Below are 57,069 nucleotides of genomic sequence, written 5' to 3'. Positions count from 1 at the left end.
CCGACGCGGCGAAAACCACCCCGACGAATACCCGGCACACCACCGCCGCGTACACCATCGCGCCCCCACTTTCGACAAAACGCCTTTCCGTCGGACGATCGGGAACCCTAGGCGCCGCGTATACAGAGGACATACACACGCTTCGGCACCACCTCTATATGAGCCCCCCGTACTGTCCTGACCAATTCGGCCGCGACGGGTGGCCGATGAGGAAAGGAGACCGCCGTGCGGCACCTTCAGCGGCTCGCGGACGCCGTCGTGAACCGGCTCGCGCCCAAGGTCGAGGCGGACGCCACCTGGTGGACCCAGACCAAGTGCGCGAACGCCTGCAGCTCGTACCCGGCCTACCAGGCCAAGTACACCCGCCAGTGCTGGGACAGCACGGGTACGTGTACCAGCTGGACCAACACCGGCACGTGCTGCAGCTCCTGACGGAGTGACAGCCTCACGCCGAGCGTGAGCACGCCTCGCCCCATGCCCGGGGGCGGGGCGTCACGCCGTGGCACTCGGGGCCGCACCGCCCGTCAACTCCTCGTACAACAGGCGCAGTTCACGGTCCGGAGTGATGCCCAGCTCCGTCCGGTACGCCGCCGACGCGGTCCGGTACACCCGGCGCACCTCGCCCAGCTCGCCGAGCCGGTGATGCGCCCGCATCCGCAGCGCCCAGCTCCGGCCGCGCAGCGGTTCCGTGGTCAGCAGACCGGTCAGGTCGCGCAACGCGGCCCGCGGCTCACTCAGCCGCAGATGTGCCTCGGCCAGGTCCTCCACGACCCGCATCCGCTCCTCGTCCAGATGTGCCAGGGCGCCGAACAGCGGACCGTACCGCGGTATGCCGACCGCCGCCCGGTCCCCGTCCCACAGCGCGAGCGCCGAGTCGAGCAGCCGGATCGCCCGGTCCGCGTCGCCGGTGAGCAGCGCGGCCCGGCCCGCCGCCGAGGCGTCGAGGAACCGCAGATGGTCGCAGGAATCGACGGACGTGAGCAGGGCGTAGCCCCCGTCGCGGCCGACCAGTTGGGCGGTGCCCGCCAGCGCGGCACGCAACGCGCTCACATGGGTACGGATGTTGGCCACCGCCGATCGTGGCGGTTCGCCGTCCCACAGGGCCTCTTGCAGTGAGTCGAGCGAGACGGTGTGCCCGGGCTGCAGCAGCAGGGTCACCAGCAGCGCCCTGGGCTTGACCCCCCTGACGCCGGTCGCGCCGTCGTGCAGCCGCACCTGTCCGAGCAGATGGAACCTCGTCGTCACAGAGCCCCCTCAAGGTGATGATGTGGAGCGTGTGTCGCAAGAACCTGCTGCGTCAAGGGATTTGTTGCAAGTGCTTGCCGAATCTTGCGGAAACGCGGCTGAGTTCAGTGCGGCGCGGGAGGCGGGCGGGGTTGACGTGTCCCTGACGTCGTTCTACCTTCCGCCACGGATATGGGAGCGCTCCCATCCGCCTGGCGCTACCACAACCGATTGGCGGAACATGACACGCAAACTCAGGACATGGGCGCTGACGTCGTTATCGGTTCTGCTGACCGCGGCCGGCTTCACCGCGGCGGGCACCCCGAACGCCTATGCCGCCACCACGGCCACCATCAACGCCTCCACCACCTACCAGCCCATCGACGGCTTCGGCTTCTCCGAGCACTTCGGACGGGCCGACATCATGCGCGGCTCGCAGGGCTTACCGGCCCAGAAACAGCGCGAGATCCTCGACCTGCTGCTGAACCGCACCACCGGCGCCGGCCTCAGCATCCTGCGCCTCGGCATCGACTCGGGCATCCAGCCCACCGACCCCGGCGGCCCCAACGCCACCCCCAAGTACGTCTGGGACCGCCAGGACAAGGGCCAGGTGTGGCTCGCCCAGCAGGCCAAGGCGTACGGCGTCACCCGCTTCTTCGCCGACGCGTGGACCGCGCCCGGCTACATGAAGACCAACGGCACGGACGCGAACGGCGGCACCCTGTGCGGGCTGAGCGGCGCGTCCTGCGCGAGCGGCGACTGGCGCCGGGCGTACGCGAACTTCCTCGTCCAGTACGCCAGGTTCTACGGCCAGGAGGGCATCGGGATCACCGACCTCGGCTTCACCAACGAGCCCGACTGGACGGCGACGTACGACTCCATGCGGCTCACCCCCGCCCAGGCCGTCGAGTTCACCAAGGTCCTCGGGCCGGTCGCGACGGCGGCCGGGTACAAGGTGGCCTGCTGTGATTCCTTCGGCTGGAACCAGCAGAAGGCCTACACGAGTGCGATCGAGGCCGACGCCACGGCCCGGAACCACGTCACCACCCACACCGCTCACACCTACGCGAGCCCGGTCGACGCCCCGCTCCCGACCCAGAGGCGCACCTGGATGTCGGAGTGGTCGCCCAACGGCACCACCTGGAACGAGAACTGGGACGACGGCAGCGGCTACGACGGGTTCACGGTCGCCTCCGCCGTCCACGACGCCCTCACCAAGGGCAACACCAGCGGATACGTCTACTGGTACGGCGCCTCGGTCGGCGCCACGCGCGGCCTGATCCAGATGGACGGGGCGAACTATCACGTGTCCAAGCGGCTGTGGGCGATCGCCAACTACAGCCGCTTCATCCGGCCGGGGGCGACCCGTATCGGCGCGGCGACCCCGGACGCCAACCTCAGGCTGTCGGCCTTCCGCAACACCGACGGCACGGTGACCGTCGTGGCGCTCAACGCGGCCACCAGTGCCCAGCAGGTGTCGTACAGCCTGCGGAACACCGGCATCACGACCGGGACCGCGACGCCGTACCTCACCAACGGCTCCAGCAGCATGGCCCAGCAGGCGGCCGTCCCCGTGAGCGGGGGAGCGCTCACCGCGACGGTTCCGGCCCGTTCCCTCGTCACCTACACCATCAAGCGATAGGAGTCGCCATGCGTGTGACCAGAATGCTCGGGGTCCTGGCCGGCGCCCTCGCTCTGCTGCTCGGCGCCATGGCGTCACCGTCGGCCGCCGCACTGCCGAACAGCTTCCGGTGGAACTCCAGCGGGGTGCTGATCTCCCCGAAGTCGGACGCGAGCCACCAGCTCAGCGCGATCAAGGACCCGTCGGTCGTGTACCACAACGGCCGGTGGCACGTGTTCGCCAGCACCACGACCACCAACGGCACGTACAGCATGGTGTATCTGAACTTCGCCAGCTGGCAGGAGGCCGGTGCGGCGCAGCACCACTACCTGGACCGGACCGCGATCGGCGCCGGGTACAAGGCGGCGCCGCAGGTGTTCTGGTTCGCGCCGCACAAGCTCTGGTACCTCGTCTACCAGACCGGGGACAACGCGGCGTACTCGACCACGACGGACATCGCCAACCCCGCCTCGTGGACCGCGCCGAAGAAGATCTACGCGAACGGCATGCCGCAGATCATCAAGGACAACATCGGCAGTGGCTACTGGGTCGACTTCTGGAACATCTGCGACAGCTCCAAGTGCTACCTGTTCTCCTCCGACGACAACGGGCACCTGTACCGGTCGGAGACCACGGTGGCCAACTTCCCGAACGGCTTCACCAACACCGTCATCGCGCTGCAGGACGCCAACAAGTACCGCCTGTGGGAGGCGGCCAACGTCTACAAACTCAAGGACTCCGACAGCTACCTGCTGCTCAACGAGGCGATCGGCAGCAACGGCAAGCGGTACTTCCGCTCCTGGACGTCGAACAGCATCGCCGGCACCTGGACCCCGCTGGCCGACACGGAGTCCAACCCGTTCGCGCGGTCGAACAACGTCGCCTTCAGCGGCACCCCCTGGAGCCAGGACATCAGTCACGGCGAGATGGTCCGCCACTTCAACGACCAGTCCCTCACCATCAACCCGTGCCGGCTCCAGTTCCTCTACCAGGGCATGGACCCGGCGGCGAGCGGCCCCTACAACACCCTGCCCTGGCGCCTCGGCCTGCTGACGCAGACGAACTCTCCCTGCTGAAAGTTCTTTCCAGTGGTTTCAGAAGTCTTGCTGTAAACCTTTCGACGGCGATACGGTCACGCGGGGTCGGACCCAAGAGAGCCGCAATCGCAAGGAGTCCATCTGTGATATCGAGATGGCCGACGCCGTCGAGGCGCCGAACCGCCCATATCGGACGGGTCGCTGCGGTCGCCGTGACCGCGCTGGCCGCAGCACTCGTCCAGCCTCTCGCGGCGCGGGCGGACACTCCGCCTCCGCCGCCCTCCGACGCCGAGCTCGCCGCCGAGCCGGCCCGGCACGACGCCACCCGCGAGCAGTTCTACTTCGTCCTGCCGGACCGTTTCGCCAACGGCGACACGTCCAACGACAAGGGCGGCCTGACCGGCTCGCGCCTCGCCACCGGCTACGACCCCACCGACAAGGGGTTCTACCAGGGCGGCGACCTCAAGGGCCTGACCAAGAAGCTCGACTACATCAAGGGCCTCGGCACCACGTCCATCTGGATGGCGCCGATCTTCAAGAACCAGCCCGTGCAGGGGACGGGGAGCAACGCCTCCGCCGGCTACCACGGCTACTGGATCACCGACTTCACCCAGGTCGACCCGCACTTCGGCACCAACAAAGACCTCGAGACCCTCATCTCCAAGGCGCACGCCAAGGGCATGAAGGTCTACTTCGACGTCATCACCAACCACACCGCCGACGTCGTCGACTACGAGGAGAAGTCGTACGACTACCTCTCCAAGGGCGCCTTCCCGTACCTCACCAAGGACGGCAAGCCCTTCGACGACGCCGACTACGCGGACGGGAAGTCGAAGTTCCCCGCGGTCGACACCGATTCCTTCCCGCGCACCCCGACCGTCACCGCCGCGAAGAAGGACGTCAAGGTCCCGTCGTGGCTCAACGACCCGACGATGTACCACAACCGCGGCGACTCCACCTTCGCCGGTGAGAGCTCCACGCACGGCGACTTCGGCGGCCTCGACGACCTGTGGACCGAGCGTCCCGAGGTCGTCAGCGGCATGGAGAAGATCTACCAGCGCTGGGTCAGGGACTTCGACATCGACGGGTTCCGGATCGACACCGTGAAGCACGTCAACACGGAGTTCTGGACCCAGTGGGCCACGGCCCTGGACTCCTACGCCGCCAAGCGGGGCCGCGACGACTTCTTCATGTTCGGCGAGGTGTACTCCGCCGACACGAACATCACCGCCCCGTACGTCACCCAGGGCCGCCTCGACGCCACGCTCGACTTCCCCTTCCAGGAGGCGGCCCGCGGTTACGCCTCCCAGGGCGGCAGCGCGAAGAAGCTGGCCTCCGTCTTCGGCGACGACTACAAGTACACGACCGACAAGGCCAACGCCTACGAACAGGTCACCTTCCTCGGCAACCACGACATGGGCCGCATCGGGTACTTCCTGAACCAGGACAACCCGAAGGCGACCGACGCCGAACTGCTGAAGAAGGACCAGCTCGCCAACGAGCTGATGTTCCTCAGCCGCGGCAACCCGGTCGTCTACTACGGCGACGAGCAGGGCTTCACCGGCGCAGGCGGCGACAAGGACGCCCGCCAGACGATGTTCGCGTCCAGGACGGCCGACTACCTCGACGACGACCAGCTCGGCACCGACCGCACCCACGCGAGCGACGCCTACGACACCACCACGCCGCTGTACCGGCGGATCAGCGCGCTCGCCAAGCTCCGCAAGGCCAACCCGGCCCTCGCCGACGGAATCCAGACCGAGCGGTACACGGCCGACGGCGCCGGGATCTACGCCTTCTCCCGCACCGACGCGAGGACGGGCGTCGAGTACGTCGTCGCCTTCAACAACGCGGGCGAGGCCAAGACGGCGACCTTCGCGACCGGCTCGGCCGACATGGGCTTCGACGGGATCTATGGAACCGACCGCTACCTGAAGTCCGACGGCGACCGGAAGCTCACCGTCACCGTCCCCGCCGGATCCGCTGTCGTCTACAAGGCTTCCGGCAAGCTCCCCGCCCCCGCCACCGAGCCGACGCTCACCCTCAAGGCCCCGGCCGCCGGCGCCACCGGCACGGTGGAGATCGGCGCCGACGTCGACGGCGGACAGCTCAACCGCGTCGTCTTCGCCGCCCAGGTCGGAGGCGGCAAGTGGAAGACCCTGGGCTCCGCCGACCACGCCCCGTACAAGGTCACGCAGGCCATCGGCAAGGACGTACCGGCCGGTACAGCCTTGCGCTACAAGGCGGTCGTGATCGACTCCTCCGGCCGCACGGCGAGCGCGACGGCCGAGAGCACCACCGGCACCCCGCCCGCTCCCGAGATCCCCTCCGCCTCCTCCCGCGACTACGCGGTCGTCCACTACAAGCGCACGGACGGCGACTACGCGAACTGGGGGCTGTACGCCTGGGGCGACCTCGCCGACGGCGAGGCCACGAACTGGCCGGACAGCCACCCCTTCGTCGGCCGTGACGCCTACGGCGCCTTCGCCTACGTCAAGCTGAAGCCCGGCGCCTCGAACGTCGGCTTCCTCGTCATCGACAAGGACGGCAACAAGGACGTCTCCGCCGACCGCACGATCGACGTCACCAAGACCGGCGAGGTCTGGATCGAGCAGGGCAAGACGGACGTACGCACCGAGAGGCCGACGGCCGACTACCCGGCCCCGGACAAGACCAAGGCGACCCTCCACTACCACCGCGCCGACGGCAGCTACGACGGCTGGGGCCTGCACGTCTGGACGGGTGCCGCGAACCCCACCGACTGGTCGAACCCGCTGAAGCCGGTCAAGACTGATGCCTATGGCGCAGTCTTCGAGGTACCGCTCACCGACGGTGCGACCAGCCTCAGCTACATCCTCCACAAGGGCGACGAGAAGGACCTGCCCACCGACCAGTCGCTCGACCTCACGGCGAACGGCCATGAGGTGTGGCTGTTGAGCGGCCAGGAGAAGTACCTGCTCCCGCAGCCCGCGGGCTCCGCGGCCGCGCTCGACCTGAGCACCTCCAAGGCGGTCTGGATCGACCGGAACACGGTCGCCTGGAACGGCTCCGAGGGCGCCGCCTCCACCCAGCTGCTGTACAGCCGCGACGGCTCGATCGCCGTGAAGGACGGGGCGCTGACCAGCGACGACGAGCGCTGGCTGCGGCTGTCGAAGACCAGCCTCACCGACGCCCAGAAGGCGAAGTTCCCGCACCTGAAGGACTACACCGCCTGGTCCGTCGACCCGCGCGACCGCGACCGGGTCCGTGAGGCCCTCACCGGCCAGGTCGTCGCCTCCCAGCGGGCCGCGAACGGCGCCGTGCTCGCGGCGACCGGCGTCCAGATCGCCGGCGTACTCGACGACCTCCACCCCGGCGCGACCAAGGCCGACCTCGGGCCGACCTTCGACAAGAGCGGCCGGCCCACGCTGGCCGTGTGGGCGCCGACCGCGCAGAACGTCGCCCTGGAGCTCGACGGCTCCACGGTGCGGATGAAGCGTGACGCCGCCACCGGCGTCTGGTCCGTCACCGGCCCCAGGTCCTGGAAGGGCAAGCCCTACCGGTACGTCGTGCGGGTCTGGGCGCCCAGCGTCCAGAAGGTCGTCACCAACAAGGTCACCGACCCCTACTCCGTCGCCCTGACCACCGACTCCGAGCGCAGCCTCGTCGTCGACCTGGACGACAAGTCCCTGGCGCCGAGCGGCTGGTCCTCGTACACCAAGCCCAAGGCCGTACCGCTCAAGGACGCCCAGATCCAGGAGCTGCACATCCGGGACTTCTCGGTCGCCGACAAGACGGCCAAGGACCGGGGCACCTACCTCGCCTTCACCGACAAGGACAGCGACGGCTCCCAGCACCTGCGTGAGCTGGCGAAGTCGGGCACGTCGTACGTCCACCTCCTCCCCGCCTTCGACATCGCCACCATCCCCGAGAAGAAGTCCGACCAGGCGGTCACCGACTGCGACCTCGCCTCCTTCCCCGCCGACTCCGACAAGCAGCAGGAGTGCGTGGCGAAGATCGCCGCGAAGGACGCCTACAACTGGGGCTACGACCCGTACCACTACACGGTTCCCGAGGGCTCGTACGCCACCGACCCGGAGGGCACCGGCCGCACGGTCGAGTTCCGCGAGATGGTCAAGGCGCTGAACGACGACGGCCTGCGGGTCGTCATGGACGTCGTCTACAACCACACCGCGGCCAGCGGGCAGGCGCGGACGAGCGTCCTCGACCGGATCGTCCCCGGCTACTACCAGCGGCTCCTCGCCGACGGCTCGGTCGCCAACAGCACCTGCTGCTCCAACACGGCCACCGAGAACGCCATGATGGGCAAGCTGGTCGTCGACTCGATCGTCACCTGGGCCAAGGAGTACAAGGTCGACGGCTTCCGCTTCGATCTGATGGGCCACCACCCCAAGGCCAACATCCTGGCGGTCAGGAAGGCCCTGGACGCGCTGACCCTCGCCAAGGACGGCGTCGACGGCAAGAAGATCATCCTGTACGGCGAGGGCTGGAACTTCGGCGAGGTCGCCGACGACGCCCGCTTCACGCAGGCCACGCAGAAGAACATGGCGGGGACCGGCATCGCCACCTTCTCCGACCGCGCGCGTGACGCCGTACGCGGCGGCGGCCCCTTCGACGAGGACCCCGGCGTCCAGGGCTTCGCGTCCGGCCTGTACACCGACCCCAACTCCTCGACTGACAACGGCACTTCGGCCGAGCAGAAGGCCCGCCTGCTGCACTACCAGGACCTGATCAAGGTGGGTCTCTCCGGCAACCTCGCCAAGTACCGGTTCACCGACACCGACGGCAAGGAGGTCACCGGGGCCCAGGTCGACTACAACGGACAGCCCGCCGGGTACGCGGACGCGCCGGGCGACGCCCTCGCCTACGCCGACGCGCACGACAACGAGTCGCTGTTCGACGCGCTCGCCTTCAAGCTGCCGAAGGAGACGTCGGCCGCCGACCGGGCCCGCATGCAGGTCCTCGCCATGGCCACGGCCACCCTCTCGCAGGGCCCGGCCCTGTCCCAGGCCGGCACCGACCTGCTGCGCTCCAAGTCGCTGGACCGCAACTCCTACGACAGCGGCGACTGGTTCAACGCCATCCACTGGAACTGCGCCGACGGCAACGGCTTCGGACGGGGGCTGCCGATGGCGGCCGACAACCAGTCCAAGTGGCCATACGCCAAGCCCCTGTTGAGCACCGTCCAGGTCGGCTGCGGGCAGATCGAGGGCTCCTCGGCGGCGTACCAGGACCTGCTCAAGATCCGTACGACGGAGGGCGCGTTCTCCCTCGACACGGCCGACCAGGTGCAGTCGAAGCTGTCCTTCCCGCTGTCCGGCAAGGACGAGACGCCCGGCGTGATCACGATGCGCCTCGGTGACCTCGTCGTCGTCTTCAACGCGACGCCCGAGCAGCAGGAGCAGCGCGTCGCCTCGCTCGCCGGTGAGGGCTACCGGCTGCATCCGGTGCAGGCCTCAGGGGCGGACCCTATCGTCAAGTCCTCGTCCTACGAGGAGAAATCCGGCACGTTCGCCGTTCCGGGGCGCACTGTCGCCGTCTTCGCACGGGCGCTCTGACGCGGCGCTAACTTGAGTGGGGCGGACCCGGCCACGGGCCCGCCCCACTCACGTGTACCGAAGGCTGCGGACGATGGACGGTTACGGCAAGCAGTCCGGTACGACGGTGATGGTCGTCGACGACGTATCGGCCAGCCGCTACGCCATGGGCGCCGTGCTGCGTCGCGCGGGCCACGATGTCGTACCGGTCGCGAGCGCGGGCGAGGCGCTGAGCGAACTCGATCTGCGGCTGCGCGCGGGCGCCCTGCCCGACGTGGCCCTCGTGGACATCGGGCTGCCGGACATGAGCGGCTTCGAACTGTGCCGCCGGGTCAAGGCCCGCCCCTCCACGTCCGCGCTGCCCGTCGTCCACTTCTCGGCCACGGCCATGGAGGCGCGGGACCGGTGCCGGGGGCTCGACGCGGGCGCCGACGCCTATCTGACCGTGCCGGCCGAGCCCAGGGAGATCCAGGCCGTCGTCCGGTCCGCGGTGCGCAGGGCGCGCCGGCGCACCGCGGCCGAGGCGCTGGCGCACCGGCTGACGCTGCTGTCCGAGGCCATCGTCACCGTGCAGACGGCGCGCTGCCTGGGGGAGCTGGCCGACGCGGCCGCCGCGGGCGCGGCCCGGCTCAGCGGTACACCCGCCGTCGTCTTCGTCATCGGCCCGGACGGCGAACCCCACTGGGGCTGCTCCCCGAGCTCCCTCCACCTGCCCCGGAGCCACGGCTTCGCCCGCCCGGCGGGCACCCCGACCGCCCTGCCCGACACCGCCCCGCACGTCGCGGCGGCACGGCTGATCACCCGCATCGCGGAGAACCGCACCGGCCGGACCGGGGTCCACAGCACCGTCGTCCCCGCCTCCCTGTGGCCCGCCGGCTTCTTCCGGCCCGGCATGCGGGAGGACGCCCACCTGGTACTGGCATCGGGCCAGGAGGGCAAAGCCCAGGTGTGCATCGCCACGCCGGCGCAAGACCTGAGCGGCCCTCACGAAGTCAACCGGGGTTCGGCAGCGCCCTTCAGGGGCGCGGGGAACTGCGCGACCAGCCACGACGAACCCGCAGAAGACCGACGGCACAACGCGGCACCACCTATCGCGGCACTCCCCGCGGAGCGCTTGGCCCAGGCCACCGCCCTCGCCGCCGAACCGCTGCTGATGTACCAGGCGGAACGGGACATCGCCCTGACCCTGCAGCACAGCTTTCTGCCCCAGCCGTACCGGCTCCCCGCGCTGCCCGGCGTGGACGTCGTCGTCCGGTACGTCCCCGCCTCCCGGCAGGCCGAGATCGGCGGCGACTTCTACGCCGCCCTGCGCACCGAGGGCGGGGTGCTCACCGCCGTCGGGGACGTCGTCGGACACTCGCTGGACGCGGCCACGGTGATGGTCGAGATCCGGCACGCGCTGCGCGCCTACTGCGTCGAGGAGAGCGACCCCCGCGCGCTCGCGGCCCGGCTGGACCGGATGCTTCAGCACTACCACCCCGAGGTCACCGCCACGGTCTGCCTGGCCCTGGTCGACCCTGGGACCGGGCGCACCAGGATCGCCAACGCGGGCCACATTCCGCCGCTGATCGTGCGGGACGCGGGCGACGCCGAGTACGTCCCGGTGGACGGCCCGCTGCTCGGGCTCGGCCTCGACCGGCCCGAGCCCAGCGAGCTGGTCCTGGCCCGGGGGGACCGTCTCCTCATGGTCACCGACGGTCTCATCGAGACCCGCGGCATCGACCTCGCCACGTCCATGGAGCAGCTGCGCACGGCCGCCGCCGAGGCACCGGCCGGCCTCGACGCGCTGTGCGACACGCTGCTGGGCTGCTTCGGCCGGGGCCGGGAGGACGACATCGCGATGCTGGCGCTGCGGTTAGGGTGAGCCCAGATGCCGCCGCAGAACAGGAGTGTCCATGCCGCAGATCACCGTCGACTATTCCGGCGTACTGGCCCACGCCTTCGACCGGGAGGGATTCGCGCGGGCGCTCCACTCCGCCACCGTCGAGATCGCGGCGGCGAAGCCGGAGGCGTGCAAGACGCAGTTCCGGCGGAGCGAGTACACGGCGTTCGGCTACGAGGACCCCGATGAGCAGGGCCACGCGATCGTGCACGTCACGCTCGGACTGCTCGCCGGCCGCACCGAGGAGACGAAGGCGAAGCTGACCGAGGCCGTCCTGGAGCTGCTGCGGCAGCACGTGGAGGAGGACACGTTCGTCCTGCACGCCTCCGCCGAGGTGCGCGACCTCGACCCGTCCTACCGCAAGTTCGAACGCTAGGGCCCTTCTGATGGATCTCCGCGGCGTCGCGACGCCCGGCACGCCGAGAGCACGCACCGAACGTCGCTGCTTCTTCCACGGAGATCCGTCAGAAGGGCCCTAGGAAGCCAGCGAGATCAGCCGGCCGACCAGGTCGCTGAACGGACCGTCGGCCGGCTCCTCCTTCAGCATGCGGCGCAGCAGCTCGCCCATCTCGTCGTCATAGGCGGCGCTGACCGCGGCCAGCGCGGCGAAGTCGTGCACCAGCTGGGCCTCCAGCTCGGCGCGGGGGATGCGCCGCCCGTCCAGCCAGATCAGCGCCGTCGACTCGGCGAGCGAGATCCAGGAGCGGACGACCAGTTCCAGGCGCGCGGGCGGGTTCTCCACCTTCAGATGCGAAAGGATCTGGACATACGCGGCCTGCCGCACGGAGTCGATGAGCGCGTTCGTCGCCGTGGAGCCGACCGCCGGGCCGCCGCGCATCAGCGCCGAGAAACCGGGGCCGTGCTCCTCGACGAAATCGAAGTACCGGCGCATCACCCGCAGCAGCCGCGCCCCCAGCGGCCCCTCCTGCGGCTCGACGAAACGGGCCGCCAGTTCCTGTGCGGCACGCTTCAACGCGGCTTCGTACAGGCTGAGTTTGCCGGGGAAGTAGTGGTAGACCAGCGGACGGGAGATGCCCGCCGCCGACGCTATCTCGTCGATGGAGACATCGTCGGGCGAGCGCTGGCTGAACAGTTCGAGGGCGACGCCGATCAACTGCTGCCGCCGCTCCTCGACTCCCATTCTTCGGCGTACCCCGGTAGTCATGCGAACACCTTACCGATCGAATCCGGCCCCGAACGGACCGGATCGACCGCCGGTGTTCACATATCCAGTACGAGTCGGTCACCCCGCGCCCGCGACACACAGATCAACATGGAGTCGGCCCGCTCCCCGTCCGTCAGCAGTTCGTCCCGGTGGTCCACCTCACCCTCCAGCACCCGCTGTTGGCAGGTCCCGCAGAACCCCTGCTCGCAGGAGTACGCGGTGTTCGGCAGCTCCGCACGCACGGCGGCCAGCACGGAGGAGTCCGCCGGAACCGTCAACGTCCGTCCACTGCGCCGGAGTTCGACCTCGAAGGCGCCACCTGAAAGGGCCCGGGGTGTGAACCGCTCCAGATGAACCCCCGGCCACCGCTCCGCCACGGTGGCCATCAGCCCGTCCGGGCCGCAGCAGTACACGGCGGCCCCCTCGGGGATGTCCAGCGCGTCGAGATCGGGCCGCCCCTCCACGACGGTCACCCGGTCCCCGCCGAGCTTCTCGACCTCCTCCAGGAACGGCATCGACTCCCGCGTCCGCCCGCCGTACAGCAGCCGCCACTCGGTCCCGGCGGGCAGCGCCCGCAGCATCGGCAGGATCGGGGTGATCCCGATACCGCCCGCGACGAAAACGTACGACGGGGCCGTGACCAGCGGAAACCTGTTCCGCGGCCCCCGCACCTCCAGCTCCGTCCCCTCCCGCACCTGCTCGTGCACCTCACGCGAGCCGCCCCGCCCGTCCTCCACCAGCCGGGTCGCCACGGTGTACGACGAGGTGTCCTCCGGGTCCCCGCACAGCGAGTACTGCCGCACCAACCCCGACGGCAGGACGAGATCGACGTGCGCGCCGGGTTCCCAGCGCGGCAAGTCATGGCCCTCCAGGCGCAGTTGTACGACCCCCTCGGCGACCGTCTCCCGCGAGGCCACCATCAGTCGGAGCGCCCTGGACCGGGGCCGCCCGGACACCGGCTCCTCCAGCGCGGGCCACGGCCACAGCGGCGAGGCCTTGATCCTGCGGCGCATCGCCCTCCGGGTGAGCAGCGCGGCACCGGCGACGACCGCGACGGTCAACGGCTTCGGCATCAGCAGGAGCCCTTCTCTGCGGCCATGGCGGCGGGGGAGGAGGCCAGATACGCGACGGCCTGCGCGGTGGAGCCCTCCTGCGACGGGTGGTAACTCCCGCTCAGATAGCGGGGGATGGACCGGACCATGGCCCCGGTCGTCGGCAGCAGACCCCGCCGCCCGCGGACGTAGAACTCCTTGAAGCTCGCCTTCCCGTCGACGAGCGTCGGGTCGTTCTCCATGAAGAACCGGGCCCCGCGCTGCCAGAGGAACACCAGTGTGGCGAAGGCGGCGGCCCAGGTCCGCACGCGCCGCCGGTAGCTCCCGTCGACATGCATGAACAGCTCGAAGGCGACCGACCGGTGCTCGACCTCCTCGGCACCGTGCCAGCGCAGCAGGTCCAGCATGGTCGGGTCGGCGCCCCGCCGGTCCAACTCCTGCGCGTTCAGCACCCAGTCGCCTAGGAACGCCGTGTAGTGCTCGATGGCCGCGATGAGCGCGACCCGCTCCATCAGCCACCACCGCCGCGCCCGGCCCGGCGGGAGGGTGCGGTCACCGAGCAGCTTCTCGAAGAACCAGTCGACCTGCGCGGTGTACGGCGTCGGATCGAGCCCCTGCTCCTTGAGGTGCGGCAGCACCTCGTCATGGGCCTGCGAGTGCATCGCCTCCTGTCCGATGAACCCGATGACGTCCTCGCGGAGCCGCTCGTCGCGTATGTACGGCAGCACCTGCTTGTAGACGTGCACGAACCATCGCTCACCGGCGGGCAGGAGCAGATGCAGCACGTTGATGGTGTGCGTGGTGAACGGATCCCCGGGCACCCAGTGCAAGGGGGTGTCGTCCCAGGAGAAGGACACCTTGCGGGCCTTGAGTGGCACCCGGTCCTGAGTATTGGACATGGCGTCAATGTACTCACGGGTAGCTCCGTGGTGAACCCCTGTGTGCGCCCTTATTTACATTCCTGTCAGCAAGGCATTCGGCGCCCGGTCGGGCCTCACCGCAGCCCGCTGATCGTGCGCCCGCTCTCCAGCGTCCCCTGCAACTCGGTCTGCGCGCCCTGCTTGGCACGCGCCGTGAGCAGGCTGCCCTCGGTGCCGGCGCGGACCCCGCCCGTGGCCCGGATCGACGCCATGTCCCGGGTGCCCGCCGCCAGCAGATACCAGCCGCCCGTGTTCGCCTTCCACAACACCCCGGCCAGCACATGCGGATCCCGCGCCCCGCACGCCGACAGATTCTCGCCCTTCGCGGCCACCGTCGCCCGCGTCGCGCCCGGCGCCCGGAACTGGGCCAGCACCCGCTCGCCGCCGCCCCGCCAGGTCTCGGTGCGCGTGCACACCCAGTCCGCCGAGCCGGTCCCGTCGGGCAGCGCCTGCCGGGCGAACGCCCAGGCGTTGACCGTGCGCACGCCCGCGGAGCGCATCGCGCCCAGCCAGCAGGAGTACGGCGCCCAGGTGCGCAGCGCCGCCGGGCCGGACGCGTCCGTGACCGAGCCCGGGCGGCCGGTGGTGAGGCGGGCCGGGACCAGCTCGGCGAGGTCGGTCAGCAGGCGGGTGCCGGTGGAGTCGGTCAGCTGCAGGACGTTCCACGACGTGCACGTGCCGGTCTGCTGGGCGGCCGGGCTCGCCAGCGGCGAGGTGATGCCGTCGGTCAGGGTGAGGGCCATCGCGCCGGTGCGCGGCTTCAGCAGATCCCGCTCGGCCGCCTTCTTCACCCAGGGCGCCACCAGATAGCGGACGTTGCCGTCGGCCCGGCTCAGTACCAGCGCGCTCGCCTCCGCCCGGTTCGCGCCGTCGACCCGGGAGAAGTCCAGGGCGGCGCCCGCCGTGCCTTCCTTCGGCTCGGCGTAGCGGACGATGCGCAGACCGTCGTAGAGGAGCACCACGTGCGCGTTGTCGACGGTCCCGGCGTACAGCAGCTGGGGCGCCCCGGGCGGGCCGCCCGCCGGAGTGCCGGGGGTCGCCGAGACCGCGACCGTCTCGCCGGGGCGGGCCCAGACGGCGAGGGCGCGGCGCAGCAGGGCCGAGTCGTCGGTGAGGTCGCCGCGCGCGGGCCACACGGAGAAGTCGGTGCGGGCGGAGGACTGCCAGGCCAGGGCGGGGACCTTCGTCAACTGGGCCGGGTCGAGGGCGGCCTCGGCCGCCGGGTTCTGCGCGTACGAGGGAGCCGCGGCACCGCTCGGACCCCAGCCCTCGCCGGGCAGACCGAGCAGCGCCCCGCACACCAGGAGAGCGGCTCCTGCGGCGAGCGCGGCCTTCGTGTGCTGCCTGCGCCGCATCAGGTCGGTGGGGCGGGCCTGGAGCGAGCAGGGGTCGAACTCCGGGGAGTCGAGCAGCGCGTACCGCGCGGCCACGCTCTCCGCCTCGTCGAGCGCGTCGTCCACGTCCTCGACGCCGGCCGCCGTCAGCACGTCGCGTACGGCGCCGTCCTTGAGCTTCTCCAGGCCGCGCAGGACGTAGGCGGCCCGCGCCGGGCCGGACAGCGCCGACAACTGCTGGTCCAGAGCGAGTTCGTCGGCGCCGCCCGACCGGGGGAAGAGGCGCAGGCCCCACACCTGGGGCAGCAGCGGCGGCAGCTGGGAGCGCTTGGGCCAGGCCAGGCGCCGCAGCGGCAGTCCCGCCTCCAGTGCCGTACGCAGGACCTGCAGGCGCAGGAAGGCGTACCCGGGGTCGCCGTCGCGGCCGGTCGACTGGGCCGGGATCGCGGGCGTCGCCGTCGCCCGGCCCCGGGGCAGCGCGCGCTGGGTGAGGGAGTGCGCGGTCACCACGCGCCGGTTGCGGCCGAGGCTGGGCGGCAGCACCAGGTAGGCGAGCCGGACCAGACGCGGATAGTGCTCGACGAGCGCGGCCTCGGCCCGCTCGATGTCGACGACCGGGTCGGCCGAGGCGGGGGCGGGGCGCGGGGCGACATCCTGTGACTGCACGTTCAGCAGAACGAGCGAATGGTCAGTAGGTCACCGTTACCCGGACCACCGGCGCGCGGTCCCGAGCGGCTCAGTCCTCCGGCTCCACGAGTGCCCTGGCGTAGTTCGCCATCGACCGCTGGTAGCGGGGCAGATGAGGCGCGAGAGCACCCAGCGCGAGGGACAACCCCTCCCGGTCGCGCCCGAGGCTCGACAGGCACAACGCCAGCGTCGCCTGTACGGCGTCGTCCAGTTCGTCGGAGGGCGCGTCAAGCTCGGGTGTCAGCAGCTTGACGCCTTCCTCCGCCTCTCCGATGTTCCGGAGCGAGCTGGACAGCTGGATCTTGGCCCGCCGCCCCTTGTAGCTGCTCAGCCCTCGGCCGAGAGCCTCCCGGTACAGCGGGACCGCCTTCTCGGAGTGCCCGGTGGAGTCCCAGGCGCAGGCCTGCTCGAAGGGGCCCAGCGGGCTGTCGTCGGGCAGTTCGGCGACGAGGGCGTCGATCACCGCCCGGAAATCGGCCTCTTCGTCCTCGGCGTAGTCGTCGAAGGTCGCCCACGCGGCGCTCACGCGATCTTCCCAGTCCTGGTTCACCGGCCCACAGTCGCACACCCGTGCCCGTGAGAGCCTCGGATTTGAGCGCATCGCGTGGCACAGCCGTATGGGAGACGAGGGCCCCGCCGGGGCTCTGTGCGGCATGGACCGGAGGAACACATGAGGTTGACCCGACCCGGGCTCGCGCTGGCCGGCGCGGCGACGGTACTGGCACTGGCGGGCTGTGGATCCGGTGGGGACAGCGAGGCGGCCGTTCCGCGGACGGCGACCGGCAGCCTGGAGAAGCTGGCCGCCGAGGTGAAGTGCAAGCCGAACATGCAGACGGACGCCGACGAGATCCGGCAGGCCATCTGCAAGACCGGCAAGGACAAGTACATCCTCGCCACCTTCGCCACCGACCGCGGCCAGGCCGAGTGGCTGAGCGGTGCGAAGGACTACGGCGGCTATTACCTCGTCGGCCGCAAATGGGTCGCCGTCGGCCAGGAGAAGACGGTCACCACGCTGCAGAGCAAGCTGGGCGGAACCATGGAAGAAGGCTCCGAGCACATGAACCCCGGAGGCAGTCACAACAGCGGCAGCCACCACGGCTGACCGCGCGTATCCGGGACGGACGAAAAGCCGGCGGTGGGAGGAGATCCCACCGCCGGCTTTTCGTTACCGGTTCAGGCCTGCTACTGGCAGTCCTGGCCGCTGTTGATGCAGTTGACCATCTCGTTCATCGTGTTCTCGTCGAAGAAGTTGATGAAGTCGTTGTGGTCGGTGATCGCCTTGTGCAGCTGGTCCGGGAAGGAGTCCACCGCGAAGGCGTTCTGGACCTGTCCGTTCTGGATCTGCGGGGCCTGAACGTCGTAGACCAGGCGGACCTGGAGCTGGGGGATCGCCTGGAAACCGTTGGCGCAGGTGCCGTCGCCCTGGACGAACGCCACGTGCGTGCGGTGGTTGGCGCTGTCGATGTTCTGGCCGTCCCAGCAGCTCTGGAAGTTCGACGTCCGCACCACGGAGCTGCCCTCGGGGCAGATCGGGAGCTTGTCGTGCAGCTGGACCTTGTCTTCGAAGCCGGTGCAGCTCCAGTTGGCGTTGGCGTTGGCGTTGCCGTTCACGAAGGACTTGGCGTCACCCGTGATGATGCGCAGGGCCTGCGGCATCGCGACGACATCGCTCGTCTTGTTGCCGACGAACTTCAGCTGTGCCTCGCTGGGCTGGACGATCGTGCCGACGTTGCCGTCCTGACCGCCACCGGGGGCGTTCGCGTCGATGTCGTTCTGACCGTCCTGCACCCGCAGCACCGGCCAGAAGTACGACGACCGGTCACCCTGGTTCTGGCAGGTGGTGTCGGCGTTCGCCAGGTCCTGGTCGCTCGCGAAAGCGTTGTTGGCCTGGTTGCCGACGTAGTCGTGCTGGTGCTGCGCACCGTTGCTGACACCGGGAGCGACGATCACGTTGTCCGAGTTGCGGTTCTCGTTCTCGTTGGTGCCGCAGTTGGTGGTGAAGCTGCCGGTCGAACCGCTGTCCCCGTTCGCGGGGAGGCCGTTCGCGCCGACGCCCAGCTGTGCGTTGCCCTGGACCTGGGTGATGTCCACGAAGTCGTCCGCGTTCGGACCGTTGCCGGCCTGACCACCGTTGCCGCCCTGGTCCTGTCCGCCGCCGTCCTGGCCGCCCTGGTCCTGACCGTCGTTGTTCTGACCGTCGTTGTTCTGGTCCTGACCGTCCTGGTTCTGGTCCCCGCCCTGCTGGCCGTCGTTCGTCTCGGGCTGCTCGGCCGGGACGCCCTGGCACTGGGCGAGCTGGTCGAGGCCCTGCGGACGCTGGCCGCCGGCGCGGTTGATGTTGATACCGATCCGGTCGAGCGTGGCCACGCGCTTGGACTTCAGCGGGCCGAGGATGGCGTTGTTGACGTAGTTGGCGTCCCCCGCCTGGGCCTGCCGCGTCTCGGCGAGACGCTTGTAGGCATCCGTGACCTGCCTGTCCAGCAGCGCCAGCTCCTTGGCGACGCCCTTGCGCGCGCTCTTCGGCACCTTCGTCAGCTTCTGGCCGACATCAGGGCAGTTGATCGTCGCGACCTGGGCGTTCGTGGACTTCGTCTGGTTCCACCCGGAGTTGTCCTCGTGTGCCGAAGCATAGAAGTTGGCCCATACAAGCCCGCCCCCACCGAGCGCTAGGGCCGCCGATGCGGCTATGGCCTTGGTGGCCAGCGGCGTACGGCGTTTTCTCGTGTTGCGTCCCATGGAACTCCTCTGACTTCCTTTTTCGGGGCATCGAGGCGCCCGACAGGAGTGAAGCGGCTCCCATTCATACGGAGGGCGTCCCAGGGGTGTTCAGTCGCCTCGGAAATTGTTGAGAGATTCGTGAGCACGTTGTGTGCTCAACAGCCCCATAAACACCGCGAGTTGTTGATCCCTGACGGCGGGTGCACGGCCGGGTCCGTTTTCACCGGCCGTGGTCGAGATACGCGAGAACCGCCAGCACGCGGCGGTTGTCGTCGTCCGACACCTCCAGGCCCAGTTTGGCGAAGATGTTGGCGGTGTGCTTGGCGATCGCCCGTTCCGTGACGACGAGCCGCTCGGCGATCGCCCCGTTCGACCGCCCCTGCGCCATCAGCTCCAGCACCTCTGTCTCGCGGGGCGTGAGCCGCGCCAGCGGCTGGTCGTCGGCCGCACGCCGGGACAGCAGCTGCTGGATCACCTGCGGGTCCATCGCCGTGCCACCCGCCGCGACCCGCCGTACGGCGTCCACGAACTGCTCCGCGTCGAACACCCGGTCCTTCAGCAGATACCCGACCCCACCGCTGCCGTCGGCGAGCAACTCCCGCGCGTACAGCTGCTCCACGTGCTGCGACAGCACCAGCACCGGCAGCCCGGGCCTCTTCCGCCGGGCCTCGAGCGCGCACTGCAGCCCCTCGTCGGTGTGCGTCGGCGGCAGGCGTACGTCGACGACGGCGACGTCCGGCTCCAGCTCGGCCAGCGCCCGGGCCAGCTCGGGGCCGGTCTCCACCGCCGCCGCGATCTCGAAGTCGTAGGCCTGAAGGAGCCGGACGAGTCCGTCGCGCAGCAGGAACAGGTCTTCGGCTAGGACAACGCGCAAGGAATCTCCATGGTGACCATGGTGGGACCGCCCGCGGGAGAGCTGACGGCGAGGACGCCGTCGAATGTACCCAGTCGCCGCTCGACTCCGGCCAGGCCCGAACCGGCCTCGACCGCCGCACCGCCCTTGCCGTTGTCGGTGACGGTGATGCGCAGCATCTCGTTCGTGTGGTGCAGGTCGATCCAGACGCGGTCGGCGCCCGCGTGCTTGACGGCGTTGGTGAGCACCTCGCTGACCGCGAAGTACGCCGCGGACTCCACGGGCGCCTCCACCCGCCCGGGCAACTCCACGTTCACCTCGGTCGCGACCGGCAGCCGCAGCGCCAACGCCCTTACGGCGTCGCCCAGTCCGCGCTCGGCGAGGACCGGCGGATGGATGCCGCGGACCAGGTCGCGCAATTCGGCGAGCGCGTCGGCAGAGGACTTGCGGGCGTGCGCGAGGAGCTTCTTCGCCTGCTCCGGGTCCTTCTCGACGAGCATCTCGATGGTGCCGAGGTCCATGCCCATGGCGACCAGCCGGGCCTGCGCCCCGTCGTGCAGGTCGCGTTCGATACGGCGGAGTTCGGCGGCGGAGGTGTCGACGGCGTCTCGCCGGGTTTCGGTCAACACCCTCACCCGCTCGGCGAGTTCGGCCTGGCTGGGGGTGAGGACGGCCCGGGTGAGGCGGAAGTGGAGCTGGAAGGCGCTCACGGCGTACCGGTGGGCGACGACGAGGAGGACGGCACCCAGCGCCGCGGCGCCGAGTGCGGACATCTGCCCGGTGACCGGCACGAAGCCGTACCAGTACGTGCCGCCTCCGGCGTCCGTGAAGACCCGCCACAGCCCGGCCGCGATCGCGAACCCCTCCAGCGGATAGAGGAGCAACACGGCCGGCAGCAGCGCGGTGAGGAACCCCGCCGTCATGTCGACCGGCAGCCACCGCAGATCCCGCCAGGTCGCCGGGTCGCGCAGCATCCAGAAGGTGCGCGTCCACGGATTGGCGACCCACGGCGACGGCAACGGCCGGTACGCCGACGGTATCCGCACCCCGCCCCACTCGGCGGCGAGGACCCGCCGCCAGTCGGCGAACGCCCGCACCCCCGTCAGCACCCAGGGTGTCGTGACGAGGCCGACTCCGATCGGGATGAGCGCGAGGGACACGAGGGAGAGGACGAAGCAGAGGACGGCCCCCGGCAGGGAAACCAGGGCCAGCCCCAGCCCCCTCAGCGCCGCGACCCCCATGCCCCGTGCTCTCGAACTCCGGCTGTCTTTCGTGTCGTTGGTCATGCCGCCAGTCTCGCGGAGGCCGCAGCACCGGTCACGGGGCCGAGGCCCCGGATCAGGAGGTGGTGTCAGATACACCCCCCAGGCCCGCCAGCACCTTCGCCTCCACCTCCGGGTCGAGCCCCTTCGACGTCCGGTCCGGCCGCAGGGGCGCCGTACCGCCGATGTCCTGCAGCCAGCGCCAGGTGTCGGCGACGGTCTCCTCGGCCGGCCGGCAGCGCAACCCCGTCGCGACGGCCCGGGACACATCAGCACTGTGCAGGGCGTCGTGCATGTCGCTCCCCGGCGGCACCCACACCGGCAGCTGGGTCCACGGCTCGATGCCCGCGTCCAGGATCACCTTCGGTTCGGTCCAGCGCAGTTCGGCGTCGCCGCCGACGGAGGCCACACACGCGTCGAGCAACTCGCCCATGGTGGCGTGCCCTTGCGGGCTCATCAGGTTGTACGGCCCGCTCAGCTCCTGCTCCACCGCACCGAGGATCCACTCCGCGAGATCACGGACATCGACGTACTGGAGGGGAAGGTCCCGCGGCCCCGGAGCCAGCACCGGCCCGCCGCGCGCGATACGACCGAGCCACCACGGCAGCCGGCCGACGTTCTCGTACGGCCCGAGGAGCAGCCCGGCCCGCACGAGCACGGAGCGGTCCGCCCCGTACTCCTCGACGGCGGCCAGCTCACCGCCCCGCTTGTCCCGCAGATAGTCGGTCTGCTCCGCACCGGCCTCGGCGCCCTCGACCAGCGGCGCGTCCTCGCCGTACCCGGCGGGCGGGGCCCACGTGTACACCGAGCAGCTCGACACGTACACATACCGTCCGGCGCGGCCCCGCAGCAGCCGCGCCGCATCCCGCACCGCGCGGGGCGCCGCCGACCAGGTGTCGACGACGGCGTCCCACGCGCCGGTGTGCTCGGCGAGGGCGGCGAGCCCGTCGGGCGCGGTGCGGTCACCTCGCAGCAACCGCACCCCGGCCGGCGGTTCGTGCCGCCCCCGGTTGAAGACGGTCACGTCCCAGCCGCGCCCGAGGGCCGCCTCCACGACGGCCCGCCCCGCGAACTCCGTACCACCCAGCACCAGAAGTCTCATACCACCGACTCTGCCCGGCACGGACGCGGGACGGAACCGGACTCTGCCGTCAGCAGAGGGCTTTCGACCGAGCGGCCGTGCGGATCAACGCCCACTCGGCGGGGCGTACTTGTACCCCACCCGCCGCACGGTCCGGATGGTGTCCCGGTGCTCGGCGCCCAGCTTGCGGCGCAGCCGGGCGATGTGGACGTCGACCGTACGGCCGTCCCCCACATGCCCGTATCCCCACACCGTGGTGACCAGCTGGTCGCGGGTGTGCACGCGATGCGGGTTGGCCACCAGGTGGGCGAGCAGCTCGAACTCCAGGTAGGTGAGGTCGAGTTCACGTCCGTCGACGGCGGCGGTGCGCCGCACGGTGTCGACGGTGACGAGCGGGTCCCCGTCGGCGCCCCGGGCCGGACCGGGAACCGGCGGCTGCTGGTCGGCCGGCACGAGCACCAGGTAGCCGATCATCGGCGGCTGCCCCGGGAGCGTGGGCAGGGAGTGCTGGGGAGCGGGCAGCCAGGTGGCGCCCGGCGGCAGAAGGTCCGCAACGTCGATCACCTCGTCCCGGTCCACGGCACGCAGATGATGCCGTGAACCGTTCGGGACGGGGGAGTTGAGCGTGGCTGCGGTGGACAGAGAACGAGTGGTCGCCATGAGAGGTCAGCTCTTTTCGCGCGAGGAGTCCGTAGAGAAGTCCCTGGGAGGGGAGACATACGTCGTTTCGCGCTGGCCGAAGGCCGGGGAAGTTACGGCTTTACAGGGCCCGCGCGTTCACCGCGCGGCAACACACCCGGTCGAAGTCGTCGTGCTGACGGGAAGGCCAGAAGGGCTCGAGGTCATGGCGACCTGTCGAGGAGTACTTCGGGAAGCCGGCCATGCCCCCATTGAAGCAGACACCACCCACGGAAAGGGACCCTCCTCTCACTGCTTGGACGTTTCCTCGACGCCCCGCCGACAACGAAAGGGGGCGCCCACCGTCCTGGTGGGCGCCCCCTCACGGAGCCACTGGGCGGATCAGACCTGGCCGGCCTTCTCCAGCGCGGAGCAGCAGGTGTCGACGAGCAGGCGGGTCACCACGTACGGGTCGACGTTGGCGTTCGGACGGCGGTCCTCGATGTAACCCTTGCCGTCCTTCTCGACCTGCCACGGGATACGAACGGACGCACCACGGTTGGAGACGCCGTAGGAGTACTCGTTCCACGGGGCGGTCTCGTGCAGACCGGTCAGACGGTCGTCGATGCCGGCGCCGTAGTTCTTGACGTGGTCGAGCGGCTTGGAGCCCTCACCGAGCGACTCGCACGCGGTGATGATCGCGTCGTAGCCCTCGCGCATCGCCTTCGTGGAGAAGTTGGTGTGCGCACCGGCGCCGTTCCAGTCGCCCTTCACCGGCTTCGGGTCCAGCGTCGCGGCGATGCCGAAGTCCTCGGCGGTGCGGTAGAGCAGCCAGCGGGCGACCCACAGGTGGTCGGAGACCTCCAGCGGGGAGACCGGGCCGACCTGGAACTCCCACTGACCGGGCATGACCTCGGCGTTGATGCCGGAGATCGCGAGACCGGCGGCCAGGCAGTTGTCCAGGTGGGCCTCGACGACCTCACGGCCGAAGATCTCGTCGGCGCCGACACCGCAGTAGTAGCCGCCCTGCGGGGCCGGGAAGCCGCCCTTGGGGAAGCCGAGCGGGTAGCCGTCCTGGAAGAAGGTGTACTCCTGCTCGATGCCGAAGATCGGCTCCTGAGCGGCGAACTTCTCGGCGACCTCGGTGAGCGCGGCACGGGTGTTGGACTCGTGCGGCGTCATGTCGATGTTGAGGACCTCGCACAGGACGAGGATGTCGTCGCCGCCGCGGATCGGGTCGGGGCAGGTGAAGACCGGCTTGAGGACACGGTCCGAGGAGTGGCCCTCGGCCTGGTTCGTGGAGGACCCGTCGAAGCCCCAGATCGGCAGCGCGTCCAGACCGGCGGGCTCACCCGCGATGATCTTCGTCTTGGAACGGAGCTTGGCCGTCGGCTCGGTGCCGTCGATCCAGATGTACTCAGCCTTGAAGGTCACGGGCCACATCCTTCGGGGGTGGGTCTAGGCGCACTTGCGGGTGCTGCGGCGCTGCGGCACTGAGGCGCCGCTCTTGATGCCCGCGAGCCTGTCAACAGGCGATTTCCCGCCCGTTGCTCGAATGTGAACCCCGTGTTACCTGGTGGTGGTGTGGCGCGTCTCACGCTGTGAGCGCCCCGCGAAGGCGATACGGCGGCGCCGGGCCCCTGGTCAGGAACGGCCCGACGCCTCGTATGCGATGGGAATGAGCCACGCAGCCGCACCCGCGTACGGCGGGAAGGGGCCGGGCCGGGGGTGTCCGCCCGCCGTCACGCACGACGGGAAGCCGATTGGGCGGGACCGCCCGCAGTCGCGTACGGCGGGAAGGGGACGGGTCGGGGGGTGTCCGCCCGCAGAGTCCGGTGTCAACGAACGGCACCTCTCGCGCAAGGCCCACCACCGGACCGAGGACGGACACCCCCCGGCCCGGCCCCGACCCACAACGCACCCAAAGGCGCTACGCGCACCCCCACCGGACAGCAACGGGCTGCCGCAGGCATCCCCGCCCACCCGCCGGAGGTGCGACGTACGCCGTGTTACCCGACCCTCACCCCACCTTCTCGATCACTGCCCGGCGGATCAGGAACTTGCCGGGCTCACGAACCTGCTCGAAGGCGGAGTTGTTGAGCAGCACACAGCTACCGGAGACCGAGGTGACCTCAACGGTCGTGGACTTGTTGTTGTCCAGATTGGTGACCTTCAGCTTCGTACCCGCCGGGAACTGGTTGCTGGACGCGGCCGGAGCCCCGCCCTCGCCGGAGAGCGTGACGGTCGACCCGTTGCAGACCTGCTGCCCCGAGGCCGCGGCACCACCGCCCACGTCCCCCACGTCCCCGGTGTCCCCGGCGTTCCCAGTGTCCCCCGCGTCGCCGGCGCCCCCCGTGTCGCCGGCCTGCCCCGCGGGAGCGGTCTGCGCGGGCTGCGAGGCCTGGGAGTCCTGAGCCGACTCCCCAACCGCACACCCGGACGCTTCCTGCTGGACCTTGATCTGCGCGATGACGGCCTCGCGGTTGGCGATCCGCGCCTCGGACTGCGCGTCCGGATCGGCCCGTTGACCGTCGATGAACTTCTGGTTGTTGCCGAGAGCGGTGGCGAGACCCTGGCAGACGCCGGAGTCCGCGGCCGACAGAGTCCCGGGACTCTGTGAGGCGTTCGAGGTGCCGGCCATGACGAAGGCACCGCCTCCGGCCACCGCCACCGCACTCGCCAACAGAGCGAGCTTTGTCTTCGTGCTGACAGTTCTCCTACGCGACATGCGCGCCTCCTGAGAGGTAGGGGAGCGTACGCCGCTATGTACGAGATACCGAACGAGGCTACTCAGCGGTTTACAGGAGTCACCGAAGTAACCTGCGTCACACGAGCAAGCGGAGTGTTCAGCTCTTGCGGGACAGGGCGTCCCGGACGGCCTCATCGGTGCGCCCGACCACGGCGGTGCCGTCCTCCGCGGTGATGATGGGCCGCTGGATCAGCTTGGGGTGCTCGGCGAGCGCCTTGATCCACCGGTCGCGTCCCGCCGCGTCCCGGGCCCACTCCTTGACCCCGAGCTCCTTGGCGACGGCTTCCTGGGTCCGGGTGATGTCCCAGGGCTCGAGCCCGAGCCGTTCGAGGACCTCCCGGATCTCGTCCTCGGTCGGCACATCCTCCAGATAGCGGCGGACGGTGTAGTCGGCGCCCTCGGCGTCGAGGAGCGTGAGCGCGCTGCGGCACTTGGAGCAGGCCGGGTTGATCCAGATTTCCATGCCGCACACGTTAGCCCGGGTAAGCCGTGTTCGATTTTGACGCCGTCTCATGCGCACCTCGCGGAGCTGCTGTGACAGAGCCCCAAATCCGTTGTTCACCTGGCTATTTGCCGATCCTCGCGACCTCCCTGATTGTCAGTGGGGGCCGGTAGACTGGAAGCAGTGTTCGAGGGAATCGCCGAAGACGCCGAGGTCTCCGGCGAACGCCCTGACCGCGACAGGAGGATGCCTGTGCCCGCTGCCGCACTGAAGCCGAAGCCGACCCGCAAGCCGCTGCCCACCCAGTCCACCGCGAAGCACCCGGTGCTGCTCGACCTGCCGTACGAGCCCGTGGCGAAGCGGCCGCTGCCGCCGGGTCGTCCGCGTGAGTGGTACATCACCCACAACCGCCGCCTCAAGGCCATGCGCCTAGCGATCGCCCTGCTCGACTCGGGCGTCCTCATGCCCAACCAGGCCCAGAACGACACGATCCGAAGCACCGCGCAGACGATCGGCGTCCATCCGCCGTCGGACACGACGTGTCACATGGTGCGGGCGTTCATGAGGTATTCGAGGTAAGCCGCGACGCCGGGTGCCCTTCGTTCCTCTGGGGGCGCCCGGCGCGTGAAATTCAGCCCGTCCGGCGTGTGAGGACGAGACCGTGCCGTCCCTAGCCCCACCCACCCGTAGGGGCGTGACCTCTCGGCGCCGGCTCGTGCATCTCAGCCCGTCTGGGGGTGCCCCCTCTGGGGGAGTTTGAGGACGAGGCCCGAAGGGCCGAAGCGGGGGTGCAGGGGGCGGCAGCCCCCTGGCGGGGTCGAAGGGGCGGAGCCCCTTCAAGGATGGGACGGGTAGGGGCGGCGGGGGCGAAACCCTACGCCGACAACTCCCGCTCCAGCGGCGTCCGGAACCGCGGCGTCACCCGCGTCGCCCCCACCCACCCCCGCAACCGCCCCGCCTCCGCAGCGATCGCAGTCTCCGCGTCCCGCCCGACGCCCTCGGAGTCGAGCAGCCGCCACACGATCTCCCCGTCCGGCCGCTGGGCCCACCCGCCCACCACCCGCCCGTCCCACCACACCGTCGGCCCCACATTGCCGCTCCGGTCGAACAGCGACGGCCACAGCTCCGGCGCCAGATACCACTCCCGCCGCTGCCACCCCATCGCCGTCGGGTCGAGGGCGGGCAGCAGCGCCGCCCACGGCTCCGTGGGCCCGGCCACCGGACCGACGTCACCGTCGACGACGTACCCCGTCCCCTCGTCGAGCGACACGGCCCGCGCCCCGATCGCCGCCAGCGCCCGACGCACCTCGGTGACCTTCCACCCCGTCCACCACTTGAGGTCGGCCTCCGTCGCCGGCCCGCACACCGCGAGCCAGCGCCGCAGCAGCTCCGCCTGTGCCCCGGAAACGTCCAGCTCGGGATGGTCGGGCGCCACCTCCCACCGGAACTGCGAGGACGTCCAGGAGCCCAGCGGCCGCCCCCGCACCACCTTTCCCTCGACGCCCAGCACCCGCAGCAGCCGCGTCGAGACGGTGTGCACCCCCTCGTAGCTCTTGCCCGCCCCGTACACGAACCGCTCACGCAACCGCGGCTCGTCCTCGGCGAGTTCGGCGGCCGTCGCCGGCCCGCGCCGCGCCAGCGCGGCCAGCGTCGACTTCTCGACCTCCGCCAGCCAGGCCGCGTCCGGCGCCCCCGCCGTCGCCATGTGCTTGACCAGCGTGGCCCGCTCCCGGGCGGCGACCGCGAGGCCGGTCGAGGCGTGCACGACGGCCGTCAGCTCCGTGGGAAACACGAACACGGTGTGCCGCATGCCGTGCATCCGGACCAGGGCCCGGTCCTCGTACAGCGCCCGCTCGGTCACCACGACGGTTCTCGAGGGCTCCGCCAGCCGCGCGCCCACGGCCAGGTACACGGTCGCCGGATCGGTGCCGTGCAACGCGACCAGCGACTCGGCGACCTCGACCGGCCCCGCCGCCCGGGCGGCCCCGGCCAGCCGATGTCGTAGCCCCAGCCGGGCCCGGCGCTCCGCCACCCCGATGTACCGCAACCCGCCACCCATCCCGGCCTCCACCCGTCACGCCGTCACACCGCCAGTGACTGCATCCTCCCGGACGCCACTGACAACGGCGGCCAGGCCCGTGCCCGGGGCCCGACGCCGTCAGCCGTACGTGTCCGGGTGCGCCGTCAGTCGGCCAGTACGGCCGTCACGAACTCCCGCCGGTCCTCCGCGTGTTCCTGGAACCACAGCCCCAGCATGTGCTCCGCGTCCGGCACCTCGAACCGGGTGAAACGCGCGCGAGCGGCCAGCGCGTCCTGCACCGCCTCCGTCACGGCCGGCGGGATGACCGCGTCCGTCCCCGGCACCGCGAGCACCGCCCGGCCCTCGTAGGCCCGCAGCACATCGAGCGAGGGAGCCGCACGCCAGCCGTCCGGCCTGCGGATGATCTCGCTGAACCGCCCGTTCCCCTCCGCGAAGGGAACCTCCCAGGCCTCCTTGGCGTACACCGCCGGCGCGCACAGGCCCACCGCCGCCACCCGTGCCCCGTAGTGCCCGACGAGGTCGGCGACGGTCTGCCCGCTCATGCTGAACCCGACCAGGATCAGGGGACCGCCGTCCGGCACCTTGGCGTCGATGAGCGCGACCGCCTGCTCGAAGCGCCGCCGCAGGCTCAACTCCCGCAACGCACCGGTGCTTTCGCCGTGGCCCGAGAAGTCGAAGGCGAGCCCGCGGCACCCGCGCGTCACGAACTCCGTCAGCAGCGGCACCAACCGCTCCTTGCTGCCGTTGCCCGCCCCGTGCAGCAGGACGACGGTGGCCGTTTCCCGTTCGCCGCCGTCATCGCCGTACACACCGCTGAGTACTTCGCCGTCGTGGGCGTATGTGAATGAGGAGAGCTCGGTCATGCGCCCCATTCACGCACACAACTCGGGCCCCGGGAAAAGGAGATGCACGGCCGGTGACCGGCTCCCTACGCTGGAGACGCGTAACGGAGCTGCTCACGCCGCTTTCCGCAGGGCAGGCGTCACCCTGCGGACTCGGGGCTACTCTCTACGCACCGACGGACGGTCGCCCTCCCCCAGCGCCCCGTCGGCTCATCGATCACCGCACATCGATCACCGCTCATCGATCACAGCTCGAGATCCAGAAACAACCCACGCTCACGGAGGCCCGTGATGGGCACCATCGTCATGTCCGGGACTGTCGTCCTGGTGATCCTGGGATTCGGAAACCACGTCTACTGGCTCGCCGCCGTCGCCGTGCTCTTCCTCTACCTGCAGTACGGCCGCGGCTCCTCCGCGCCGAGCGGCGGAGCCGGGGGCCGCGGAGCAGGGTCCTCGTCGGGAGGGTCCATGCCCGCGGACTACCGCTCCTACCGCGACCGCCGTGACATGCAGGCCAAGTGGGAGCGCCGCTACCGCCGCGAGCGTCCCCTCGAGGCCCGTCGTCAGGAGCGCGAGAAGAGCAAGTGAGACCAGTTCCTCCGGTAGCCCGAGGTGCCCCCGGTCACAGGCCGGGGGCACCCCACACGGGGAACCAGCGGTTCAGGTCCTGCTCGATCCGCAGGTCGTTCGCGAGCGCCGCCTTCACCCGCAGCTCCATCGGGTTGTCGCGCCGTTCCGCCCGGCCGGGCAGCGGCGCGAAGGGGTAGAAGGTGCCGCGCTTGTAGAGGTAGACGAGGGCGAGCCGTCTGCCCTCGTCGTCCTCGAACCCGGCCAGCGAACACAGCAGCTGCGGCCCGAAGCCGTTGACCTCCATCGCGCTGTTCACCGCGTGCAGGTCGTTGACCAGCTCCGGCAGCTGCTCGGGTGTGCGCCGGGAGACCAGCCAGGAGTAGCCGTAGCCGTCCCGGGCCAGCTCCACCGGCCGGCCCTCGCGCTCGGCGTCCGCGTCGAGCAGCGCCTGGACCTCGCGGTGCGTCTGCTCGAAGATCGCCCCCTCGACCGGGGCGAAACACACCGCCCCGCTCCCGGTCGGCCGGAACCCGGCCGCCGCCTGGAGCGTCACCGCAGCCGACGGCAGCCCGAAGAGCTGGTCGAGATCGGGCGCGACCGGCTTCGTACGGCCGAGCAGGATGTCCAGCAGCCCCATCTCACGCGCCTCCGGGAGCCGTCGCCTCGCCCAGCTCGGCGGAGATCCGCCCCAGTTGGTCGAGCCGCTGCTCCAGACTCGGGTGGGTGGAGAAGAGCTGCGCGACGCTCGGCTCCCGGCCCAGCGCCGGAGTGAAGTAGAAGGCGTTGAAGGCCTGCGCCGTCCGCAGGTCCTTGGTGGGGATCCGCGCGATGTCGCCGGAGACCTTGGTGAGCGCGGAGGCCAGCACCGAGGGCCGCCCGGTGAGCAGCGCCGCGGCCCGGTCGGCGGCCAGTTCCCGGTACCGGGACAGGGCCCGGATCAACAGGAAGCTGATCGCGTACACGGCCGCCGACACGCCCAGTACGGCGGCGAAGATCACGGCGGTGTTCTGATCCCGGCGCCCGCCACCGAACAGCTGGCTGTAGAAGGCGAACCGCACGATCAGCCCCGCGATCACGCCGAGGAACGAGGCCACCGTGATCACGGCGACGTCCTTGTGCGCCACGTGCGACAGCTCGTGCGCGAGCACACCCTCCAGCTCGTCCGGCTCCAGCCGCCGCAGCAGCCCGGTCGTCACACAGACCACGGCATGATCGGCATTGCGCCCGGTGGCGAACGCGTTCGGCATGTCCATCTCCGACACGGCGACCACGGGCTTCGGCATGTCGGCGAGGGCACACAGCCGGTCGACGACCCCGTGCAGCTCGGGATACTCCTCCCGCTCCACGACCCGCCCGCGCATCGCGAAGAGCGCGACCCGGTCGGAGAACCAGTACTGAGCCCCCAGCAGCGCCGCCGCCACGACCACGACCAGCACCCACGACTTGAGCAGCACGATCAACGCGGCGACGAACCCCACGTACAACAGCCCGAGCAGAAACAGCGTGACCCCCATACGGGCGGTCAACCGCCGATCACTCCGGAACCGGCTCTGCATCTCGCATCACCTCGCGCACTCAGGCACTCGTCCCACTGCCCAGTGTGCACCCGGCGACGCCCATGAACGGGTCGTGATCGGCCCTAGGACCAGCAAAGACCCCGGACCCGGTACGTGCGCTCAGTACGCGGTCTCAGTACGCGGTCTCAGTACGTACGGAAGTTGACGTAGCCCAGCAGGACGATCACCCCGGCGACGCAGCCGAGGACGATCGCCGTGGACACCCACCCCGAGCGGCGGCTCTGCCGTGCCACATGCTCGGGGTCGGCCCGGAACGGCACCGGCCCGGGCGGATTCTCCTTCCACCGCGCGGCGAGCATCCGGGCCCGGGCCGAGGGCTCCTTGTGCTCGGCCTGGTCCGCCCACCTGAGGTCGAACTCGCGCTCCTGGTCGTCCTGTTCGTGCTCGGGCATCCCATCCACCCCCGTGTCGTCTCAGCGGCAGAAGAATAGAACATACGCCCGCACCCCCGCTGTGTCGGTACGACAGCGGGGGCGCGGGCGCGGTGCCTGGGTCCGAGACCGGTCAGGCGTAGATCACACGTCGAAGTAGAGCTCGAACTCGTGCGGGTGCGGACGCAGCTGCAGCGGGGCGATCTCGTTCGCGCGCTTGTAGTCGATCCACGTCTCGATCAGGTCCGGCGTGAAGACGTCGCCCTGGAGGAGGAACTCGTGGTCGGACTCGAGGGAGTCGAGGACGGCCGGGAGCGAGGTCGGGACCTGCGCGACGCCCGCGTGCTCCTCGGGAGCCAGCTCGTAGAGGTCCTTGTCGATCGGCTCGGCCGGCTCGATCTTGTTCTTGATGCCGTCCAGGCCCGCGAGCAGCAGGGCCGAGAAGGCCAGGTACGGGTTGCCGGAGGAGTCGGGCGCGCGGAACTCGACGCGCTTGGCCTTCGGGTTGGAGCCCGTGATCGGGATACGCATGGCCGCGGAGCGGTTGCGCTGCGAGTACACCAGGTTGATCGGGGCCTCGAAGCCCGGGACCAGGCGGTGGTACGAGTTCACCGTCGGGTTGGTGAAGGCGAGCAGCGACGGGGCGTGCTTGAGGATGCCGCCGATGTAGTAGCGGGCGGTGTCCGACAGGCCCGCGTAACCGGCCTCGTCGTAGAAGAGCGGCTGGCCGCCGGTCCACAGGGACTGGTGGACGTGCATGCCGGAGCCGTTGTCACCGAAGATCGGCTTGGGCATGAAGGTCGCGGTCTTGCCGTTGCGCCAGGCCACGTTCTTCACGATGTACTTGAAGAGCTGCAGGTCGTCGGCGGCCGCGAGCAGCGTGTTGAACTTGTAGTTGATCTCGGCCTGGCCGGCGGTGCCCACCTCGTGGTGCTGGCGCTCGACCTTCAGGCCGGCCCGGTCCAGCTCCAGGGAGATCTCGGCACGCAGGTCGGCGAAGTGGTCGACCGGCGGAACCGGGAAGTAGCCGCCCTTGTAGCGGACCTTGTAACCACGGTTGTCCTCGAGGGCACCGGTGTTCCAGGCACCCGCCTCGGAGTCGATGTGGTAGAAGGACTCGTTCGACGTGGTGGCGAAACGCACGCTGTCGAAGACGTAGAACTCGGCCTCGGGACCGAAGTACGCGGTGTCCGCGATACCGGTCGACGCGAGGTAGGCCTCGGCCTTCTTCGCCACGTTGCGCGGGTCACGGGAGTACTGCTCGCCCGTGATCGGGTCGTGGATGAAGAAGTTGATGTTGAGCGTCTTGTCACGGCGGAACGGGTCGACCCGGGCCGTCGACAGGTCGGCACGGAGCGCCATGTCGGACTCGTGGATCGCCTGGAAACCACGGATCGACGATCCGTCGAAGGCGAGCTCCTCGTCCGGGTCGAACGCCTCGACGGGCACCGTGAAGTGCTGCATGACGCCCGGCAGGTCGCAGAACCGGACGTCGACGAACTTGACGTCCTCGTCCGCGATGAACTTCTTGGCCTCGTCGGCGTTCTGGAACATCCAGCTCCTCCTACTCCCGACCGTCCGTGCCGGGGTGGTAGTTCGTTCGTGCGGCCAGTGCGGTGGCACACGCTGTCTTCGACCCTAGGGACGGGTGATTTCTCGGGCGTGACCCATTTGTTTCGCCCACGTTAACCGGACATCCCGTACCGCACCCCACCTGTCCGTATCGCAAAACGCGCCCAGTACCGTGGATGCGTGGACAAGAGGCAAGCAATCGGATCCTGGCTCTCGGGCCCCCGCGCGGCCGCCGAGGACGCAGGTGTCGACTTCGGATACCGGGGGCAGCAACTCGGTCTGCCGGAGGAGGGGCCGGGCTCCGTCGCCCGCCCCGGCCGACGGCTCGGAGCGCTCGCGGTCGACTGGGGTCTGTGCGTCTTGATCGCATACGGTCTCATCACCGACGGCTACGGCCAGGCCACCAGCAACTGGGCCCTGCTGCTGTTCTTCCTGATGAGCGCCCTGACCGTCGGCACCGTCGGCTTCACTCCGGGTAAGCGCCTCTTCGGCCTCCGCGTGGTCACCCTGGAGACCGGCACGGTCAACCCGCTGCGCGCCCTCCTGCGCTCGGCCCTGCTGTGCGTCGCGATCCCGGCCCTGATCTGGGACCGCGACGGCCGCGGCCTGCACGACCGACTGGCCCGCACGGTCGAGGTCCGGATCTGACACCGACTCTTCGCGTACGACGACCGACTCCTCCCGTACGACGAAGGGGGCGCCCGGCAGGAACCGGGCGCCCCCCTCTCGTACGAGGAGAGTCAGCGAGCCTTCGGCCCGCCCTTCGGCAGCTTCATGCCCTTGGGCATGGGGCCCTTCGGGAGCGGCATGTTGCTCATGAGGTCGCCCATGGCCTTCAGGCGGTCGTTGGTGGCGGTCACCTGGGGGCCGGTCAGTACGCGGGGCAGCTTCAGCATGGTGGTCCGCAGCTTCTTCAGTCCGACCTGGCCCTCACCGGTACCGACGATCAGATCGTGCACCGGCACGTCCGCGACGATGCGGTTCATCTTCTTCTTCTCCGCGGCCAGCAGGCTCTTCACCCGGTTCGGGTTGCCCTCGGCGACCAGCACGATGCCGGCCTTGCCGACGGCCCGGTGCACCACGTCCTGGCTGCGGTTCATCGCCACCGCCGGCGTCGTCGTCCAGCCCCGGCCGATGTTGTCCAGTACGGCCGCTGCGGCGCCCGGCTGGCCCTCCATCTGCCCGAAGGCCGCCCGCTCGGCCCGGCGCCCGAACACGATCGCCGTCGCGAGGAAGGCGAGCAGCAGGCCCAGGATGCCGAGATAGATGGGGTGACCGATCAAGAAACCGATCGCGAGGAAGACACCGAAGGTGACGATTCCGACAGCCGCGAGTACAAGACCGATCTTCTTGTCGGCCCTGCGGGTCATCTTGTAGGTCAGAGCGATCTGCTTGAGTCGCCCGGGGTTCGCAGCGTCCGCTGCCGTGTCCTTCCTCGCCATGGCACGAAGTCTACGTGGCCCGGGAAGCGCCGACGACGGCAGTGTGCCCTGGGGGCGGCGAGGGATCAGGGCCGGACGATGGTGACCTGGTCCAGGACGCGCTGCGCCTCGACCCGGTCCTTGGCGCGACGGCGGTCCTCCAGTACGGACGTCCAGGCGTTGCGGCGGGCGGTGCGCTGGCCGCTGCTCATGAGCAGCGACTCGACGGCACGCAGTGCAGTGGTGAACGACGGGATGGCGGTGGCGCGAACGGGCGCGGCCTGCATGGTGGAGGTCCCCCCTCGGGAATGGCGGCTTTGGTGAGCGGTGTACGGGGTGTGCAACCAGCGTCACTGATTGGTGTTACCAGGGCGTGACCGACCGGTCAAACACCAATGAAGCCTTAATACGCGGGCCGAAACACTTGACGCGGCCCTGATGGGCCCCCTATCTGCGGGGACGTCCAGGACCGCGTCAATTCGGCGGCTACCGAGGGGTAGTTGCTTGTGCCCAGATTCACACGAGTCGAGTGGCACTCCGTGCCATCAGACGGCCTGCGAGGCGACGTACGCGCCACGCTTTTCGATGGCCATCTGGTAGAGCCGCCCGGCCCGGTAGGAGGACCGGACGAGGGGGCCGGACATGACCCCGGAGAAGCCGATCTGCTCGGCCTCCTCCTTCAGCTCCACGAACTCCTGCGGCTTGACCCAGCGCTCCACGGGGTGGTGGCGGACGCTCGGGCGCAGGTACTGCGTGATGGTCACCAGCTCGCAGCCCGCCTCGTGCAGCTGCTGGAGCGCCTCGCTGATCTCCTCGCGGGTCTCGCCCATGCCGAGGATGAGGTTGGACTTGGTGACCAGGCCGTAGTCGCGGGCCTCGGTGATGACCTTGAGCGAGCGCTCGTAGCGGAAGCCTGGGCGGATGCGCTTGAAGATCCGGGGCACCGTCTCGACGTTGTGCGCGAAGACCTCGGGGCGGGAGGCGAAGACCTCCTGGAGCAGCTCCGGTACGGCGTTGAAGTCCGGGGCGAGCAGCTCGACCTTGGTGCGGCCGGCCTCGCGCTGAGCCGTCTGCTGGTGGATCTGGCGGACCGTCTCGGCGTACAGCCAGGCGCCACCGTCCGGGAGGTCGTCGCGGGCGACGCCGGTGATGGTGGCGTAGTTCAGGTCCATGGTGACCACGGACTCGCCGACGCGGCGCGGCTCGTCGCGGTCGAGGGCCTCGGGCTTGCCGGTGTCGATCTGGCAGAAGTCGCAGCGCCGGGTGCACTGGTCGCCGCCGATGAGGAAGGTCGCCTCGCGGTCCTCCCAGCACTCGTAGATGTTGGGGCAACCGGCTTCCTGGCAGACGGTGTGCAGGCCCTCGCTCTTCACGAGGTTCTGCATCTTCGTGTACTCGGGACCCATTTTCGCCCGCGTCTTGATCCACTCGGGCTTGCGCTCGATGGGGGTCTGGGCGTTCCTGACCTCCAGGCGCAGCATCTTGCGTCCGTCGGGTGAGACTGCGGACACGTCGGCTCCCTGTGCTTCGATTCTTCGGCGTACACCAGGGTACGCCCGTGCGTTTTGAGTCTCCGGGCTGGCCAACCTTGCGGAACGCCGGTGCATTCCTGCGCGGGCCTCGGGGGGTTTCGCCCCCGCCGCCCCTACCTGTCCCATCCTCAAGGGGCGCTGCCCCTTTCGCCCCCGTCAGGGGGCTCTGCCCCCTGGACCCCCGCTCCTCAAACGCCGGAGGGGCTGGATTTCAGCCCGTCCGGCGGGGGCGAAACCCCTCCGACGCCCACGGCCCGAGTCAGGCAGCCGGGATCTTCTCGATCTCCCGCGGCTTGAGGTCCGCGTTCTCCAGTACGTCCTTCAGGTGCCGCTCGACCACCGGCAGCACCTCGTCGATCGTCACGTCCCGGCCGAGCTCGTTCGCCAGGGAGGCGACCCCCGCGTCCCGGATCCCGCACGGGATGATCCTGTCGAACCACTTGTTGTCCGGGTTCACGTTCAGCGCGAAGCCGTGCATGGTCACGCCCTTGGCGACCCGGATCCCGATCGCCGCGATCTTGCGGTCCTCACGCCGCTGCCCGGCGTTGGACGGGGCGTACTCGGGGCCGTTCAGACGCGGGTCGAACTCCTCGTCGGTGAGACGGGGGTCGAAGTCCAGCGACAGTCCGCCGAGCGCCGGACGCCGCTCCACCGGGTCGCCGAGGACCCATACGCCGCTGCGCCCCTCGACCCGGGTGGTCTCCAGGCCGAACTCCGCGCACGTGCGGATCAGGGCCTCCTCCAGGCGCCGTACGTGCGCCACGACGTCCACCGGACGCGGCAGCTTCTGGATGGGGTACCCCACCAGCTGGCCCGGGCCGTGCCAGGTGATCTTGCCGCCGCGGTCCACGTCGATGACCGGCGTGCCGTCCAGAGGCCGCTCGTTGTCCGCCGTGCGCCGGCCCGCCGTGTACACCGGAGGGTGTTCGAGCAGCAGGACCGTGTCGGGGATCTCGTCCTCGAACCGCGCCGCGTGCACCCGGCGCTGTTCGTCCCACGCCTCCTGGTACTCGACGGCGTCCGCGCCGAATCCCATGCGGACGAACCGCAATTCACTCACGGCCAGCCTCCTTGGAAGCCCTCGAAGGTCGTAAGGCACAAAGCGTGCCCACGCCACTGTACGACCGGCCCGTTCGGGTGATGCCTCCCGGCCCCGCGTCAGCCCGGTACGGCAATCCTCACACGATCGGATGAATGGGTGAGGAAATGTGCGATCGGCTGCTTACTCTCCGCTACATTCGCGCCGTTCGAGAGGCCAAAAGGGCAGCTCACCGGCAATCCGGGCACTCGGCGGCCGAACTCGTCCGCGAGGCCCGAAAGGCAGGAGACCGCACCGCAGATGACGGAACGACCCGCGCAGCGCACTCCCAACCGCCAGCTCGCCGCGCTCATCGCAGAAGCGGGATTCTCCAACGCGGGTCTCGCCCGCCGGGTGGACCAGCTCGGCCTCGAACACGGGCTTGATCTCAGATACGACAAGACATCGGTCACCCGCTGGCTGCGCGGACAGCAGCCGCGCGGCACGACCCCCGCCCTCATCGCCGAGGTCTTCACCCGCCGCCTCGGCCGCCGGCTCTCCGCCCAGGACCTCGGCCTCGACGCCTGCGCGCCCGTGTACGCGGGGCTGGAGTTCGCCGCGACCCCCGAGGAGGCCGTCGACATCGTCAGCGGCCTGTGGCGCAAGGACTCCGGCAGCCATGCCGAGCTCCGCAAGATCGCCTTCACCCCGGCCGGCCTCGTCGTGCCGAGTCGGGACTGGCTGATCGGCCGCGCCGACGAGAAGGTGGCCCGCGGCGAGCCGATCGCCCGCATCCCGGCCCAGGGCCGGCCAGGCGCCGTACCCCGCCAGCGCGGCCAGGCGGAGCGCGGCCCCGGCCAGAAGGTCACCGGGGGCGACATCGCCGCCCTGCGGTCGGTGGGCGAGCTGTTCCGCTCGCTCGACGACATGTACGGCGGCGGCCACGCCCGGCAGGCCCTCGTGCGCTACCTGGAGCACGAGTGCGAGCCGATGCTCCGCGGCACCTACGGCGAGCAGACCGGCCGCAAGCTGTTCGCCGCCGCCGCGGACCTCACCAGGCTCGCGGGCTGGACGTCGTACGACATCGCGGCGCACGGGCTCGCGCAGCGCTACTTCGTGCAGTCGCTGCGCCTCGCGCAGGCGGCCGGGGACCGGGCGTACGGCTCCTACGTCCTGGTCACCATGAGCCGTCAGGCCGTCTACCTCGGGCACGGTCGCGAGGCCGTCCAGCTCGCGCGCGTCGCCCAGCAGGGCGTGGGGACCAGCGCACCGCCGGTCGTCCAAGCCCTGCTGCACGCGTGCGAGGCGCGCGGGCACGGCGTACTGGGTGAGGTGCGCGCCTGTACGGCCTCCCTGGTGCGGGCCGAGCGCGCCCTCGAAGCGGCTCGGCCCGGCGATGACGTCCCGCACTGGGCGCGGTTCTTCGACGAGGCGCAGCTCGCGGACGAGTTCGGGCACTGCCACCGGGATCTGCAGCAGTTCCGTGCGGCGGCGCAGCACGCCGAGCGGTCTCTGCAGCTGCGGGCGCCCGCGTACGCCCGTAGTCGGTTGTTCTGTCGGGTCGTCCTCGCCTCCGCGAGGCTGGGGCTCGGCGAGCTCGACCAGGCCTGCGCCCTGGGGGCGGAGGCTGCGGGCGCTGCCGCGGAGATGCGGTCCGTGCGGGCGATCGAGTACGTCAAGGACTTCGAGCGGAGGTTGGAGCCGTATCGGGATGCGGCGCCGGTGCGGGGGTATCGGGACAAGGTGGCGGCTTTGTTGTAGGGGGCTCGCCGTAACTCCGACCGATGTATGCCGTGTGCGGCCTTGTTGCTGTTGCTCGCGCCCACGCGGCGGAGCCGCATATCGATACCGCCCCGCGCCCCTCACGGGGCGCGGGTGCCCTGCGCCTTTTACGCCGCCGCGCGTAACGGCTCCGCCCTGTGCAGCGAGCCCGCCGCCCCCAGGTCCGTCAGGATCGCGGCTGCTGCGCGGTGGGCCGAGTGGAGGGCGCCCTGGACCGTGCTGGTGTCGCGGTGGTCGCCGCAGACGTACAGGCCTGCCAGGAGGCGTACGGGGCGGCGCAGGTCGTGGGGTGGGCGCATCGCCGGGACGGCCTCGGGGGTGTGGTGCACGGCGAGGGTCTCCCAGCGTGCCGTGGAGGTGCCGTAGAGGCGGGCCAGGTGCATGCGTACGGCCGTGTCGATGTCGGGCGGCGGTGTGCCCAGGACCGTCGAGGAGATGAGCGCCCGGCCCGCGGGCGCGCGGCTCGGGTCGACCTGGCTGGTCACCGCCGTGTGCGCGACCGGGCCGCCGCGGTCGGCGTCGAGCAGGAGCGAGGTGCCGGTCGTCGGCGGTTCGTCGGTGGTGTGGTGGACGACCGTCACGGGGTGGAAGTCCGGTACGCGCAGGCCCGGCAGCAGCTCGGCGGCGGTCCGCGCGTCCGTCGCCAGCAGGACGGCCCGGCACCGTATCTCGCCGTGCTCCGCGGTGGTCACCGATGTCGTGGCGACCGAGGTGACCCGCACGCCGGTGTGCACGGTGCCCGGCGGCAGCGTCCGCGCGAGCAGCTCCGGCAATGCATCGGCGCCGCCCTCGGGCACGCACAGTCGTCCGCTCGCGAAGGCGCGCAGCGCCAGGTCCGCACACCTGCTGGACGTCGTCAGCTCCGGGTCGCACAGCAGCGCGGCGAGCAGGGGGCGCAGAAAGCCGTCGATGGTCCGCGCGGGGACGCCCCGTGCCACGAGGGCCTGCGCGGCCGGCAACTCGGGGCGGGCCAGCAGCCGTTCGACGGGTGAGGCGGCGAGGCGGGCCAGCGCGGCGCCCAGTCGGGCCTGGTCGACGGCGGTCCCCAGCGGAGCGCCCGCGCGCACCCTGGGCGGGGACGTCTGGCTCGCGACACCCCGCACGGACGTCGCCCGAGGGGCGCTCGCCAGAGCGCGCACCGCATGCAGTGCGCCCCTCGCGCGCCGGGCGCTCATCGGCCTCGCCCACGCGCCCGCACGGTGTCGGCGGCCGTCACTGTGCAGCAATACGCCTGGCGCGAAGGGGCGCAGCGCGAGCGTGTCGAGCGACGGGGTCAGACGTAGTTCGGGATACGACGTCGACAGGAGCTGGCCGATCCGGTCGAGCCGGAACCCGTCGATCTTCTCGGTCGACATGCGGCCGCCCGGGTAGGGGGCGGCCTCCAGGACCGCGGTCGTTACTCCTGCGCTGGTCAGTCGATGCGCCGCGGAGAGGCCGGCGACCCCGGCTCCCACGATGACGACGTCCGCCTGGTACGCGGGCTCAAGCACGTGCCCCTCCTCGAGGTTGCGCGGCCGGTGGAGACGTCATGCCCCCAACCGGCTCCGGGAATACCCGAGTTCGGGACGAGGTTAGGGGGCTGATCGGTCAGAAACAGTCGCGCATGGGCAGAGCACGGTCGCACGGTGGTCGCATACGGACGCCCGCCCTTTACCCGGCCGCAGCCCGGATCGCCCCCTCGATGTCCGGAAACGCGAAGGTGAAGCCCGACTCCAGCAAGCGCGTCGGCAGCACCCGCTGGCTGCCCAGCACGTCCCCGGCCATCTCACCGAGCACGGCCCGCAGTACGGGCGCCGGGACCGCGAAGAGCGTCGGCCGGTGCAGTACCCGGCCCATGACCTCGGTGATCTCACGGTTCGTCAGCGGCTGCGGCGCGGTCACATTGAACGGCCCGGACAGGTCCTCCCGGTCGATCAGATGCCGGATCGCGGCGACCTCGTCGTGCAGCGAGACGAACGACCAGTACTGCCCACCGTCCCCCATGCGCCCGCCGAGCCCGGCCTTGAACAGCGGGAACAGCCGCCCCCAGGCCCCGCCCTCGCGGGCCACCACCAGCCCCGTGCGCGGGAACACCGTCCGCACGCCGGCCTCCCGCGCGGGCGCCGCGGCGCCCTCCCACTCCACGACCAGCGAAGGCAGGAAGCCGTCACCGGGCGGAGCGCTCTCGTCGACCTCCCGCTCGCCGGTCTCGCCGTAGTAGCCGATCGCGCTGCCGTTCACAAAGACCCGCGGCGGCTCGTCCAGCGATGCCATCGCCTCGGCCAGCGTGGCCGTACCCAGGACCCGGCCGCTGCGGAGTTTCTCCTTGTACGCCTCCGTCCAGCGGCGCGAACCCACGTTCGCCCCGGCCAGGTTGACCACCGCGCGGCACTTGGCGAGGCCGGCCGCATCCACGTACTTCGCCTCCGGATCCCAGCGCACCTCGTCCTCGGACCTGGGTGCGCGGCGCACCAGCCGCACCACCTCGTGCCCGTCCGCGACCAGGGACCGCACCAGGGCGCCGCCGATGAGACCGGAGGAGCCGGCCACCGCAATTCTTGAAAGTTGCATGACTTCATCCTGCCTCTGACCACATAAAGCCCCGGTCGGATTCCCGCGCTCCGGTCATAGGGTGGCCCTCATGCCCGAGCCTCACCAGTCGCCGTTCATACGTGCCGCCCTGCCCGACGACGAGGAGGAGCTGTCCCTCCTCGACCGTGCCACGTGGTCACCGCTGCACGAGGTCGTGCCGAAGCAGCAGCCGCCGTACCGGCCGTTCTTCGACGAGCGCCACGCCGCCGACGACTGCCTGGTCGCCGAGCTCGGCCGCCGCATCGTGGGCTACATCCGCCTGGGCTTCCCGACCCCGCTCGCCGCCAACGCGCACGTACGGCAGATCCAGGGCCTCGCCGTCGCCGACGAGGCCCGTGGCCGGGGCGTCGGCCGGGCGCTGGTCCGCGGCGCCGTGGAGGAGGCCCGCCGTAGGGGAGCCCGCCGCATCACGCTGCGCGTCCTCGGCCACAACACACCCGCCCGCAAGCTGTACGAGGCCGAGGGGTTCGTGGTGGAAGGGGTGCTGCCGGGGGAGTTCTTCCTGGGCGGGGAGTACGTGGACGACGTGCTGATGGGGCGGGGCCTCTGAGGGCGCCGCTCGCCTGACGAGGCTTGGTTCACTGCCTCTGTATCCGTCTGTCTCCCGGTCTCCCGGTCTCCCGGTCTGCCGGTCTCCCGGTCTGCCGGTCTCCGGTCTCCGGTCTCCAGGCCGTTTCTCTCACGACGTGATGAGGTCCCCCGTGTCCACCGGGGCCGTCGCGTTCGCGGCGCGCTTCGCGTCGGAGGCGACCTCGGCCGCCGTCAGGACGTAGCCGGTCTCGTCGTCGGAGGTGGAGCGGGCGAAGACGACGCCGAACACCTTGCCGTCCGTGGTCAGCAGCGGGCCGCCGGAGTTGCCCGGACGGACGGTGGAGCGGATGGAATAGATCTCGCGGGTGACGGTCGCGTCGTTGTAGATGTTCTGGCCGGTCGCGCGCACCCGGTTCGCGACCGTGGCCGCCTGGAGGTTCAGGTCGCCGTCCTCCGGGTAGCCCGCCACGACCGCCGAGTCGCCGCGGGTGGCGTCGTCGTCGAACCCCAGGACCGGGGCGCGCAGATCGGGCACGTACAGCACGGCCACGTCCCGCTCCGGGTCGAAGAGCACCACCCGTGACTCGTACGACCGCCCGACGCCGCCGACCCGGACGCTCGGTTCGTCGATGCCGGCCACGACATGGGCGTTGGTCATCACGTGCCGCGGGGCGTAGACGAAGCCGCTGCCCTCGCGGCCCTGGGTGCCCGAGACGCCCTCGATCTTGACGGTGCTGAGCTTGGCGGCGTTCGTGGCGGCGGCGGTGACGCTGTCGCCGGTGGGCTTGGCGACCTCGGCGGTCGACTCGTTCTCGAACGGGTTGAAGACCTGCGGGAAGCCGGCCTGGGTGAGCGCGGAGGTGGCCCGTGAGAACCAGGCGGGTGTGGTGTCCGGCATCGCGTCCTGCACAGTCCCGAGCAGCCGGGAGTCCCGGATCGCGGACGAGAGCAGCGGGGAGGAGGACGCGGCGAGGACGCTCGCCGCCACCCAGGCCACGATCAGCACGGCCAGCGAGTTGGCCACGGCCCCGCCGACTCCGTCGGCCACTCTCAGCGGCCCGCGGTCCAGCTCCCGGCGCAGCCGCAGCGCCAGCCGCCCCGCCAGCTCGTGCACCACCACCGCCGGGACCAGCACCGTGAGCACCGCGGTCACGGTCGCCTGTGTCGTACCCGGTGTGACCAGGTCCATCATCCACGGCAGGATCCATACGCCGATCACCGCGCCGCCGATGAAACCGGCCAGCGACACGCAGCCGGCCACCAGTCCACGCCGGTAGCCGGATGCCGCGTAGGCCAGGATCACCAGCAACAGCAGGATGTCGAGCAGGTCCACGGAGCCGCCTTTCTCTCGGACCCCTTAGTACGCGCGCGAGGCGCCTGTTGATCAGCACACGTACGCGTACTGATCGGAACCGGCCACCCTGCGTGCACCTGGAGAAACGCCCCGGACCTGGACGATGGTTCCACCGGGTGGCACACCACACATCGCGGGCGGACCGGATCCGTCGGACAGTAGGACCATGCGTGCCTTCCGACGGGTCACCCGACGGGTCTTCCGACGAACGCGGGGGAGACGAAGGCCTCGTGCCGTACGAATACCTTGGGCTGCGCGGATACGGGGGGTCGCGCGGGCGGGGGGTGGGGTTTCGGGCGGGTCAGGCGTGGGGCGGGGTGGGGGTGCCGCGGATAGGTCCGGTTCGGGGTGTGAGCCGGGGGTGCGGAAGGCCGGAGGAGTGTGGGCGGGGAGGGGGACGGGGGCGCAGGGTCCCTGGGGCCGGGCGCAGGCGGGGCGAGCTGGGGATGTCGGGCGGGGCACGGATGCCGGGCGGGCGTCGGTGGGTGGGGGAGCGGCGGATGTCCGGGGGGCGATGCCGGATTCGGGAGCTTCGCTCGGTGCTTCGCTCGGTGCTTCGCACAGGTCGCGGGGTGGACGAGATGAGCCAGGGGTGCGGGGGGAGCCGGGAGTGCGGGCAGGGCAGGCCGGGCGAGAGGTGTCGGCCGGACACGAACAGCTGGCCGAGGGGGAGCAACTGGGTGGGCGGGCCGGGTCGGAGGGGCGGGAGCAGCCAGCCGTACGAGAAGAGCCGGTCGGGTCGGAGCGGCGGGACGGGCCGGAGCCCGGTGCCGCGCGGCAGGCCGGGACCGGGCGGCGGTCCGGAACCGGGCAGCACTCCCGAGCCAGGCGTCACCCTCGAGGCTGGCGGCAGCTCCGAGCAGGGCGGCAGGCGGGGGACAGGCTGCGGTCCCGAGACCGGCTGCGGGCTCCTGCTGGTCAGCAACCCCGGATCCGGTTGTGGCCGTCTGCTGGTCAGCGATCCCGGATCCGGTTGTGGCCGTCTGCTGGTCAACAACCTCGAACCCGGTTGTGGCCGTCTGCTGGTCAGCAACCCCGGATCCGGTTGTGGCCTTCTACCGGTCAGCAATCCCGAACCCGGCCGTGGCCCTCCGCCCGCCGGAACCCCCGAACCCGGTCGTGGCTCTCGGTCGCGCAGGGGTGCCGACGCAGGCTGTGGACGTCTGCCGGGTGGCCGTCCCGTGGCGCGCCGCAGGGGCCTGCCGGGCGGCGTATACCGCCCGTCGTGCTCGTGCTCCTCGGTTGTCTTCCCGGGCTCGCCGCCGTCCTCGCGCTGGCGCTGTGCGCGAGCGGGGTCGAACGGAGTGCCGCGGCGTCCGGGCGGCAGGGCGTGGCGCGTCACGCCGCCCCGCACAAGGCGGCCCGGCCGCACATCGTGCCGAGGTCGGTCTGGCTGGACGACGACACCCGGCACGCCCAGCCGCCCCCGCGCTACGACGACAGGGTCGTCGCCGTGTTCGTCCACCACACCGACTCGCCCAACCGCTACGACTGCGCCGACACCCCCCGCATCATCCGCTACCTCTACGCGGGCCAGACCGGCCCCCGAGCCTGGGACGACATCGGCTACAACTTCCTCGTCGACCGCTGCGGGACCATCTACGAGGGCCGCGCGGGCGGCGTCGACCGCCCTGTCACCGGCGCCCACACCCAGGGCTTCAACCACCGCACCGCCGGCATCGCCGCTCTCGGCACCTTCACGGCGGGTGTCCCCGTGCCGAAGAAGATGACCGACGCGATCGCCGCGCTGGCGGCCTGGAAACTGGGGCTTTCCGACACCGACCCGCGCGCGAGGGTCCGCCTGACCTCCAGCAACAGCCACAGCCGCTACGCCGCCGGCACCAGCACCACGCTCCCCGCCCTGGCCGGCCACAGGGACGGTTACATGACCAGCTGCCCGGGCGCGGCACTCAGCGCCCTCCTCCCGGAGATCAGGGAGAGGGCGGCCCGTATGCAGGGCAGACGCTGATCCGTGTGCTCCGGTTCATGGACCCGCCGACCGCCTTTTCACCGGTCCTGCTGCCGTGCTCCCCGCTCCCTCGCCGCCCGGCAGGAGGGTCACATGGCGAGCTGCCCGGGCGCGGCGCCCACGCCCTCCCCAGGGAGATCAGGTAGTCGGGGCCTCGCAAGGGCGGATCGGATGCTGAGCCGCGCGCGAACTCCTCACCGCCCACCAGCCGCACATCAGCCCACCGACAGGCCGCCCCCCCAGCCCATCGACATACCGCCCCCCAGCCCATCGACATACAGCCTGCTCCCCCTCACCTTCACCGCCGCCCGAGATAAACCCCCAACGCCCGCTGCAGCACCTTCCCCTGGCTCCCCACCGGCAGCTCCCACTCCCCGAGGTACTCCACGGCCCGGGCGCCCGTGCCCGTCTTGAAGTGGAGGCGGCCCAGAAGGCGGTCCTCCGTGAGGGCGGGGGTGATGGAGCGCAGGTCGTACGTCTCCGTGCCCGCCGCCCGCGCGTCACCCAGCATGCGCCACAACAACGCGCTGCTGGGCCGCAGTTGGCGTCCGCGGCGGCCGGACGCGGCGTACGAGTGCCAGGCCCGGGAGCCGACGTTGATCATCAGGGCCGCGGAGAGCACCTCGTCGTCGTACTCGGCGAGATAGAGGCGCAGCCGGTCGTCGTCCTCGGCGTTCAGGGCCTTCCACATGCGCCGGAAGTAGTCCAACGGGCGGGCCTTGAAGCCGTCGTGGGCGGCGGTCGCGGTGTACAGGCGGTGGAACTCGGGCAGATCGGCCGCCGAGCCCCAGGAGACCCGGACGCCGGCCGCCTCGGCCGTACTCAGGGACTGTTCCCAGTGCGGTGCGAGGGCGCCGCGCAGGTCGGCCACCGAACGCCCCGCCAACGGGATCTCACAGCCGTAGCGCGGCTGGCCGAGGCCGAAACCGCTCCCGTCGTCCTCCTCGCACCGTCGCCACCCGAGCCGGCGCAGCCGCTCCGCGGCGTCGAGCGCGTATCCGTCGATGCCGGCCGTCGGCAGATCGTGCAGATGGCGTACGTCGGGGTCGGCGATGCCGGCCGCCACGGTGGCGGCGTCCCAGTGGCGTACGACGAGGGGCGGGCCGATCCGGACCGAGAACGCCCCGATCCGCTTCACATGGGCGACGAGCGGGTCCAGCCACCGCTCCAGGCGCGGAGTGCGCCAGTCGATCGCGGGACCGTCGGGAAGGTACGCGAGGTAGCGCCGGGTCCCGGGCATTGGCCGGTACAGGACCAGCGCCGCCGCGACCATCTCCCCGTCCTCGAACCAGCCGACGCTCTCCGGCAGCCAGTCGGGCTTCACATCACCCCACTCGGGGATCTGCAGGTGGCTCGCGTCGGGATATCGCCGCAGATGGGCGAGATGCTCCGCGCGCGGTATCTCCCGCACGAACAGGCTGGTCATGGGCTGGGTGCTCCAGGTCGGGGCGGCCACCCTAAGCCGGAGATCACGGAACCGGTCAAGAGACGTGGCGTGAACCTTCCCGACCCGCCCGGTGACGTCGGTCACCAGGCCGGAACGCCTCACAGGTTTCTCGTAGCCGACTCACGGATCACCCCGAGACTGCCTCCCTATCGTCATGCACACGCACTGACCGGAGGTGGGGATCATGAGCAGCAACAACAGCAGCGACAGCAACCGCAACAACAGCCGCGCGCGGGTCTGGACGGTGGTCTGCGCCGTCGCGACCGTCGTCCTGGGACCGGCCGCCGTCACTGCGTCCGCGCTGGACCAGGCCAACAAGGCCCCGATGCACCACGCGGTCAAGGCCGAGCAGACGCAGGCCTACATCCCGTCGGACCTGAGCCGCAGGCGGGTCGCCACCTGAGGCGACCGCAGCGACGGCAGCAGCGACGGCGGTGAATACGCTCCCTGACGCCGCTCCCGCTCAGTCCTTGAACCGCTCCCACAGCCTGGGATACCGCTCCGCCAGCGCCCGTTCGTTCTCGAAGTCGACCGGAGCGCCCTCCGGTTCCGAGGGCGCGGGGGCGATGCCGAGGTCGGGGGCGACGGTGCCGGTGAGCTGTTCGTAGGCCTCGTCCGCGGCGTAGCCGAGTTCCTCGCCGTCGCCGTCGAACTCCTCGTCGAAGTCGCCCAGCAGGTCGGCGAGAGAGTCGGGCTCGTGCACACCGCCCTCGTACACCTCGCGGCCCTGGCCGATCAGCCAGCACCGGAAGAAGTCGAACGCGTCGTCGCTCGCCCCGTCCAGCAGGACCCAGGCGGCGCCCCACAGGCCCCAGGTGTACGCGCGGTTGTAGCGGGCCTCGAAGTGACGGGCGAAGTCCAGGACCATGTCGGGGTCCAACTGGAGCAGTTTGTCCACGAGCAGGTCGGCCTGCTCCTCGGGGTCGCCCTCGGCGGCCTCGCGCGTTCCGTCGATCAGCTCCCAGAACTCCGTCTCGTCCATCACGGGTCAAGCATCGGTCCTGTGCGGGTGGGGCGCACGTGGAGTGCGACGGATTGTTATCGTCCCGCGGACGTACCTCTCCTGAGCGGTCATGAACGGTAGAGCGCGGCCAGCCGTATCGCGTCGCTCGCGAACCGCTCCCGCAGTGCCTCCGGCGCGAGCACCTCGACCTCCGGGCCGAGCGACGCGAGCTGGGTGTGGGCGACCTCCTCGGATTCCACCGGGAGGGTCAGCGTCACCCACCCGTCCCCGTCCGGGGCGCCCGCCGCCTCCAGCGCCTCCCGCGCGGACTGCGGATCGACGGCGTACGGCAGTCCGCGCACCCCGGTCGGGGACACCCGCACCACGACCTCGGCCCGCAGAATGGACCGTGCGAACTGCTCCGCCCGCTCCTCCCAGAACCCCGGCAGGTCGAACTCCTCGTCCCGCTCGAACCGCTCGGAGCGCTCGTCACCGGCGTCCACGGCGGTGAACCGGTCGATGCGGTACACCCGGTACGGCCCGTGACCCGCCGCCACGCGGGCGCACAGGTACCAGACCCCCGCCTTCAGCACGAGGCCGTACGGCTCCAACTCCCGCTCGACCTCGGTCTCCCCGCGCCGGTAACGGGCGACGATCCGCCGGTCGTCCCACACCGCGTCCGCGACGGCCGGCAGCAGCTCGGGTGCCTTCGGCTCCCTGAACCAGTTCGGGGCGTCGAGATGGAACCGCTGGGCGGCGGTCCGGGAGGCGTCGCGCAGGGAGGGCATGAGGGCCGCCGACACCTTCAGCCGGGCGGCGGAGGCGGCGTCCTCCAACCCCATCTCGCGCAGTGCTCCCGGCACCCCGGACAGGAACAGCGCCTCGGCCTCGCTCCGCGCGAGCCCCGTCAGGCGCGTCCGATAGCCGCCGATCAGCCGGTATCCACCGGCCCGCCCTCGATCGGCGTACACCGGAACTCCTGCCTCCGACAGGGCCTGCGCGTCCCGGGTGACCGTGCGCTCGGACACCTCCAGCTCGCGGGCGAGTTCGGCGGCGGTCATGGAGGACCGTGCCTGGAGGAGCAGCACCATCTTGATGAGCCGGGCAGCACGCATGCGTTCATGATGCCGGGGCCGGCCACGGCAGTTTTCCGCCCCCGCCGCCCCTACCCATTCCCGTCCCCGGGGGCTGCCGCCCCCGGACGGGCTGGGTAAGTCAGCCCCTCCGGCGTTTGAGGAGCGGGGGTCCAGGGGGCGGAGCCCCCTGGAAGCGGGGTCGAAGGGGCGGAGCCCCTGGAGGATGGGACGGGTAGGGGCGGCGGGGGCGAAGAAACCCCTGGCCTACAGGCCGTAGCGCTCCCGCGCCTCCTTCACCGCCGTCGCCTTGACCTCGCCCCGCTTCGCGAGCTGGGCCAGGGCCGCGACGACGATCGACTGGGCGTCGACGCCGAAGTGGCGGCGGGCGGCCTCGCGGGTGTCGGAGAGGCCGAAGCCGTCCGCGCCCAGCGAGGAGTAGTCCTGCTCGACCCACTGCGCGATCTGGTCGGGGACCTGGCGCATGTAGTCGGAGACCGCCAGCACCGGGCCCTCGGCACCCTGGAGCGCCTGACGGACGTACGGCGTCCGCTCCTCGCCGCGCAGCAGCGCCGCGTCGGCCTCCAGCGCGTCACGCCGGAGCTCGGTCCACGAGGTGGCCGACCAGACGTCCGCCGCCACGCCCCACTCCTCGGCGAGCAGCTTCTGCGCCTGAAGGACCCAGTGGATCGCCGTGCCGGAGCCGAGCAGCTGGATCCGCGGGGCGTTGGCCACCGGCGACAGCTCGGCCGACTCCGCCGTGTTGAAGCGGTACAGGCCCTTGACGATGCCCTCGTCGATGCCGAGGCCGGCCGGCTTGGCGGGCTGCGGCAGCGGCTCGTTGTAGACGGTCAGGTAGTAGAAGACGTTCGGGTCCTCACCCGGCGCCGCCTCGCCGTACATCCGGCGCAGACCGTCCTTGACGATCGCCGCGACCTCGTACGCGAACGCCGGGTCGTACGTCAGCGCCGCGGGGTTCGTCGCCGCGATCACCGGCGAGTGACCGTCCGCGTGCTGCAGGCCCTCGCCCGTCAGTGTCGTACGGCCCGCCGTGGCGCCGACGAGGAAGCCGCGGCCGAGCTGGTCGCCGAGCTGCCACATCTGGTCGGCCGTGCGCTGCCAGCCGAACATCGAGTAGAAGATGTAGAACGGGATCATCGCCTCACCGTGCGTGGAGTACGCGGTGGACGCGGCGATGAAGTCGGCCATCGAACCGGCCTCGGTGATCCCCTCGTTGAGGATCTGGCCGTTCTTGGCCTCCTTGTAGTACATCAGCTGGTCGCGGTCGACCGGCTCGTACGTCTGGCCCTTGGGCGAGTAGATCCCGAGCGAGGGGAACAGGCTCTCCATGCCGAAGGTGCGCGCCTCGTCGGGGACGATCGGCACCCAGCGCTTACCCGTCTCCTTGTCGCGGACCAGGTCCTTGATCAGGCGGACGAAGGCCATGGTGGTGGCCACGTTCTGCGAGCCGGAGCCCTTGTCGAAGGAGGCGAACGCCTTCTCCGCCGGGGCGGGCAGCGGCGCAACCGGGTGCACGCGGCGGGCCGGGGCCGGGCCGCCGAGGGCCGCGCGGCGCTCCTGGAGGTAGCGGACCTCGGGGGAGTCGGCGCCGGGGTGGCCGTAGGGGACGACCCCGTCGACGAAGTCGCTGTCCTTGATCGGCAGGTCGAGCAGGTCGCGCATCGCCTTGAACTCGTCCACCGTCAGCTTCTTCATCTGGTGGTTGGCGTTCTTCGACGCGAAGCCCTCGCCCAGCGTGAAGCCCTTGACCGTCTGGGCCAGGATCACGGTCGGCGCGCCCTTGAACTCGACGGCGGCCTTGTAGGCGGCGTAGACCTTGCGGGCCTCGTGGCCACCGCGGGAGAGGTGGAAGCACTCCAGGATCTTGTCGTCGCTCAGCAGCTTCGCCATCTCGACGAGCGCCGGGTCCTTGCCGAAGAAGTCCTGGCGGATGTAGGCGGCGTCGCGGGTCTGGTACGTCTGGACCTGGGCGTCCGGTACCTCGCGCAGACGGCGTACCAGCGCGCCCGTGGTGTCGAGCTGGAACAGCTCGTCCCAGGCCGTGCCCCACAGGGTCTTGACGACGTTCCAGCCGGCGCCGCGGAACTGGGCCTCCAGCTCCTGCACGATCTTGAAGTTGGCGCGGACCGGGCCGTCGAGGCGCTGCAGGTTGCAGTTGATGACGAAGGTCAGGTTGTCCAGGCCCTCACGGGAGGCCAGGGCGAGTGCCGCCGTGGACTCCGGCTCGTCCATCTCGCCGTCGCCGAGGAACGCCCACACGTGGGAGGCGGAGACGTCCTTGATGCCGCGGTTGGTGAGGTAGCGGTTGAAACGGGCCTGGTAGATGGCCGACAGCGGGCCGAGGCCCATCGACACCGTCGGGAACTCCCACAGCCAGGGCAGGCGGCGGGGGTGCGGGTACGACGGGAGGCCGTTGCCGCCGGACTCCTGGCGGAAGTTGTCCAGGTGCTGCTCGTTCAGGCGGCCGTCGAGGAAGGCGCGGGCGTAGATACCGGGGGAGGCGTGGCCCTGGATGTACAGCTGGTCGCCGGAGCCGTCCTGCTCCTTGCCCTTGAAGAAGTGGTTGAAGCCGGTCTCGTACAGCCAGGCCGCGGAGGCGAAGGTGGCGATGTGGCCGCCGACGCCGTGTTTGCTGCCTCGGGTCACCATCGCGGCCGCGTTCCAGCGGTTCCACGCGGTGATACGGGACTCCATCGCCTCGTCACCGGGCACGGACGGCTCGGCGGCGGTCGGGATGGTGTTGACGTAGTCGGTCTCGAGAAGCTTGGGCAGCGCGATGCCGGTGCCCTCGGCTCGCTCCAGCGTCCGGCGCATCAGGTACGCCGCACGGTGCGGCCCGGCCGCCTTGGCGACCGCGTCCAGCGAGGCCTGCCATTCGGCGGTCTCCTCCGGGTCCCGGTCCGGGAGCTGGTCGAGCGCGCTCGGCTGGATGGCGTTGGGGTCGGTCATGTCGCCGCCTTCCTCAGTCGAAGGGGTTCCCTCAATCGGTAAGGGTTCGGGGGTGCCCTTGGTCTTTGGCAGGACAGGGCGGAGGGCCTCGGGTGCGGTGGCACCCTGCGGCTCCGCCGCGCGGCCCGTCGGCGACTGTAACCCCCTGATCGATGATCGATCAAAGGGGAGAAGCCTAAAAAGTCTCGACATCGAGAAATTGGCATCCGGTGCCGGGGAAACAGGCACCCGGTGCCGCGTTTCCCCTGCTCACTTGAGTTCCGGGCAGCTGCTTTGGGCGGCTCCCGCCGCCCGGGGCCTGGGCGTGGTCAACCCGTCGCTGCCTGCTGGGGCGTCCCGGTCTCGGTCCGGGCGGCGGCGTTCTGCCGGCCCTGCTCGCCCTCGGTGCGCTCCCGCTCCATGCGTTCGTGCTCCTGGCGGTGGCGTGCGGACTGCTCGCGGGAGATCACCTCGGTGGCGGCGCCGACGGCGACCGCGACCGGCCATGCCATGGCTCCGGCGACGGTCATCCCGCCGAGGAGCCCGTACAGGGCCAGCCTGCGGGGCGTGGGAAGCAGCGACATGGCGGTGGAGGTGACCGTGGACGTGGCCGTGCGGGCGTCCGAGAACATGTCGCCCGGTGTCACGTAGGGGATGGGAACCCGGGGGTGAGCGGTGTGCAGGTGCACCACCTTGCCGCCGGTGTGCCTCTGCTCGTGGTGCTCCGGCTCGGCCTGGGTGCCGGTCTCGGGCGGAGCCGGCTGTTGTGCTTGTGGTGCTTGCCGGGTCTGCGGCTCTGGGGAAGTCATAGCCGTCCTCCCCTGCTGGAAGGCATGGGTGGTTGGGTCCTTCCAGCCGCCTTCCATTGATGCGCGCGGCTAAACCTAAACCTGGCCTCAATGGATTTAACGGGCAATTCGTCCAGGCTGGTCCGGTCGCCGGTCAGGCGTGCATGGGACGCAGCGCCCCCACGGCCGTGTCCGTCAGCGCGGGACCCGGCGCGCTACTCGCCCTCATGCCGGGGCGCGCACCCCAGCACATGGGCCTTGACGAGCTCGGCGATCCGGGGATCCCGGCGCTGGAACGCGGCCACCAGCTCCTCGTGCTCCTCCGCGTACGACTGCTGCACGGTCCCCAGCCACCGGATCGACAGGGCCGTGAACACCTCGATGCCGAGGCCCTCCCAGGTGTGCAGCAGCACGGAGTTGCCCGCCGCGCGGACCATCTCGCGGTGGAAGGCGACCGTGTGCCGCACCTGGGCGGTGCCGTCGGCCTTGCGGTCGGCCTCGTACAGGGCGCTGACGTGCGGCTCCAGAGCGGAGCAGTCCTCCGCGAGGCGGTCGGCGGCCAGTTCCGCGGCGATGGCCTCCAGGCCGGCCCGGACCGGGTAGCTCTCCTCCAGATCGGCCGCGGTCAGACTCCGTACGCGTACGCCCTTGTTGGGCGCGGACTCGATCAGCCGCAGTGACTCCAGTTCGCGCAGGGCCTCGCGTACGGGTGTCTGGCTGACCTCCAGCTCGGTGGCGATGCGCCGCTCCACGATTCGCTCGCCCGGCTGCCAGCGACCGCTGATGATCCCCTCCAGGATGTGCTCGCGGATCTGTTCGCGCAGCGAGTGGATGACGGGGGCGGTCATGAGGGCTCCTTAGGGCGCGTTGACGTTTAGACAATACGGCCGTAGCGCTCCGCTGGGAGGGCCGACAGGGGGGCTTTGATGCAGGTGAGACGAGACTTACACGGGGTTTGGGGTTGTGGGTGCCTGGGAGCTCGGTCCGGACTGCCGTCGGGCGTGTGCGGGTCGTGTGGGGCTGGTCGCGCCCACGCGGCGGAGCCGCATATCGACACGGCCCCGCGCCCCTGGGGGGTTGCAGTCGACCGGCGCTGAAAAGCCGACGCCCCGCCCGGAGAAGCTCCGGGCGGGGCGCCGAACGGGCAGAAGACCCAACTTGGCTTACAGGCCGAGCTCGACCTCGAACTCGCCCGCCTCCAGGATCGCCTTGACCGCCGTCAGGTAACGGGCCGCGTCGGCACCGTCCACCAGGCGGTGGTCGTAGGACAGGGTCAGGTACGTCATGTCGCGGACGCCGATGACCGTGCCCTCCTCCGTCTCGATGACGGCCGGGCGCTTGACCGTGGCGCCGATGCCGAGGATCGCGACCTGGCCCGGCGGCACGATGATCGTGTCGAAGAGCGCACCGCGCGAACCGGTGTTGGAGATGGTGAAGGTCGCGCCGGACAGCTCGTCCGGGGTGATCTTGTTGGCGCGGACCTTGCCGGCCAGGTCGGCCGTGGCCTTGGCGATACCGGCGAGGTTGAGGTTGCCGGCGCCCTTGATGACCGGGGTCATCAGGCCCTTCTCGGAGTCCACCGCGATACCGATGTTCTCGGTGTCGAAGTAGGTGATCGTGCCCTCGGACTCGTTGATCTTGGCGTTGATGGGCGCGTGCGCCTTCAGCGCCTGGGCCGCGGCCTTGACGAAGAACGGCATCGGGGAGAGCTTGACGCCCTCACGAGCCGCGAACGCGTCCTTGGCGCGGGCGCGCAGCTTCATCAGGCGCGTGACGTCGACCTCGACGACCGACGACAGCTGGGCCTGCTCGTGCAGCGCCTTGACCATGTTGTCGCCGATGACCTTGCGGATGCGGGGCATCTTGACGGTCTGGCCGCGGAGGGGGGAGGCCTCCAGAGTCGGCGCCTTCTTGGCAGCGGCGGCCGGAGCGGCAGCGGCGGCGGGCGCCGGAGCAGCGGCGGCGGCCTTCGCGGCCTCGGCGGCGGCGACGACGTCCTGCTTGCGGATACGGCCGCCGACGCCGGTGCCCTTGACGGTGGCCAGGTCGACGCCGTTCTCGGCGGCGAGCTTGCGCACCAGCGGGGTGACGTAGGCACCCTCGTCGGTCGCCTGGGCGGCGGCCGGCGCGGCCGGAGCCGGGGTGACCGGGGCCGGAGCGGCCGGCGCGGGCGCCGGAGCCGCGGGCTGGGCCGGAGCCGGGGCGGCAGCGGCGGGCGCGGCCGGAGCGGCAGGGGCGGGCGCCGGGGCGGCCGGAGCCGCAGGGGCAGCCGGGGCGGGAGCCGGAGCAGCGGGGGCGGGAGCCGCCGGGGCCGGGGCGGCCGCCGGAGCGGCACCCGCGACGCCGATGACGGCCAGCTTGGCGCCGACCTCGGCCGTCTCGTCCTCGCCGACCACGATCTCCAGCAGCGTGCCCGAGGCGGGCGCCGGGATCTCGGTGTCGACCTTGTCGGTGGAGACCTCGAGCAGCGGCTCGTCGGCCTCGACGCTGTCACCGACCGACTTCAGCCATCGGGTGACGGTGCCCTCGGTGACGGACTCGCCGAGCGCGGGCAGGACCACGTCCGTGCCCTCGGCCGTACCGGCGCCGGCAGCGGCCTCGGCGGTCGGGGCCGCAGCGGGGGCGGCCTGCTCGGTGGACGGCTGGGCGGCCGGGGCCGGCTCGGGAGCCGGCGGGGCGACCTGCTCGGCGGCGGGGGCCGGGGCGGCCGCGGGGGCGCCGGTGCCGTCGTCGATCACGGCCAGCTCGGCGCCGACCTCGACCGTCTCGTCCTCGGCCACCTTGATGGAGGCCAGGACGCCGGCGGCGGGGGAGGGGATCTCGGTGTCGACCTTGTCCGTCGACACCTCCAGCAGAGGCTCGTCGGCCTCTACGCGCTCACCCTCGGCCTTCAGCCAGCGGGTGACAGTGCCCTCGGTGACGCTCTCGCCGAGCGCCGGAAGGGTTACGGAAACCGCCATGGTTTCGGTTGCTCCTTACGAATTGCGGAAGTCTGAGTCGTCGCTTCGTCGACCGAGGGATCAGTCGTGCGCGTGCAGCGGCTTGCCGGCCAGGGCCAGGTGGGCCTCGCCGAGCGCCTCGTTCTGCGTCGGGTGGGCGTGGATGAGCTGGGCGACCTCGGCCGGCAGCGCCTCCCAGTTGTAGATCAGCTGGGCCTCGCCGACCTGCTCGCCCATGCGGTCGCCGACCATGTGGACGCCGACGACGGCACCGTCCTTGACCTGGACGAGCTTGATCTCGCCCGCGGTGTTCAGGATCTTGCTCTTGCCGTTGCCCGCCAGGTTGTACTTCAGAGCGACGACCTTGTCCGCGCCGTAGATCTCCTTGGCCTTGGCCTCGGTGATACCGACGGAGGCGACCTCGGGGTGGCAGTACGTCACCCGCGGGACACCGTCGTAGTCGATCGGAACGGTCTTCAGACCGGCCAGACGCTCCGCCACCAGGATGCCCTCGGCGAAGCCGACGTGCGCGAGCTGGAGGGTCGGGACGAGGTCACCGACGGCGGAGATGGTCGGCACGTTGGTGCGCATGTACTCGTCGACGAGGACGTAGCCGCGGTCCATGGCGACGCCCTGCTCCTCGTAGCCGAGACCGGCGGAGACGGGGCCGCGGCCGACGGCGACGAGGAGGACCTCGGCCTCGAACTCCTTGCCGTCGGCGAGGGTGACCTTGACACCGTCGGCGGTGTACTCGGCCTTCGAGAAGAAGGTGCCCAGGTTGAACTTGATGCCGCGCTTGCGGAACGCGCGCTCAAGAAGCTTCGAGGAGTTCTCGTCCTCGACCGGGACGAGGTGCTTCAGGCCCTCGATCACGGTGACGTCCGCACCGAAGGACTTCCAGGCGGAGGCGAACTCGACGCCGATGACGCCGCCGCCCAGGATGATCGCGGACTTCGGCACGCGGTCCAGGACGAGGGCGTGGTCCGAGGAGATGATGCGGTTGCCGTCGATCTCCAGGCCCGGCAGCGACTTCGGCACGGAGCCGGTCGCCAGCAGGACGTGGCGGCCCTGGACGCGCTGGCCGTTCACGTCGACGGAGGTCGGGGAGGACAGGCGGCCCTCACCCTCGATGTACGTCACCTTGCGGGAGGCGACGAGACCCTGCAGGCCCTTGTACAGGCCGGCGATCACGCCGTCCTTGTACTTGTGGACCCCCGCGATGTCGATGCCCTCGAAGGTGGCCTTCACACCGAACTGCTCGCTCTCGCGGGCCTGGTCGGCGATCTCGCCCGCGTGCAGCAGGGCCTTGGTGGGGATGCAACCCCGGTGCAGGCAGGTGCCGCCGACCTTGTCCTTCTCGATCAGGGCGACGTCCAGGCCCAGCTGCGCCCCGCGCAGGGCCGCGGCGTAACCGCCACTACCACCGCCGAGGATCACTAGGTCGAAAACGGTGCTGGCGTCGTTCGCCACGTCACGTCCTCCATGCATGTGCGCCGTACGCCGGTCTTCGATGACCGGCAGGCGGCTGGTGTCCGGCCGCTCTTTCTTCGGCCCTGGGGTGGGGCCCTGTCCTGCCGAGCCCCATCTTCGCACTTGT

Annotated in this window: 49 protein-coding genes and 1 pseudogene (1 of these 50 cut by a window edge); 14 read left to right on the top strand and 36 right to left on the bottom strand. The window is 70.7% G+C overall.

Features of this window, described 5'->3' with window-relative positions; all coding sequences use genetic code 11:
• On the bottom strand, positions 1-58 hold the start of the coding sequence (locus ACIREI_RS05200) for a MauE/DoxX family redox-associated membrane protein (protein ID WP_403327505.1). 461 nt of this gene lie to the left of the window's left edge; only the first 58 of its 519 coding nucleotides appear in the window; its start codon is at positions 56-58; the stop codon falls past the left edge of the window.
• A gap of 167 nt (positions 59-225) precedes the next feature.
• Here ACIREI_RS05200 and ACIREI_RS05195 point away from each other — a divergent pair, with 167 nt between their 5' ends.
• A complete protein-coding gene (locus ACIREI_RS05195) occupies positions 226-432 on the top strand; it encodes a hypothetical protein (RefSeq protein ID WP_403327503.1) in 207 nt (68 codons plus the stop codon).
• A gap of 60 nt (positions 433-492) precedes the next feature.
• Here the strand turns inward: ACIREI_RS05195 and ACIREI_RS05190 are convergent, their stop codons facing one another.
• Positions 493-1,245, bottom strand: a complete 753-nt coding sequence (locus tag ACIREI_RS05190; protein WP_403327501.1) for a BTAD domain-containing putative transcriptional regulator — start codon at positions 1,243-1,245, stop codon at positions 493-495.
• Between the two features lie 220 nt (positions 1,246-1,465).
• On the opposite strand from ACIREI_RS05190, the gene ACIREI_RS05185 reads away from it, so the two are divergent.
• The 5 genes and pseudogenes from ACIREI_RS05185 (at position 1,466) to ACIREI_RS05165 (ending at position 11,677) form a co-directional block, all read left to right on the top strand.
• Positions 1,466-2,866 (top strand): glycoside hydrolase family 30 beta sandwich domain-containing protein, encoded by a 1,401-nt coding sequence (locus ACIREI_RS05185; protein ID WP_403327499.1) that lies wholly within the window; start codon positions 1,466-1,468, stop codon positions 2,864-2,866.
• Positions 2,867-2,946: 80 nt separating this feature from the next.
• A pseudogene (locus ACIREI_RS05180) lies at positions 2,947-3,921 on the top strand (non-reducing end alpha-L-arabinofuranosidase family hydrolase); the annotation flags it as partial.
• A 104-nt stretch (positions 3,922-4,025) separates the two neighbouring features.
• Positions 4,026-9,440, top strand: coding sequence for a pullulanase-type alpha-1,6-glucosidase (gene pulA, locus ACIREI_RS05175; RefSeq protein WP_403327498.1), 5,415 nt, complete (start codon positions 4,026-4,028; stop codon positions 9,438-9,440).
• A 73-nt stretch (positions 9,441-9,513) separates the two neighbouring features.
• Complete coding sequence (locus tag ACIREI_RS05170) at positions 9,514-11,283, top strand: SpoIIE family protein phosphatase (protein WP_403327496.1); 1,770 nt, start codon at positions 9,514-9,516, stop codon at positions 11,281-11,283.
• A gap of 31 nt (positions 11,284-11,314) precedes the next feature.
• Complete coding sequence (locus tag ACIREI_RS05165; RefSeq protein ID WP_403327494.1) at positions 11,315-11,677, top strand: 5-carboxymethyl-2-hydroxymuconate Delta-isomerase; 363 nt, start codon at positions 11,315-11,317, stop codon at positions 11,675-11,677.
• Positions 11,678-11,776: 99 nt separating this feature from the next.
• Here the strand turns inward: ACIREI_RS05165 and ACIREI_RS05160 are convergent, their stop codons facing one another.
• From ACIREI_RS05160 to ACIREI_RS05140, 5 genes are all read right to left on the bottom strand, one after another.
• On the bottom strand, positions 11,777-12,466 hold the full coding sequence (locus tag ACIREI_RS05160) for a TetR/AcrR family transcriptional regulator (RefSeq protein ID WP_403327492.1): 690 nt from the start codon (positions 12,464-12,466) through the stop codon (positions 11,777-11,779).
• Positions 12,467-12,522: 56 nt separating this feature from the next.
• Positions 12,523-13,539 carry a PDR/VanB family oxidoreductase gene (locus tag ACIREI_RS05155; protein ID WP_403327490.1) on the bottom strand — a complete coding sequence of 339 codons (1,017 nt, stop codon included), beginning with the start codon at positions 13,537-13,539 and terminating at the stop codon, positions 12,523-12,525.
• The gene (locus ACIREI_RS05150; RefSeq protein ID WP_403327488.1) at positions 13,539-14,417 is read right to left on the bottom strand and encodes a metal-dependent hydrolase; all 879 of its coding nucleotides are present in this window, start codon (positions 14,415-14,417) and stop codon (positions 13,539-13,541) included. The genes ACIREI_RS05155 and ACIREI_RS05150 overlap by 1 nt, the downstream gene beginning before the upstream one ends.
• 95 nt (positions 14,418-14,512) lie before the next feature.
• Entirely contained in the window at positions 14,513-16,438 is a 1,926-nt protein-coding gene (locus ACIREI_RS05145) for a hypothetical protein (protein WP_403327486.1), read from the bottom strand.
• 70 nt (positions 16,439-16,508) lie between these two features.
• A complete protein-coding gene (locus ACIREI_RS05140) occupies positions 16,509-17,060 on the bottom strand; it encodes a tetratricopeptide repeat protein (protein WP_403327484.1) in 552 nt (183 codons plus the stop codon).
• 69 nt (positions 17,061-17,129) lie between these two features.
• On the opposite strand from ACIREI_RS05140, the gene ACIREI_RS05135 reads away from it, so the two are divergent.
• On the top strand, positions 17,130-17,561 hold the full coding sequence (locus ACIREI_RS05135; protein ID WP_302001250.1) for a hypothetical protein: 432 nt from the start codon (positions 17,130-17,132) through the stop codon (positions 17,559-17,561).
• An 80-nt stretch (positions 17,562-17,641) separates the two neighbouring features.
• Here the strand turns inward: ACIREI_RS05135 and ACIREI_RS05130 are convergent, their stop codons facing one another.
• The 8 genes from ACIREI_RS05130 to ACIREI_RS05095 all read right to left on the bottom strand — a co-directional run bounded on the left by ACIREI_RS05130 (position 17,642) and on the right by ACIREI_RS05095 (position 26,203).
• Positions 17,642-19,195 (bottom strand): DUF1996 domain-containing protein, encoded by a 1,554-nt coding sequence (locus ACIREI_RS05130; RefSeq protein ID WP_403327481.1) that lies wholly within the window; start codon positions 19,193-19,195, stop codon positions 17,642-17,644.
• Positions 19,196-19,397: 202 nt separating this feature from the next.
• Positions 19,398-20,051, bottom strand: a complete 654-nt coding sequence (locus ACIREI_RS05125) for a LuxR C-terminal-related transcriptional regulator (protein ID WP_403327479.1) — start codon at positions 20,049-20,051, stop codon at positions 19,398-19,400.
• The gene (locus tag ACIREI_RS05120) at positions 20,036-21,316 is read right to left on the bottom strand and encodes a sensor histidine kinase (protein ID WP_403327477.1); all 1,281 of its coding nucleotides are present in this window, start codon (positions 21,314-21,316) and stop codon (positions 20,036-20,038) included. The genes ACIREI_RS05125 and ACIREI_RS05120 overlap by 16 nt, the downstream gene beginning before the upstream one ends.
• 52 nt (positions 21,317-21,368) lie before the next feature.
• Positions 21,369-22,394 (bottom strand): SDR family oxidoreductase, encoded by a 1,026-nt coding sequence (locus ACIREI_RS05115; RefSeq protein WP_403327475.1) that lies wholly within the window; start codon positions 22,392-22,394, stop codon positions 21,369-21,371.
• Between the two features lie 84 nt (positions 22,395-22,478).
• The gene (locus tag ACIREI_RS05110) at positions 22,479-23,033 is read right to left on the bottom strand and encodes a winged helix-turn-helix domain-containing protein (protein ID WP_403327473.1); all 555 of its coding nucleotides are present in this window, start codon (positions 23,031-23,033) and stop codon (positions 22,479-22,481) included.
• 360 nt (positions 23,034-23,393) lie between these two features.
• Positions 23,394-24,425, bottom strand: coding sequence for a glutamine synthetase (glnII, locus tag ACIREI_RS05105; protein WP_403327471.1), 1,032 nt, complete (start codon positions 24,423-24,425; stop codon positions 23,394-23,396).
• A gap of 586 nt (positions 24,426-25,011) precedes the next feature.
• Entirely contained in the window at positions 25,012-25,719 is a 708-nt protein-coding gene (locus ACIREI_RS05100) for a hypothetical protein (protein WP_403327469.1), read from the bottom strand.
• A gap of 118 nt (positions 25,720-25,837) precedes the next feature.
• Positions 25,838-26,203, bottom strand: coding sequence for an arsenate reductase family protein (locus ACIREI_RS05095; protein WP_403327467.1), 366 nt, complete (start codon positions 26,201-26,203; stop codon positions 25,838-25,840).
• 231 nt (positions 26,204-26,434) lie between these two features.
• On the opposite strand from ACIREI_RS05095, the gene ACIREI_RS05090 reads away from it, so the two are divergent.
• Entirely contained in the window at positions 26,435-26,761 is a 327-nt protein-coding gene (locus tag ACIREI_RS05090; RefSeq protein WP_403328049.1) for a hypothetical protein, read from the top strand.
• Between the two features lie 295 nt (positions 26,762-27,056).
• Here ACIREI_RS05090 and ACIREI_RS05085 read toward each other — a convergent pair whose 3' ends face one another.
• A complete protein-coding gene (locus ACIREI_RS05085) occupies positions 27,057-28,241 on the bottom strand; it encodes a winged helix DNA-binding domain-containing protein (protein ID WP_403327465.1) in 1,185 nt (394 codons plus the stop codon).
• 125 nt (positions 28,242-28,366) lie between these two features.
• Positions 28,367-29,086 (bottom strand): alpha/beta hydrolase, encoded by a 720-nt coding sequence (locus ACIREI_RS05080; RefSeq protein ID WP_403327463.1) that lies wholly within the window; start codon positions 29,084-29,086, stop codon positions 28,367-28,369.
• Between the two features lie 270 nt (positions 29,087-29,356).
• Here ACIREI_RS05080 and ACIREI_RS05075 point away from each other — a divergent pair, with 270 nt between their 5' ends.
• The gene (locus ACIREI_RS05075) at positions 29,357-29,653 is read left to right on the top strand and encodes a hypothetical protein (protein ID WP_403327462.1); all 297 of its coding nucleotides are present in this window, start codon (positions 29,357-29,359) and stop codon (positions 29,651-29,653) included.
• A 34-nt stretch (positions 29,654-29,687) separates the two neighbouring features.
• Here ACIREI_RS05075 and ACIREI_RS05070 read toward each other — a convergent pair whose 3' ends face one another.
• The 4 genes from ACIREI_RS05070 to glnA form a co-directional block, all read right to left on the bottom strand.
• Positions 29,688-30,272, bottom strand: a complete 585-nt coding sequence (locus ACIREI_RS05070) for a hypothetical protein (RefSeq protein ID WP_403327460.1) — start codon at positions 30,270-30,272, stop codon at positions 29,688-29,690.
• A gap of 1 nt (position 30,273) precedes the next feature.
• Entirely contained in the window at positions 30,274-31,191 is a 918-nt protein-coding gene (gene htpX, locus ACIREI_RS05065) for a zinc metalloprotease HtpX (protein ID WP_403327458.1), read from the bottom strand.
• 146 nt (positions 31,192-31,337) lie between these two features.
• On the bottom strand, positions 31,338-31,604 hold the full coding sequence (locus ACIREI_RS05060) for a hypothetical protein (protein ID WP_403327456.1): 267 nt from the start codon (positions 31,602-31,604) through the stop codon (positions 31,338-31,340).
• Between the two features lie 123 nt (positions 31,605-31,727).
• Entirely contained in the window at positions 31,728-33,137 is a 1,410-nt protein-coding gene (glnA, locus tag ACIREI_RS05055; RefSeq protein ID WP_403327454.1) for a type I glutamate--ammonia ligase, read from the bottom strand.
• A 198-nt stretch (positions 33,138-33,335) separates the two neighbouring features.
• Here glnA and ACIREI_RS05050 point away from each other — a divergent pair, with 198 nt between their 5' ends.
• Complete coding sequence (locus tag ACIREI_RS05050) at positions 33,336-33,803, top strand: RDD family protein (RefSeq protein ID WP_403327452.1); 468 nt, start codon at positions 33,336-33,338, stop codon at positions 33,801-33,803.
• Between the two features lie 92 nt (positions 33,804-33,895).
• Here the strand turns inward: ACIREI_RS05050 and ACIREI_RS05045 are convergent, their stop codons facing one another.
• The 4 genes from ACIREI_RS05045 to lipB all read right to left on the bottom strand — a co-directional run bounded on the left by ACIREI_RS05045 (position 33,896) and on the right by lipB (position 37,168).
• A complete protein-coding gene (locus ACIREI_RS05045) occupies positions 33,896-34,597 on the bottom strand; it encodes a DUF4191 domain-containing protein (RefSeq protein WP_128437168.1) in 702 nt (233 codons plus the stop codon).
• A 65-nt stretch (positions 34,598-34,662) separates the two neighbouring features.
• Positions 34,663-34,863, bottom strand: coding sequence for a hypothetical protein (locus ACIREI_RS05040; RefSeq protein ID WP_302001266.1), 201 nt, complete (start codon positions 34,861-34,863; stop codon positions 34,663-34,665).
• A 258-nt stretch (positions 34,864-35,121) separates the two neighbouring features.
• A complete protein-coding gene (lipA, locus tag ACIREI_RS05035) occupies positions 35,122-36,087 on the bottom strand; it encodes a lipoyl synthase (protein WP_403327449.1) in 966 nt (321 codons plus the stop codon).
• A 280-nt stretch (positions 36,088-36,367) separates the two neighbouring features.
• Positions 36,368-37,168, bottom strand: coding sequence for a lipoyl(octanoyl) transferase LipB (gene lipB / locus ACIREI_RS05030; RefSeq protein ID WP_403327447.1), 801 nt, complete (start codon positions 37,166-37,168; stop codon positions 36,368-36,370).
• Between the two features lie 279 nt (positions 37,169-37,447).
• Between lipB and ACIREI_RS05025 the strand changes: the two genes are divergently transcribed.
• Positions 37,448-38,887 (top strand): regulator, encoded by a 1,440-nt coding sequence (locus ACIREI_RS05025; RefSeq protein WP_403327445.1) that lies wholly within the window; start codon positions 37,448-37,450, stop codon positions 38,885-38,887.
• Positions 38,888-39,015: 128 nt separating this feature from the next.
• Here the strand turns inward: ACIREI_RS05025 and ACIREI_RS05020 are convergent, their stop codons facing one another.
• Both ACIREI_RS05020 and ACIREI_RS05015 read right to left on the bottom strand, forming a co-directional pair.
• Entirely contained in the window at positions 39,016-40,398 is a 1,383-nt protein-coding gene (locus tag ACIREI_RS05020; RefSeq protein WP_403327443.1) for an NAD(P)/FAD-dependent oxidoreductase, read from the bottom strand.
• Between the two features lie 160 nt (positions 40,399-40,558).
• Positions 40,559-41,458 carry a TIGR01777 family oxidoreductase gene (locus ACIREI_RS05015; protein WP_403327442.1) on the bottom strand — a complete coding sequence of 300 codons (900 nt, stop codon included), beginning with the start codon at positions 41,456-41,458 and terminating at the stop codon, positions 40,559-40,561.
• A 70-nt stretch (positions 41,459-41,528) separates the two neighbouring features.
• Between ACIREI_RS05015 and ACIREI_RS05010 the strand changes: the two genes are divergently transcribed.
• Positions 41,529-42,029, top strand: a complete 501-nt coding sequence (locus ACIREI_RS05010; RefSeq protein WP_403327440.1) for a GNAT family N-acetyltransferase — start codon at positions 41,529-41,531, stop codon at positions 42,027-42,029.
• A 129-nt stretch (positions 42,030-42,158) separates the two neighbouring features.
• On the opposite strand, the gene ACIREI_RS05005 is transcribed toward ACIREI_RS05010, so the two are convergent.
• Entirely contained in the window at positions 42,159-43,343 is a 1,185-nt protein-coding gene (locus tag ACIREI_RS05005; RefSeq protein WP_403327439.1) for a MarP family serine protease, read from the bottom strand.
• A gap of 1,252 nt (positions 43,344-44,595) precedes the next feature.
• Between ACIREI_RS05005 and ACIREI_RS05000 the strand changes: the two genes are divergently transcribed.
• Positions 44,596-45,333 carry a peptidoglycan recognition protein gene (locus tag ACIREI_RS05000; RefSeq protein ID WP_403328047.1) on the top strand — a complete coding sequence of 246 codons (738 nt, stop codon included), beginning with the start codon at positions 44,596-44,598 and terminating at the stop codon, positions 45,331-45,333.
• A gap of 298 nt (positions 45,334-45,631) precedes the next feature.
• Here the strand turns inward: ACIREI_RS05000 and ACIREI_RS04995 are convergent, their stop codons facing one another.
• Positions 45,632-46,759, bottom strand: coding sequence for a lipid II:glycine glycyltransferase FemX (locus tag ACIREI_RS04995; protein ID WP_403327437.1), 1,128 nt, complete (start codon positions 46,757-46,759; stop codon positions 45,632-45,634).
• A 205-nt stretch (positions 46,760-46,964) separates the two neighbouring features.
• On the opposite strand from ACIREI_RS04995, the gene ACIREI_RS04990 reads away from it, so the two are divergent.
• Complete coding sequence (locus ACIREI_RS04990) at positions 46,965-47,183, top strand: hypothetical protein (protein WP_403327435.1); 219 nt, start codon at positions 46,965-46,967, stop codon at positions 47,181-47,183.
• A gap of 60 nt (positions 47,184-47,243) precedes the next feature.
• On the opposite strand, the gene ACIREI_RS04985 is transcribed toward ACIREI_RS04990, so the two are convergent.
• From ACIREI_RS04985 to lpdA, 7 genes are all read right to left on the bottom strand, one after another.
• Positions 47,244-47,762 carry a DUF4240 domain-containing protein gene (locus tag ACIREI_RS04985; protein ID WP_403328045.1) on the bottom strand — a complete coding sequence of 173 codons (519 nt, stop codon included), beginning with the start codon at positions 47,760-47,762 and terminating at the stop codon, positions 47,244-47,246.
• Between the two features lie 89 nt (positions 47,763-47,851).
• On the bottom strand, positions 47,852-48,838 hold the full coding sequence (locus ACIREI_RS04980) for a helix-turn-helix transcriptional regulator (RefSeq protein ID WP_403327433.1): 987 nt from the start codon (positions 48,836-48,838) through the stop codon (positions 47,852-47,854).
• Positions 48,839-49,063: 225 nt separating this feature from the next.
• The gene (aceE, locus tag ACIREI_RS04975) at positions 49,064-51,766 is read right to left on the bottom strand and encodes a pyruvate dehydrogenase (acetyl-transferring), homodimeric type (RefSeq protein WP_403327431.1); all 2,703 of its coding nucleotides are present in this window, start codon (positions 51,764-51,766) and stop codon (positions 49,064-49,066) included.
• 308 nt (positions 51,767-52,074) lie between these two features.
• Positions 52,075-52,554 (bottom strand): hypothetical protein, encoded by a 480-nt coding sequence (locus ACIREI_RS04970; protein ID WP_403327429.1) that lies wholly within the window; start codon positions 52,552-52,554, stop codon positions 52,075-52,077.
• A 194-nt stretch (positions 52,555-52,748) separates the two neighbouring features.
• Positions 52,749-53,381, bottom strand: a complete 633-nt coding sequence (locus ACIREI_RS04965) for a GntR family transcriptional regulator (protein ID WP_062702734.1) — start codon at positions 53,379-53,381, stop codon at positions 52,749-52,751.
• Between the two features lie 315 nt (positions 53,382-53,696).
• A complete protein-coding gene (gene sucB, locus ACIREI_RS04960) occupies positions 53,697-55,493 on the bottom strand; it encodes a 2-oxoglutarate dehydrogenase, E2 component, dihydrolipoamide succinyltransferase (protein WP_403327427.1) in 1,797 nt (598 codons plus the stop codon).
• Positions 55,494-55,553: 60 nt separating this feature from the next.
• A complete protein-coding gene (gene lpdA, locus ACIREI_RS04955) occupies positions 55,554-56,942 on the bottom strand; it encodes a dihydrolipoyl dehydrogenase (protein ID WP_062718874.1) in 1,389 nt (462 codons plus the stop codon).
• Between the last annotated feature and the right edge of the window lie 127 nt (positions 56,943-57,069).

Origin of the sequence: Streptomyces sp. NPDC093591, from assembly GCF_044764885.1 — a bacterium.
Lineage (GTDB): Bacteria > Actinomycetota > Actinomycetes > Streptomycetales > Streptomycetaceae > Streptomyces.
The sequence above is the reverse complement of the archived record's forward strand: the minus strand, read 5'-3'. Positions and strand labels throughout refer to the sequence as shown.

What these genes read in the sequence shown, in the direction of transcription:
- ACIREI_RS05185 (WP_403327499.1), top strand. Translation starts at nt 1,466, where the DNA reads ATGACACGCAAACTCAGGACATGGGCGCTGACGTCGTTATCGGTTCTG.
- ACIREI_RS05170 (WP_403327496.1), top strand. Translation starts at nt 9,514, where the DNA reads ATGGACGGTTACGGCAAGCAGTCCGGTACGACGGTGATGGTCGTCGAC.
- ACIREI_RS05165 (WP_403327494.1), top strand. Translation starts at nt 11,315, where the DNA reads ATGCCGCAGATCACCGTCGACTATTCCGGCGTACTGGCCCACGCCTTC.
- ACIREI_RS05160 (WP_403327492.1), bottom strand. Translation starts at nt 12,466, where the DNA reads ATGACTACCGGGGTACGCCGAAGAATGGGAGTCGAGGAGCGGCGGCAG.
- ACIREI_RS05155 (WP_403327490.1), bottom strand. Translation starts at nt 13,539, where the DNA reads ATGCCGAAGCCGTTGACCGTCGCGGTCGTCGCCGGTGCCGCGCTGCTC.
- ACIREI_RS05150 (WP_403327488.1), bottom strand. Translation starts at nt 14,417, where the DNA reads ATGTCCAATACTCAGGACCGGGTGCCACTCAAGGCCCGCAAGGTGTCC.
- ACIREI_RS05140 (WP_403327484.1), bottom strand. Translation starts at nt 17,060, where the DNA reads ATGCGCTCAAATCCGAGGCTCTCACGGGCACGGGTGTGCGACTGTGGG.
- ACIREI_RS05135 (WP_302001250.1), top strand. Translation starts at nt 17,130, where the DNA reads ATGAGGTTGACCCGACCCGGGCTCGCGCTGGCCGGCGCGGCGACGGTA.
- ACIREI_RS05130 (WP_403327481.1), bottom strand. Translation starts at nt 19,195, where the DNA reads ATGGGACGCAACACGAGAAAACGCCGTACGCCGCTGGCCACCAAGGCC.
- ACIREI_RS05120 (WP_403327477.1), bottom strand. Translation starts at nt 21,316, where the DNA reads ATGACCAACGACACGAAAGACAGCCGGAGTTCGAGAGCACGGGGCATG.
- ACIREI_RS05115 (WP_403327475.1), bottom strand. Translation starts at nt 22,394, where the DNA reads ATGAGACTTCTGGTGCTGGGTGGTACGGAGTTCGCGGGGCGGGCCGTC.
- ACIREI_RS05110 (WP_403327473.1), bottom strand. Translation starts at nt 23,033, where the DNA reads ATGGCGACCACTCGTTCTCTGTCCACCGCAGCCACGCTCAACTCCCCC.
- ACIREI_RS05100 (WP_403327469.1), bottom strand. Translation starts at nt 25,719, where the DNA reads ATGTCGCGTAGGAGAACTGTCAGCACGAAGACAAAGCTCGCTCTGTTG.
- ACIREI_RS05095 (WP_403327467.1), bottom strand. Translation starts at nt 26,203, where the DNA reads ATGGAAATCTGGATCAACCCGGCCTGCTCCAAGTGCCGCAGCGCGCTC.
- ACIREI_RS05085 (WP_403327465.1), bottom strand. Translation starts at nt 28,241, where the DNA reads ATGGGTGGCGGGTTGCGGTACATCGGGGTGGCGGAGCGCCGGGCCCGG.
- ACIREI_RS05080 (WP_403327463.1), bottom strand. Translation starts at nt 29,086, where the DNA reads ATGACCGAGCTCTCCTCATTCACATACGCCCACGACGGCGAAGTACTC.
- ACIREI_RS05075 (WP_403327462.1), top strand. Translation starts at nt 29,357, where the DNA reads ATGGGCACCATCGTCATGTCCGGGACTGTCGTCCTGGTGATCCTGGGA.
- ACIREI_RS05070 (WP_403327460.1), bottom strand. Translation starts at nt 30,272, where the DNA reads ATGGGGCTGCTGGACATCCTGCTCGGCCGTACGAAGCCGGTCGCGCCC.
- htpX (WP_403327458.1), bottom strand. Translation starts at nt 31,191, where the DNA reads ATGCAGAGCCGGTTCCGGAGTGATCGGCGGTTGACCGCCCGTATGGGG.
- ACIREI_RS05060 (WP_403327456.1), bottom strand. Translation starts at nt 31,604, where the DNA reads ATGCCCGAGCACGAACAGGACGACCAGGAGCGCGAGTTCGACCTCAGG.
- glnA (WP_403327454.1), bottom strand. Translation starts at nt 33,137, where the DNA reads ATGTTCCAGAACGCCGACGAGGCCAAGAAGTTCATCGCGGACGAGGAC.
- ACIREI_RS05045 (WP_128437168.1), bottom strand. Translation starts at nt 34,597, where the DNA reads ATGGCGAGGAAGGACACGGCAGCGGACGCTGCGAACCCCGGGCGACTC.
- ACIREI_RS05040 (WP_302001266.1), bottom strand. Translation starts at nt 34,863, where the DNA reads ATGCAGGCCGCGCCCGTTCGCGCCACCGCCATCCCGTCGTTCACCACT.
- ACIREI_RS05025 (WP_403327445.1), top strand. Translation starts at nt 37,448, where the DNA reads ATGACGGAACGACCCGCGCAGCGCACTCCCAACCGCCAGCTCGCCGCG.
- ACIREI_RS05015 (WP_403327442.1), bottom strand. Translation starts at nt 41,458, where the DNA reads ATGCAACTTTCAAGAATTGCGGTGGCCGGCTCCTCCGGTCTCATCGGC.
- ACIREI_RS05010 (WP_403327440.1), top strand. Translation starts at nt 41,529, where the DNA reads ATGCCCGAGCCTCACCAGTCGCCGTTCATACGTGCCGCCCTGCCCGAC.
- ACIREI_RS04995 (WP_403327437.1), bottom strand. Translation starts at nt 46,759, where the DNA reads ATGACCAGCCTGTTCGTGCGGGAGATACCGCGCGCGGAGCATCTCGCC.
- ACIREI_RS04990 (WP_403327435.1), top strand. Translation starts at nt 46,965, where the DNA reads ATGAGCAGCAACAACAGCAGCGACAGCAACCGCAACAACAGCCGCGCG.
- ACIREI_RS04985 (WP_403328045.1), bottom strand. Translation starts at nt 47,762, where the DNA reads ATGGACGAGACGGAGTTCTGGGAGCTGATCGACGGAACGCGCGAGGCC.
- ACIREI_RS04980 (WP_403327433.1), bottom strand. Translation starts at nt 48,838, where the DNA reads ATGCGTGCTGCCCGGCTCATCAAGATGGTGCTGCTCCTCCAGGCACGG.
- aceE (WP_403327431.1), bottom strand. Translation starts at nt 51,766, where the DNA reads ATGACCGACCCCAACGCCATCCAGCCGAGCGCGCTCGACCAGCTCCCG.
- ACIREI_RS04970 (WP_403327429.1), bottom strand. Translation starts at nt 52,554, where the DNA reads ATGACTTCCCCAGAGCCGCAGACCCGGCAAGCACCACAAGCACAACAG.
- ACIREI_RS04965 (WP_062702734.1), bottom strand. Translation starts at nt 53,381, where the DNA reads ATGACCGCCCCCGTCATCCACTCGCTGCGCGAACAGATCCGCGAGCAC.
- sucB (WP_403327427.1), bottom strand. Translation starts at nt 55,493, where the DNA reads ATGGCGGTTTCCGTAACCCTTCCGGCGCTCGGCGAGAGCGTCACCGAG.